The sequence below is a fragment of the Gordonia sp. GONU genome (assembly GCF_024733855.1).
In the GTDB taxonomy this organism is placed as follows: domain Bacteria; phylum Actinomycetota; class Actinomycetes; order Mycobacteriales; family Mycobacteriaceae; genus Gordonia; species Gordonia amicalis.
The window spans coordinates 113,395-171,065 of sequence record NZ_JANRHB010000009.1 but is presented as its reverse complement, the minus strand read 5'-3'; the positions used below and the strand labels follow the sequence as shown (position 1 = coordinate 171,065).

Below are 57,671 nucleotides of genomic sequence, written 5' to 3'. Positions count from 1 at the left end.
GATCGGGGATGTCGACGGATCCGCCCGGCCAGGACGAGTCGTCCATGCCCAGCGGGCCGAAGATCCGTTCGTCGAAGACGTCGCGGATCGGTTGCCGCAGGACCCTCTCGATGAGGAGCCCTAGCAGCACGTAGTTGGTGTTCGAGTACTGCCAGCCGTCCCCGGGCGCGAAGGCCGGTGGCAACGTCTTCGAGGCGTCGACGAGTTCGGTTGGCGCCCAGTCATATCCGGGATCGGAGAAGAATCTCTGCGTGAAGGTGTCGGACAGGGTGTACGACGGGATGCCACTGGTCATGTCTGCGACCTGACGGACGGTGGCGTTCCCGTTGGGGGCGTCGGGGATGTACTTGCTGATCGGATCATCGAGCGAGACCCGCGCGTCCTGGACGAGTTGCAGCAGGATCGTCGCGGTCATCGTCTTGGTGAGCGAACCGATACGGGTGTGATCGGACGCGGTGATCGGCCGATCCCGTCCCTTGACAGCAGTGCCGGCCGTTCCCGTCCAGATACCCGACGGTGAGATGACGCGAGCGATGACGCCGGGGAAGCCGCCGGTGGACTGGAGGTCGTCGAGCACCTTCTGGAACGCGGCGCTGCTCTCGGCCGACACCGATGAGGGGGTGCCCGACCCGTCGGAAGCCGTCTGGGACGGCGAGCAGGCGGCGAGGCCGAGCACCGCTGTCACGCCGAACACCAGGACTCGTAGGACAGCGGAGCGCACGGGCCGACGGATCATCCCGTGATGATCTCTCGCCGACGACTCGAACAGCCAGTCCATCTCCGTATCTGGCGCAGAATTCGCGCTGTCCGGTTTACCTCAGACCCGATGCGCGAAGAGAGCCGCCACCGGGTAGATGTCGAGTGCGGTGGCGACCTTGGCCTCGATGGCCCGTTGCCGCTGCATCGTCCCGAAACCGCCGGCGGTGGGCCGGTCGGGGATCGTGTCTCCCGAATCGACGACACTCCAGGACGATCCGGCCTCGACGAGGGAACGGTGCTTGATCGAGTAGTAGACCGGCATCGGCACGATCGCCACGCCCGGGTCCCCGGCGGCAGCCGCCATCAGGTGGGGGTGGAATCGCGTGCTGATCCAGGTGTTGCCCTGCCCTGCGGGCAGCCCGTCGAGCCAGACGTCACGGAAACTGAGGATGCGTGCGCCGTCGAGTCGAGACCCGAGACGGAACGGGACCTCGTAGTCGTGTCCCGGGATTCCCTCGACGACGGTGACCCCCGTTCCCGGTACCTCCCAGGCGTCGAGGGTGTCGTGCACGAACCCGGCGAGCGCCTCCGCGCCGGTTCCGCGTGAGCCGGTGAACTTCTCGGTGAGGTCCGACTGCAGGCACAGCACCACACCGTGACCGTGACCCGGTGCGTCGGCGGCCGTCTCGTCGCGGTAGATCGCCGGTTGCGGACGGTTGAGTGCGAGCCAGGCGTCGTCCCCGGAGTTCCACACGCCCACGACCCCATCGAGCGCCTGCGCCGACGGCGTGTCACGCACATCGACGATGTCGAAGGTGCCCAGCGCCGTGGCCAGGGCGGTCCACGCGGGTTCGGAGACGGTGGGCACCAGTCCCTGCCCGGTGGCCACGGCCCTCGCTCCCGATCTGCCCGATACCGCGGCGGCCCCCACGAACAGCGAAACATGATGCGGCCACACGGTGTTCACATATCCGCCGCCGAGCAGGTGGATGGTGGTCGCCGTGTGGAGGAGGTCGATACCGGCGCTCAGCCGCGGTGCCAGGCCGGAGTCGAGGACAGCCCGGCCGACCCACGCCCACGGGGCGTCGGGTTCGATGCCGGCGGCGTGGTTCGTGAGTTGCCAGAGCGTGTCGACGACGAGCAGGTTCGGGTGCGCGTCGCCCATCAAGGCGGTCGCCGACCCGGGGTTGTGGCAGTCCAGGATCACCGTCGCGTGGGGACGGATGCGCGTGAGGTGGCGCAGCCAGGTGCGCGCGATGAGTTCGTCGCCGTAGTTGGGGTATCCGGTCGGTGCGATCAGGTAGATGACCTCGCCGGCCCCGCGGGCGCGTCCGAGGTAGGACTCAGCGGCCCGGCGTCGTGCCGATGCCCCCACGCGGCTCGCCAGCCCCCGAAGTCGCGGCGCCTGCCCCCATTCCCTCATGGTGAGAGACTACGGCGGCGGGGCGGCGGCGCGACTCGGCGCTTCGCGAGAGGCGATCCCGGTTCACGCGAATGTGGCGCGGAGGTACGCGAGGACCGCGGCGGCGTCGTCGAGCGGGCCGCGGTAACCGAGATAGCCGTCCGGGCGGATGACGAAGGCCGTCGAACCGTCCGGTCGGTATCCGGCAGCGAAGAGGCCTTCGGTGTCGCGGAGCAACGGCAGGTCGGTGCTGCCGACCTGCGCGGTCGGTGCCGCCACCACGTGTACGGTCATGTGCCCGCGTGCCGTCGCGGTGATCTCTGCGGCCAGGCCTTCGAGCACGGCGACGTCCTCGGCACCCGAGGTCGCGTCGGCGTACAACACGAGCGAGTGGTCGACGCCGCCCAGCAAGGAGAACAGCCGGAGCGGGTGATTCACCGATTCGCGACCGAGTCCTGCGGCGTCCGGGGCCCGTTCCCCTGCCCGCGGTGCCGACGGCGTGCTGGGGACCGTCGAACCCGCGGTGATCGGGCTGTCGGCGTAGGAGATCAGCAACTGGGCTTCGCGGCGCGTCACGAAGTCGACGTCGGTGGAATCGGTGCCGATGCCCTCCCGAGCGTCGCGGACGGTACGTCCGACAACCTCCTCACCGACCGGTCGTCGTTCCAGGTCATAGCTGTCGAGCAGGCCGGGTGCCGCCACGCCGTCGACGGCCAGCGCCAGCTTCCACGCGAGGTTGTGGGCGTCCTGCACCCCGGTGTTCATCCCCTGAGCGCCGGTGGGCGGATGGATGTGCGCGGCGTCGCCGGCCACGAACACCCTTCCGCGACCGTAGGAGTCGACGATCCGATGGCTGATGCGGAACACCGACGACCAGCGCATGTCCGACACGGTGGCGGGTTCGGGTGACAACCGGTCGACGACCGCCTGGATGTGGGACAGCTCGGGCGTGCGGGTGCCCTCGAAACCATGCGCGACACCGTCCCCGCCGGAGGTCTCGCCGATCGCGAGTTCGTCGGGCACGAGCATCGACATGCGATACCGTCCGCGGCCCGGTAGCGGGATGCACACCAGCAGGTCGTCGGTTGTGCCGTCGTCGGCCTGATGCATCGCGCGGATCGCGTAACCACGGGGCATCGACCAGTCCACGGCCACGTCGCCCAGCATGTACTGCTCGGCGAATGCACCGCCCTCGAAGCTCAGACCGAGACCCTTGCGAACCGTGCTGTGCGCTCCGTCGGCGCCGATCAGATATGACGCGCGGACCTGGGTCTCGCCACCGTCCGCGTCGGCCAGCGTGACGGTGACGCCGTCGACGTCCTGCTCGAACGCCGACACCCGCACGCCGCGTTCGATCTCGGCATCGAGGTCGGTGAGCCGGTCTCGCAGGACGCGCTCGGTGGCATATTGCGGCAGCAGGTGGAAGCGGAAGGGAACATCGTCCGGCGTGGACAGGTCGATCCGTGACACCTCAGAACCATTGACGAACACCAACTGCCCGCGCATCTCCATACCCGCGTCCAGGATCGGCTCGAGCACCCCCATGCCCTCGAACACCTCGAGGGTCCGTGGCTGAATCCCAACGGCTTTCGCGTACTGGGGAGGGTCGAGAAGGGGGTCGACAATCCGGACCCGGACACCTCGCCGGCGGAGTTCGATGGCAGCGGTCAGACCGATCGGGCCCGCGCCCGCGACCAGTACGTCTACGTCATTCACACCGAACCCCTTTCGTCGGTCGGCGAGTGCCGACGCTCGCAGGCATTATTCGCCGTGCGGCCGAGCTCGGGCGTGGGACTGGAAAAACGTGGCACAGCTTCGATTCTCGGCACTGCATTGTCGGATGTCCGGAACTGCGGACCGACCGGGTTCAGCGCGGGATCGACGACGGTCCGAGGGTCTCGGCCCCCAGCGCGGTGACCCGCGCGCGGAGTTCGCGGTCGGCGGTGACGACCACTCGACGACGGTCGGGGTGCCGGCCCACGACGTCGACGATCGTGTCGTCGCCGACCGCCGGCGCCTCCACCACCGTGACCCCGGGGACCGATGCGATCCCCCGAGCCCTGCCCTCGACGACGAGCATGATCGCGAGCGGACCGGTCAACGCGTCGATACCCGGGGCAGCGAGTTCAGCGAGACGATCCCGCAACCGCTCCGCCGCACCCCGACGGTCCCGCCACCATCCGTCCGGCACCGATCCGACGACATTCGCACCGTCCACGACGAGCAGCGGGACGTCGAGGTGCGACGGCGTCGGATCGGTCATGACCCCATCAGTCCACGGATCGGCGTGGTCGCGCAACCCCCGTCGGCCGACTGCCCGGGTGTCAGACGATGTCGCCGTGGCAGAACCTGTCGTGCGGGTCGACCGTCGCCTTGATCTCCAGGAGCCGACGACGGTGCTCGACGCTGTAGGACTCCGCGGCGCGGCCGGCGCGTTCGGCTCCCGACGTGAAGTTCAGGTACGTCGCACCCGTGACATAGGGCGCGAGCTCGGTGCGGGTGACGCGCAGCGTCGATTCGACGGCCAACGCCACATGGGGATCGGGGACGATCGAGATGAGTTCGAGGAGGAACTGTCCGGAGCGTGCCCGATCGTTCGCCGCCCGGGCGGCTCCGCGCGCGATTGCGCCGCCGGCGTGGCGGATCTCGGCGGAGACGATGAGCGGTGCCGAACCCGGTGCCGGCCGGCTGCGTCCGGCGATGACGTCGATCGCCTCGTCCTGCAGGTGGTCGAACCATTCGGTGGTGACCATGACCGGCATCGGTTCGGTGGGGTCCATGCTGATCGCGTCCGCTGCCGCGAACGGCATCTCGTCCCACAGGTCGACGAGGGGTGTCCGCCAATCCCGCCACTCGTCGACGATCGCGCGGCCGGCGGCGGTGTCACCGGACCAGCAGCCACGCACCACCGCAAAACTGCCGCCGCGCAACGGTTCCGGAACGTCGTCGGTGGGCGGGAGATTCAGGATGGTGACCGCCGAGGTCAGTTCCTCGCGCTGGGCCGGTGCCCAGTCCCGGAACCGGCGCATGATCTCCTCGGCCTCGGTGACCGGGTAGAACAAGTTGCCCGCGTACACGGTCGCGACGTCGGCGAGGGCGATCTCCATCGAGGTGACGACGCCGAGGCTGCCGGCCCCACCGCCCTTCAGAGCCCAGAAGATGTGCGGGAAGCTCGCGTCGCTGACGCGGATCGGGGTGCCGTCGGGGGTCACGAGATCGAAGGCGAGCACGGCGTCCGACCCCAGACCGAAGCGGCGTCCGAGCCAGCCGAAACCGCCCCCGAGGGTGTAGCCGACCGCGCCGACGATGCTCGCCGAACCCATCAGGGGTGCGAGTCCGTACGGTACCGCGGCGTCGAGGACCATCTTCCAGGTGGCGCCGGCGGCGACCCGGGCGGTCCGCGTGACGGGGTCGACGGTCACCGACGTGAGGCGGGAAGTATTGATGAGGAGACCGCCGTCGGCCGGTACGCCGGTCCCGTGACCGGTTGCCTGGACCGTGATCCGCAGATCTTCCTCGGCGGCGAACCGCACGGCTTCGACCACGTCGAAATGGTTCTCCGGGATCGCGATCACCGATGGTCGGTGGATGACGAGCCGGTTGAAACCGGCGCGGGCCTCGCGAAAACCCGCATCTCCGGGGCCGAGTACCTCGCCGGCGATCCGGTGGCGCAACTGTGCGAGCACCGAGGTGCGGGTGCGGACGATCAACCGTTCGGGTCGGCCGGTCGGTGAGGTGGGTGTCGGGGTCATTCGGTGAGTCCTCGGGTGTGGCCGGCTCGGCCGGCGCGGGCGTTCTTCTGGTCTCCGGTCGGCCCGGATTCGCAGACCAGATTTCCCGACGGGGCTTGGAGGCGACTTGAGGCGGACTTGAGCCTCACGCCGAGGGGGACACGCCCCACTCTGCGGCGAGCGCGTCGATCCGCCCGACCAGGGCTTGTGCCTCTTGGACCATCGCGACGTCCCGAGCGCGTCCGAGCGTCGCACCGAACACCGATGCCGGCCGACCGTTGGCGTACTCGTAGCGGGCGCGGACGAGAAGACGGTGCGCGTCCGCGTAGCGCTCACCGGTCCGCTCAGCGAAGTCGTCCGCCTGGTCCAGGAGGGCGGCCGCGTCGGTCAGCTTGCCCGCGGTGACCAGTACCTCGGCGTGCAACCCGAGCCAGAATCCCTCACCTGTGCGTGGAGGGTCCGCACTGCCGGGCTCGCCGGTCGCGGGTCCGCCGGTGTCCAGCTGGTCGATTCGGACCAGGGCGTCGTCGAGATCACCGGTCATCGCACGCGCCCACCAGTACATGCGTTCGCCGCCGCGACGCAGATATGCGAGCGGACCCGGAACCTCGGAGTCGATGATCTGTCCGGCGTCGAGCGCCCACTCCGCGTCACCGATCATCGCCGCCGCGCCGACCGCGAAGATCGCCGTACCCAATCGCGACCTGGGGTCCGGGCGGGCGTCGGACATGGTCGCGAACAGCCCGCGGCCGGCATCACCGCCGACGTGGATCGTCGCCGCCCAGATCCGGAAGCCGCGCGCCATCGTCAGTTGGTCGTCGCGGAGCCCGTCGACGTCGTCGAAGGGGCCGTAGGTGTCCAGGATGCGATGAGCCGCACCGAAATTGCCGCGCGTGAACTCGTCGATCCCGGCGACCTGCATGCCGAGGTGAACGACCACGGCGTCGTCCGACCGATCGGCACGTGCACGTAGATCGTTCGCGAGCCGGTGCCCCGTGCGTACGTCGGCGACCTGGATGTGCGCGGCGCAGCGGGCGTAGTCGAGGGCGGCCAGCAGTCGCCGGTCGTCGAGTGCGGTCGCCAGTGTGCGGGCGCGTTCCTGGAGGTCGGGGTCGGCGGCGAAGTACCCGTGAGTGGAGACCTCACCCGCGAGCTGGGTGGCGATCGCCCGCAGTTCGGCCTGCTGGTCCCCGGTGGCCCGCGCCAGCGTCGACGCATCGCCGAAATGGCGTTTCGCGCCGTCGAAATCGTAGGTGCGCAGAGCGATGTCGCCCGCCGTCAGGAGGGCGCTGGTCGTACGCTCGCGGTCGGCGAGGGGACCTGCCGACCACAGGTGGCGAGCGACCCGGGTGACCGCGTGCGGTGAGGAATTGCCGGCCAGTGCGTCGGCGATGGCCAGGTGGATGCGTCGGGCGCGCATCGAGGGGATCGCGTCGGCGATCGCCTCACGGATGATGTCGTGGCTGAAACTGAATCCGAACGGATCGTCGGGTCCGAGATCGATGACCCCGGCGGCGGAGGCGGCTTCGAGGGTGTCGAGCGCCTGGTCGACCGGCCGTCCGGCTGCGGTCGCGAGCAACACCAGATCCACCCGGGTGCCGATGAGCGCCGCGATGTCGAGGAGTTCGGTTGTCTCCGTGGACAATCCGAGCAGCCTTTGACGCACCACGTCGCGCACCCCGGACGGCACGGCGTTACCCGCGATCGACCCCTGGGCGGCGAGGATGCGGGCCAGTTCGCGGACGAAGAAGGCGTTACCGCCGGTGCGCCGCTCGATCGAGCTCACCGTGGCGACCTCCGGCCACTGCTGGGTCTCGCGGCGGATCAGCTCGGAGATGTCGTCCCCGCGGAGTGGCCCGACCTGGATACGGCGGTGTTCGGGCAGCCGGGCCAGCGTCGCCAGTGTCGAGGCGACGACCGGCCGGTGGGTCGGCGACCGCAGGGAGGCGAAGAACGTGACGCCCGGGGTCCGTCGAGAAGTCATGTGCGCGAAGAGTTCCAGTGAGGCACCGTCTGCCCACTGGAGGTCGTCGAGGACGATGATCAGCTTCGAGGTCTCGGCGACGCCGTCGAGGAGATCGGCGGCCTGATCGTAGAACTGGAAACGTGCTGCGGCGTCGGGCATCTGGCGCGGTGGCGGGATGACGTTGACGCCCTCGGTGACCATACGGCCGAGTGAGCTGTCCAGGAGCCGCTCACGGTCGGCCGGATCGAGCTGGGGGAGGACCGTGCCGAGGATCTGGACCCACGGCCACATCGACGGTGCCGCGGGATCGTCCACGCACCGACCCCACAGCACCCGCAGGTCGGCGGCACCGGCCGCACGACGGCCGGCTTCGTCGATCAGGGCCGTCTTGCCCGCTCCGGGCTCGCCTTCCACCACGACGACCCCGCCGTGTCCGGTCATCGAGGCGAGTACGGCGCGGTGCAGCGCGGCCAGTTCGTCGGTGCGCCCGACGAGCGATGGCGCGTCGTCCGCGGGGTCGAGGGGATCGGCTTCGGACGTCCGATTCTCCGCGTCGTCGCTCGCCGGATGCCCGACGACGCCGCTGCCGGCTCGCTCGCTCATGGTGATCGCCGCGCGCGGTGCGGTCGGCGCGTCGAGATGTGGGGCGTGGTCGAGGATGTCGCGTTCCAGTTCGCGGAGTCTCGGTCCGGGGTCGACGCCGATCTCGTCGGCGAGGATGCGGCGCGCATTGGCGATCGCCCCGAGGGCATCGGACTGCCGCCCGAGTCGGTACAGCGCGGTGGCGAGCAGGACCCAGAGGCCTTCGTCGAGCGGCGATCGTTCGACGGCGCTGTCGAGTTCGGTGACCAGGAGACGATGGTCCCCGGCAGCCATCCGCGCCTCGAAAGACATCTCCCCCGCCGCGCCGAGCATGCGGTCGAGATGATCGGCGGCCTCGTCGCGGAACGCCAGCCCCTCGAATTCCGGGAGAAGGGGACGGTAGGAGTCGAGGACCTTCTGCAGGAGCGGGGCCGCGGCGGCGGTGTCGCCGTGCTGCATCAGGGTCCGCGCCGAGGTCAGGTCGGTGGTCAGACGCCGCAGGTCGACCTGTTCAGGTGCCGTCGGGAGGCTGTAGCCGGTGCCGTGGGTGAGCAGCACGGTCGAGGGACTGCGCGGTTTGCGGTCGGGTTCGAGGGCCTTGCGGAGCCCCGAGATGTAGGACTGCAGGGACACTTCGGCACGGTCGGGCGGCGAGTCGCCCCAGATTCCCTCGACCAGCCGGTCGGCACGCAGCGGCGCGCCCTCCGCCAGCACGAGTTGCGCGAGTGTGGCACGTTGCTTGCGGGTGCCGAGTTCGACGGGATCGGAACCGATCTGAGCGCCGAGCCCGCCCAAGACCGTGTACGAGAGTCCGAGCATCAGCGTGAGTGTAATGGTCTGGACACCTCTGGCGCGGGGTTGTCGGGGGGAGGTGCGATTCTTCGTCCGACATCTGCGGGTGCCGCGAACCTTGTCGGTGGGCCGTCGGCACCAGGCCACGGTCCCGAAGGCCGGCCGTTTAGCCTCGGGGGATGGGATTCACCAGGGCCGAACTCCTCGAATACCGGGACCGCACCGTCGAGGACCTGGTCGGTGACGGCTGCCGATTGCTGTTCGTCGGCATCAACCCGGGACTGTGGACCGCCGCCACCGGAGCCCATTTCGCGCGGCCCGGAAATCGCTTCTACCCGGCACTGGCGCGCGCCGGGATCGTCGACCGGGTGATCGACGCGTCGCGCGGCATGTCCGAGGCCGACGCCGAACTGCTGACCGGACGGGGGATCGGCATCACCAACGTCGTTGCCCGGGCCACCGCAACCGCCGCGGAACTCACGGTCGACGAGTTGCGGGACGGTGGTCGTCGGCTTCGGGCGCGCGTGCGGGAGGTCGGGCCCCGGGTGGTGGCGGTCGCCGGGATCACCGCCTACCGCAGTGCCTTCGGGCGGCGAGACGCGGTGACCGGCCGCCAGGAAGAGACCTGGGACGGGGCGCAGCTCTGGGTGGTTCCGAACCCCAGCGGACTCAATGCGCACGAGACCGTCGACTCGCTGGCCGCTGCGTACCGGGAGGCGGCGGTCGCGGCCGGCGTGGTGTGAGCAGAGCACCCTGGAAAAGGGGGCGCTTTCCGGCTGTGGCTTCCGCCGGGATGTAGTTCGGTCTCAGAGGTCTTCGGAATTGAGAATCCGGCGGCGCATCGACAAGAGTTCGACCTCCGGATGGTTGGCGGCGGATCTCTCGACCGCGTCGAGCACATCGACGACGTGGGTCCGGTCGGCCGCCACCACGCTCGTGCCGATCATCGCGCGGCGATGCATGTCGAGGTGCCCGACCTCGGCCACCGAGACCGCGAACCGTCGGCGTAGTTCGGCGACGATCGGCCGGACGATGGAACGCTTCTGCTTCAGCGAGTGCACATCACCGAGGCGATAGTCGAACTCGGCGAACCCGATCCACATCAGAACCCGATCAATTGTCGGTGCGGATCAGCGTCGCCACGTGGTCGGGCACGTACTTGGACAGGGAACGCGGCGGCCGGTGGTAGTTGCCCGTGTCGACCGGCTTCTTCGGCAACGTCACCCGCGGACGGGGCACCTCGCCGTAGTCGATGCTGTCGAGCAGGTGTGCGATCATGTTGAGCCGCGCGTGCTTCTTCACGTCGGATTCGACCACGTACCAGGGGCTCAGCGCAGTGTCTGTGTGCACCATCATCTCGTCCTTGGCGCGCGAGTAGTCTTCCCATCGGTAGACCGACTCGAGATCCATCGTACTCAACTTCCATTGCCGCACGGGATCTTTCACGCGCTGGCGGAATCGCTTGAGCTGTTCGTCGTCGGAGACGGAGAACCAGTACTTGCGCAGGATGATGCCGTCGTCGATCAGCATCTGCTCGAAGATCGGCGTCTGCCGCAGGAACCGTGTGTGTTCCTCGGGCGTGCAGAAACCCATGACCTTCTCGACTCCGGCACGGTTGTACCAGGACCGGTCGAACAGCACAATCTCGCCGGGCGCCGGCAGATGCGCGACATAGCGCTGGTAGTACCACTGCCCGCGTTCGCGGTCGGTGGGTGCCGGAAGCGCAGCGACCCGCGCGATGCGAGGACTCAGATACTGGCTGATCCGCTTGATGGTGCCGCCCTTGCCCGCGGCGTCGCGTCCCTCGAAGACCACGACCACGCGAGTGCCGGTCTCACGCACCCATTCCTGGAGTTTGACCAACTCGGTCTGCAGCCGGAACAGCTCCGCCTCGTAGACGTTGTCGGAGATCTTCTGAGGTTTCCGCGTGTCCTTCTTGGCCATGGGAAGAGAGTACGGGCTGCTGACCGGTCAAGGGGTCAGAGCGGCATCGCGTTCGGCTTCGAGTTCGACGATCGACGCGTCGATCCGGGCGCGCGAGAACTCGTTGATGTCGAGCCCCTCGACGATCTCCCACTCGCCGCCGACCGAACGCACCGGGAACGAGCAGACGATGCCCTCGGGCACGCCGTACACGCCGGGTGACGGCAGTGCGGTGGACGTCCAGTCGTCGGCAGGGGTCCCCAGTACCCAGTCGTGAACGTGGTCGATCGTCGCGTTGGCCGCCGACGCCGCCGACGACGATCCGCGTGCCTCGAGAATCGCGGTGCCGCGGCGGGCAACGGTCGGGATGAAATCGTCGACGAGCCACTCGCGATCGGCGGCGAGATCGGCGCCGCTTCGCCTGCCGACACGAGCGTGGAAGATGTCGGGGTACTGCGTCGCCGAGTGGTTGCCCCAGATGGTCACCCGGCTGATCTCGCCGACCTCGACCCCGGCCCGGTGGGAGAGTTGGGCGATCGCGCGGTTGTGGTCGAGTCGGGTGAGCGCGGTGAATCGCTGCGGCGGCACCTCGGGTGCGTGTGCCGAGGCGACCGCGGCGTTGGTGTTGGCGGGATTGCCCACCACGATCACCCGGATGTCGTCGGCGGCAACCTCGTTGATGGCCGCGCCCTGCACGGCGAAGATGTCGGAGTTCGCCGCGAGCAGATCAGCGCGTTCCATGCCCTTGGACCGTGGACGAGCGCCGATGAGCAGCGCGAAACCAGCGCCGTCGAACGCTTTTCGCGGATCGTCGAAGACGTCGACCGACTTCAGCAGACCGAAGGCGCCGTCGTCGAGTTCCATCGCGGTGCCCACGGCGGCGGGAACCGCCTGGGGTAACTCGAGGAGCCGGAGGGCGATGGGCTGGTCGTGACCGAGCATCGCGCCGGCGGCGATACGGAACACGCTGGCATATCCGATGCTCCCGGCCGCACCGGTCACCGTGACGACCGCCGGGGTGGAGGTGCTCACGAGTACTTTTCCATCAGCAGGACCTGGGTGCCCTCTGCCGTGAGCACGAGCGCGTGGCCCACCGAATACCAGGTGAGGGGTTCCTTCGTGAACGTGTTGATCCAGTCGTCGGCGCCCGAGCGGGGACCGGGGCACGCCATCATCGTCGAGGCGAGCGAGGCGAGGCGCAGGACCGAACCGTCGACCTGCATCTCGCCGACGTGCCGGTTGCATCCGGCGAACAGTGAGATGCGGTTGGCGGCGGGGAAGGTCACCTGCAGCGGCCCTCCGCCCGGGATCTGGGGGCCGGTGACCGCCGTGGACGAGTACGACTTGCCGACAAATGGTGGAGTTGCCGGCGCGGCGACACCCGGACCGGCGCTGAATGCGCCGATACCTGACACGAACAACACCGCGCTGACCAGCGCGACAATGCGTAAGCTGATGCGATGGTCGCGGGCTGGGTGGAGTACGCGTGCCGTCTGACGGCGATACCCGGAGCTCACGATCCTTACGGTAGCCGACCGGATGGGGGATGCGATATGGCCTTCGGGGGTGAGATGTGGTTCCGGTGACGTGCCGGACCGAGTATCTGACGGCCCGCCATCACCGTTCCGCGAGCGCCGCGTGGATCGTGATGATGGTCGCGTTGGTCGGGCTCGTGGGGCTCAACATCGCCGGCGTCGACGGTCTGGTCATCTCGGCAGTGGTCGCCGGACTGCTGGCCTTGTCTCTGTTCGCCGCGGCGTACGGCCGACTTGGCGAGCGGGGGGCGGTGCTGCTGACCGTCGACGACGACACCGTGTACTTCGGCGACGAGGACCGCACGCTGGTGTCCTACCCGCTGACCGCACTACGATCCTTCGCGATCGGTGGTCCGGCGGACGACACCTCGCCGATGGCCGGACAGCGGGCCCAGCACCTCACCGTCTTCGGGCAGAAATACCTCAAACTGACCTTCGCGCGTGAACAACCGCGCGTCGGCACGGGGGTGGACGAAGATCTCGACTCCGACTTCTGGAGGGTCGCGATCATCGAGGGCGATCCGGCGGCCGCTGTCGTCATCGATCGACTGAAACAGCATGCGCCACAACGTGTTTCGACACAGAAGAGTTCGACGCAGAAGGGTTCGACACAGAAGGGTTCGACGCAGAAGGGTTCGACGCGACCGAGAGCTGCCGCCGAGCAGCGGGAGAAGGTGTCGGTGGCGTCGGTGCCGCCTGACCACGACGCCTCGTCCGACGAGCACTCACCCGTCGATCTGCGCCGTCCCCGTATCGCCGACGCCGGATCGGATGAGGCCGCGCAGCGGTTGTGGGAGGAGGCGACGCGGCGCCACGACGAGATCCTCGGCGTCTACGGCAACTACGAACTCGACCCGGCCCTGCTGCTGAAGTATCCGGCGGTCACGGATGTGACCGTCGAACAGACCCAGACCTTCCATCTCGCGCTCGACGAGGCCACCGCGCTGCGCACCGACGCCTACCCGGGCAACCGCGGTCGCGCCGATGCCTACCAGCAGTCCGTGGCCGCGCTCCGGCGGGCGTGGATCGCATGCGAGAAGCACGGACGACGCATCGGGGCCGGTTATCTCGAACCCGCCGACCGGGATGCCCTCGACACCGCCCTCAAGCTGTACAACCACGCCGAGGCCAGCAGCACGCCCGCCGAGCAGGCGACCTATTACGGTCGCGTCCGCGACATCGTCACCACGATGTCCGATCGCGGGGTCCTCCATCCGCCGGAGGCTGCGGTCGCCGAATTGCATGCCGTCACGCGGCGCGCACTGGAGGCAGGTACGCCGCAGGTGTGAGCGTCAGTAGTGCGCGGCTTTGATGAGTTCTCCGTCGAGTGTGTACATGCCCTTCGATGCTTCGACCCGGGCCATCTCGATGCGGACCACGTGACCCGGGTCGTCGTGGAGCCGAGGCTCGGACACATCCATGGCGACGGCCCCGCGATCGTATTCGGGAACCGAGCCGCGCTTCATCGCGTCGTCGCGAACGCGGTCGAACAGCTGCGGTGAGATCGCGTCGAAGTCGAAGCCGTCGGGCCGGTGGCGTCCCACCCTGCCCGTGACCTCCGGGAACTTCCCGGGCGCGATCACCACCTGTCCGCTGCGGGTCGGGGTCGTGTACCGGATCAGGACACCGCCGCTGTTCTGGATGCTGCTGGCGCTGATGATCGGGGTGTTGTCGGCGATGCCGCGGACCACGAACTCGTCGAGGACAGGTGCGTCCGGCGCGATGCCGGCGAGCGACAGTGCGTCGCGGGCGATCGTGAAGGCGGTGTCGAAATCCGCAGGGTCGAAGAACTCCGCGACGGTTCCGTCGGTGTGGGCCTCGATCTCGACGTCGCGGACGAAGGCGTCGCCGGGGTCGAAGGTGCCGGTGATGACCACCGGCTCGTTCGGCACGGGTCGCTGGATCTGCACCCGGTCGAGTTCTGTCTCGGCCACCGCGGGGGAGACCTCCGCCGACATCGAGTGGGTGAGGTCACCGAGCGAACCGGGATTGATGGTCGCGGCGTCGAAGGTCTTGTCCGCCCGGTCCATGTTGGGCACCACCGACGCGTTGGAACCGCCGTCCCAGACGTTGATGCTCGTCGCGCGGCCGTTCGTGGGATCGAACACGATCGCCTGGTCGGAGGACGAGTCGAGGTTGTAGTTCAGGCGCAACACGTTTCGGGTGGCATCGGGCCCCAGGCGGTCGACGATCTCGTCCAGGAGCCGCTGGTGGCGCTCGGCGAGTGCGGCCTCGTTCTCGTGCGCATCTCCGTCCACGGCCGAACCGAACGACGGGAGCGAGGGGCCGGAGATCTTCCAACTCCCGGCGACGCCGAACATCAGGGCGAGAGCGACCAGGAGTGTCACCGCGGGGTAGATGACCGCCCACCGGCCGGGATGGTCGTCGAACTCCGGGGTGCCGGTCTGGTCGCGGGGCGGCAGTTGATCGGGTGCGAGTGTCGTGAACGGGCTCGATGCCAGCGCCTGGAAGTGGCCCTTGCCCATGGAGGTGATCCACCGCGCCTCGTAGGAGGTGTCATTCGGCGGGCTGACGGTGGCGGTGACCATCGTTGGCTGCAGATCGTCGGCGCCGAGACTGCTGCGGGTCAGTGCCTCGACCTCGATCTGCGGGGCGTCCCGGGTGACACCGCGCCGGAACTCCGTCAGTTCGGACACCCGTGACGCGCGCGGACCGATCGCGATACCCAGGAAGACCAGCGGAACGCCGACGGACAGAGCGACCCACCAGGCGTTGAACGCGCCGAGACCGACGCCGGTCGCCACCACCAGCCCGGCCAGAACGGCCCGGACCAGACGCAGGCGTGTCCTGTTCGGGAAGGTCACGCTCATCGGCCGTCCTAGGGTCGGGGAAGCAGAGGGCGAAATGCGGGCGGGGCGGAACAGGTGGACTGATCATAATGTCGGCGACCCCGCTCTACCAGGGGCCGCGTACCGTTGTTGCTGACCTGACGGGGCCGAGTGGCGCGACGGGTCGTGTAGTGGCCGGGAAACGATCAGGAGAAGTGTTTCGGTGGGAAAGCTGACCAACAGCATGTGGCGACTTCTGGGTGCCCAGTCGACTCGCAATCAGTCGAAGTCGCTGAGTGTGATCAAGGAGGCCGAAGCCCACACCGATTGGGCAGCCGAACTCGACGACGACGCCTTCGTCGGCGAGGCCGAGAAGCTCGACCTCGGGGCGAAGGCCGGCGACCGGGCCAAGTTCCTGGCGCTCGTCCGCGAGGCCGCGGATCGCTCGATCGGACTGCGCCCCTTCGATGTTCAGCTGCAAGGCGCGCTGCGTCTCCTCGAAGGCGACATCGTCGAGATGGCCACCGGTGAGGGCAAGACACTCGCCGGCGCCATCGCGGCGATCGGGCATGTGCTCGAAGGCCATCAGGTCCACGTCATCTCCGTCAACGACTACCTCGCCACCCGTGACGCGGAGTGGATGAAGCCACTCTTCGCCGTCTTCGGCATTGCGGTGCATGCCATCTCGGAGAGCTCCAGCCGCGAGGAGCGTCGGCGCGCCTACGCCGGCGACGTCACCTACGGCTCGGTCAACGAGATCGGATTCGACGTCCTCCGCGACCAGCTGGCCCTGTCTGAGGCCGACCTCGTCTCGCCCAAGCCCGACGTGGCGATCATCGACGAGGCCGACTCGGTGCTCGTCGACGAGGCGCTCGTGCCGCTCGTGCTGGCCGGATCGACCGAGACCGAGGTTCCCGACCAGGCCATCCACGACGTGGTGTCGCGGATGAAGAAGAAGCATTACGAGGTCGACGCCGAGGGTCGCAACGTGACGCTCACCGACGAGGGGGCGGCCTTCGTCGAGGAGGAGCTCGGCGGGATCGACCTCTACAGCGAGGAACACGTCGGCTCCACGCTCGTGCACGTCAGCATCGCGATGCACGCGCACTATCTGCTCGAGCGCGACATCCACTACATCGTCCGCGACGGCGGCGTCCACCTGATCAACGCCTCGCGTGGTCGGGTGGCGCAGCTGCAGCGCTGGCCGGACGGCGTCCAGGCGGCCGTCGAACTCAAGGAGGGTCTCGCCCAGACCGACTCGGGCGAGGTCATCGACACCATCACCGTGCAGGCGCTCATCGGTCGCTACCCCAAGGTGTGCGGTATGACCGGTACCGCACTCGCGGCCGGTGAACAGTTCCGGCAGTTCTACGACCTGCGGGTGTCGCAGATCCCGCCGAACACCGAGAACATCCGTACCGATCTGCCCGACCGGGTCTACGACACCAAGGCCAACAAGGTCGAGGCGATCGTGGCCTACGTCAAGGAGATCCACGAGACCGGACAACCGGTCCTCATCGGCACTCACGACGTCGCCGAGTCCGAGGAGCTCGCCTACTTCCTCGAGAAGGCCGGCGTGTCGTCGGTGGTCCTCAATGCCAAGAACGACGCGCAGGAGGCGAAGATCATCGCCGAGGCCGGCGCGCGTGATGCCGTGACGGTGTCCACTCAGATGGCCGGCCGCGGTACCGACATCCGGCTGGGCGGCTCGGCCGACGACTCCGCGGCCCGCGACGCGGTCGTCGAGCTCGGCGGTCTGTGCGTGGTCGGCACCGGACGACACGACACCGAGCGGCTCGACAGTCAGCTGCGGGGTCGCGCGGGCCGCCAGGGCGACCCGGGTACGTCGGTCTTCTTCTCCAGCCTCGAGGATCCGGTCGTCACCAAGAACCTCGCGTTCAAGCGCGATCCGGTGTCGCCCAACGACGACGGTTCGATGGGCAGCAAGGGCATCGACCTCATCGAGCAGGCGCAGCGGATCGCCGAGGGCGTGCGCCTGGAATTGCACGCCAACACCTGGCGATACAACAAGCTGGTCAATCAGCAACGCGACATCATCGTCGACCGACGCATGAAGATCCTGACCTCCGACACCGCGCTCGAGGAACTGTCCGAACTCGAACCGGAGCGGTACGCCGAACTGACGGGGGAGAAGTCCCCGGCGGAGGCCGACGACGAGGTCGCCGTCGAGCCGGTGCCCCGTGACGTGCTCGGCCAGGCGGCGCGGGAGATCGTGCTCTACCACCTCGACCGTGCGTGGGCGGACCATCTCGCCTTCGTCTCCGATGTCCGGGCGAGCATCCACCTGCGGTCGCTGGGCAAGGAGAGCCCGCTCGACGAGTTCCACCGGATGATCCTCGCCGAGTTCGCCGACCTGCCCGCCCAGGCGCTGGAGAAGGCGCGGGAGACGTTCCGCGAGGCGAAGATCACCGCCGACGGCGTCGATCTCGGATCGTCGGATCTGCACCGCTCGACGACGACATGGACGTACATGGTCCACGACAACCTCTTCTCCTCGGGCGGGGCGAAGACGCTGCAGGGCATCATCGGGATCTTCCGGTGACCGAGCCGGAGGCGGCCTCCGCGCCGGCTCCGGATCGGATCGTGACCGTGCCGAACGCGCTCAGCGTGCTCCGGCTCGTCCTCATCCCGGTCTTCGTGTGGTTGCTGCTCGTCGAGAAGGCCGACGGGTGGGCATTCGCGGTCCTGATGTTCTCGGGATTCTCGGACTGGGCCGACGGGAAGCTGGCTCGTCTGCTCGATCAGTCGTCGCGGATCGGGGCCCTGCTGGACCCGGCGGCCGACCGGCTCTACATCGTCATCATCCCGCTGGCGTTCGGCGTGCGTGAGTTCCTGCCGTGGTGGCTCATCGGTGTCATCGTCGGCCGGGATGTGCTGTTGTTCGCCACGGCGCCGTTGCTGCGCACGCGCGGTGTGCTGGCACTGCCGGTGCTCTACATCGGCAAGGCCGCGACCTTCGCGCTGATGAGTGCGTTCCCGTGGCTGCTTGCCGGACAGCTCGATTCGGTCGTGGGCGACATCGCGTACCCGGTCGGGTGGGCGTTCATGATCTGGGGCGTGGGGCTCTACCTGTGGTCCTTCGTCCTGTACTGGTATCAGACGATCCTGGTGATGCGACACATGCAGTCGCGCCGTCAGGCCGACACCTCGCCAGACAGTAGAGTCTGACGGGAACGAAAGGGGCTCTTGTGACCGACAGCAAAGTGCCAGAGGACCTGCGCTACACCGCAGAGCACGAGTGGATCGAGAAGATCGGGCCGACGACCGTGCGCGTGGGCATCACGGACTTCGCGCAGGATGCGCTCGGTGACGTGGTGTTCGTGCAGTTGCCCGACACCGGGGCGGAGGTCACCGTCGGCGAGTCCTTCGCCGAGGTGGAATCGACCAAGAGTGTCTCCGACATCTTCGGGCCGCTGACCGGTACCGTCAGCGCGGTCAACGACGCACTGGACGCTTCGCCCGAACTGGTCAATTCGGACCCGTACGGCGAGGGCTGGCTGGTGGAGATCGAGGCCGCCGACGAGGCGACCCTCGAGGAGCAACTGGGAGATGGTCTCGACGCCGCGGGCTACCGCGCCGTCATCGAAGGGTAGGACTTCCCGCCGATACCACCCGGTGGCTCTGATCGACCTGGCTGATCGCCCCGGTGACGATATGATCGACCGTGCCGGAGTCGACTCGCTCGCCGGTGCGATCGACATGACCGGTACGGTTACGGCAGTGGGAATGAGGCGTGACGTGAGCGAACTTCGCGATCATGCACCGAGATCTACCCGTCCGCACACGTCATGTAGATTCAACCGGCCATCGCGGCGAGAGCCGACTCCGAACCGACGCGAGACCGCGATCGGGACCGGAGACGTGGACGGCCGGACAGTGCGGTTGGCCGAACAGTGCGGTGTGCACTGACAGTGCGATTGCACTGACGACGACGAAGGAGAAGTGGTGAGCGAAAACGACAGGGACTTCGAGGCGCCGGTGGAGACCACCTCGGTGTTCCGGGAAGAGTTCATCAATGAACTCGATGCCGGGACCAGCACCTCGAGTGAGCCGGCCGAGACGGGAGTCGAGCGACTCGCTCCCGGGACCGCGCTGCTTGTCGTGAAGCGGGGGCCCAACGCGGGATCGCGGTTCCTCCTCGACCAGCCGACGACCTCAGCGGGTCGGCATCCCGACAGCGACATCTTCCTCGACGATGTGACGGTCAGCCGTCGTCACGCCGAATTCCGACTCGGCGACAACGAGTTTCAGGTGGTCGACGTGGGCAGCCTCAACGGCACCTACGTCAACCGGGAACCCGTCGACACCGCATCGCTGAGCAACGGCGACGAAGTCCAGATCGGTAAATTCCGTCTGGTCTTCCTGAGCGGTCCGCGCGACGAAGCAGACGCCTGAGAAGTCGTGACGGCGTCCACGGCCCCTCGCGGCGAAGGATCGATGTCGATTGGCACGGTCCTCGCCCAGTTGCGTGATGACTTTCCCGACATCACGATTTCCAAGATCCGGTTCCTGGAATCGGAGGGTCTGGTGACCCCGGAGCGGGCGCCGTCCGGCTATCGGCGATTCAGCGAAGCCGACTGTGAACGGTTGCGCTTCGTGCTGACCGCCCAGCGGGACCGTTATCTCCCGCTGAAGGTCATCAAGGAACAACTCGATGCGATCGACAACGGGAACGGCGGCTTCGGTTCCGGCGGGACCGTGGCGTTGTCCACGGCTCGCGGCACCGTGGCCCCCGCAACCGATTTCGGTGCGCGTGCCGGTCGGGTGTCCCGGGAGTCGCTGATCGAACGGACCGGCGTCGACTCGGCGTTCGTGACCGAACTGCAGCGAAACGGGCTGCTGATCCCGGGCCCGGCCGGGTTCTTCGACGAGGATGCCGTGCGCCTCGTCGAAGCGGCCGCGGCACTGGCCAGCTATGGCCTCGAGACACGCCATCTGCGTGCCTTCAAGGTGTCCGCGGACCGGGAAGCCGGCCTGGTCGCCCAGATCGCCAGCCCCATCGCCAAGGGCAAGGGGACCGGTGCCCGGGACCGTGCCGAAGAACTAGTTCGCGAGATCGCGGCGCTGTCGGTGACCCTGCACACGCAGTTGGTCAAGGCGGCCGTCCGCGACGTGCTCGACTGAACACTTTCTCGACCAGCGCACTCCGGCCTCCTCGGTGCCCGCATCGGGCTGAAGTGATCGTGCCGCCCAGCAGCGAGTCGGCCGCCGTGTATCGCCTGAGCGGTGTAGCGTCGAGGTCATCAATCGATCGCCCTACGAGGCGTCTGGGAGGTGCGAGATGAGCGAGATGCGAGTGGTGGGCATCAGGGTCGAGCCCCCGCAGAGTCAGCCCGTGCTCCTGCTCCGCGAGGTCGACGGCGAGCGGTATCTGCCGATCTGGATCGGACAGAGCGAGGCTGCGTCAATTGCCCTGCGGCAGAAGGGAATCGAGCCGCCGCGCCCGCTGACCCACGACCTGATCGTGAATCTCATCCGGGAGTTCGGCCAGACGCTCCTCGAGGTGCGCATCGTCGACATGCAGGAGGGCACCTTCTACGCCGAGATGATCTTCTCGGGCGATCTCCGCGTGTCCGCGCGGCCGTCGGATTCCATCGCCGTCGCGATGCGTGCCGAGGTGCCGATCATCGCCGACGAGGAGGTCCTCGCCGAGGCCGGCCTGCTGATCCCGGAGGAAGAACCCGAGGACGCCACCGCCGAGCCGGTCGACGAGACCAAAGAGGACGAGGTCGAGAAGTTCAAGGAGTTCCTCGACAACGTCTCGCCCGACGACTTCAAGGCCAGCGGCGCCTGAGCTGTCCGTGGTCACGGAACGGCAACCGATAGGTCACCGTTTGTCTCAATCTCAACTTGAGGTTGAGCCTCATGGCGCGTCGCGTTGATCCGGTGTCCCCCGCGGCATAGCGTCAATCCCGACATCGCGCACCATTCAGGGGCCGATGAAGATGTGATCGGCTGACCCGAGCAGGGCCTGGACCGCGTACTGTAGACGTGGATGTCAGGCGTGTGATGCGGCATCCGGTCCGAGCTCTGCAAGGGAGACAGAAGTGGGCGATCGTCCGGTCGACAGTGAAGTGACGTCGAGCGACCCGTCACCCGACCACGCTGTGACCGATCGTCCCGCGGGTCCCACCCAGGGCAGTCTCGAGGAGATCGCACCCGGGCTCTTCCCCGACGACACCGTTCCCGACGAACTGGTCGGCTACCGCGTGCCGAGTGCCTGCCAGATCGCCGGCATCACCTACCGCCAGCTCGACTACTGGGCCCGTACCTCGCTGGTCGTCCCGTCGATCCGCGGCGCCGCGGGCTCGGGTAGCCAGCGTCTGTACTCGTTCAAGGACATCCTCGTCCTCAAGATCGTGAAGCGACTCCTCGACACCGGCATCTCGCTGCAGAACATCCGTGTCGCCGTCGACCACCTCCGGAAGCGCGGGGTCGAGGACCTCGCCAAGATCACCCTGTTCTCCGACGGCACCACCGTCTACGAGTGCACGTCGGCCGAAGAGGTCGTCGACCTCTTGCAGGGTGGACAGGGCGTCTTCGGCATCGCGGTCAGCGGCGCCATGCGCGAACTCACCGGCACCATCGCCGACTTCCCGGGTGAACGGGCCGACGGGGGTATCAGCGAGACGGCACCCGAGGACGAACTCGCCGCTCGCCGCAAGAATCGCACCCGCCGTACCGGCTAGCATCCGCACTCTGCCCGCACCCCGCCACGTGATCCTCACGACTCTCGCGATGTCGTCTGGACCAACGGGACGTGGAACTGCGTAGACTGGTGCGCGCGTCGCTACGCCACGGGAGAGCGTCACCGAACACAGGTGACCGCCGAAGGAGCAATACCTCTCCGTCAAACTCTCAGGCACCCGGACCGTGGTGGTGACGGCGTCTCTGGAAAGTGACGATTCGTCGTCCGCCCACGGTGAAAGGTCGTCACGCAACCGCGTGACACCGAATCTCTCAGGCGTCGTCCGGCCCCGGCCGGTGACATGACAGAGGGGGAGGGCGAGCCTGCCGGCACCGAGCCGGCGCCTGCGAGAGGTTGCCCTCACCATGCCCTCAGCCGACACGTCGTCAGCGCCAGTCACCTTCGTGGACCGCCATGTCGGTCCCGACCCCGACGAGACGCAGCGCATGCTCTCGGTGATCGGTGTGTCGTCGCTCGATGAACTCGCCCATCGCGTCATCCCCGCGGTCATCGCGGATGAACTCGACTCGAACGTGCTGGGGGCTCTGCCCAGCCCCCAGAGTGAGAGTGAGGTCCTGGCCGAGCTCAGCGGTCTCGCCGCCCAGAACACCGTGGCCCGTTCGATGATCGGTCTCGGCTACTACGGCACCCACACGCCCGGCGTCATCCTCCGCAACGTCCTGGAGAACCCGGCCTGGTACACGGCGTACACGCCCTACCAGCCGGAGATCAGTCAGGGACGACTCGAGGCCCTGCTGAACTTCCAGACCATGGTCGCCGATCTCACCGGGATGGAGGTGGCGAACGCGTCGATGCTCGACGAGGCCACCGCGGCGGCCGAGGCCATGACACTGCTGCGCCGCGCCGGCAAGTCGAAGTCGTCGCGCATCGTCGTCGACGCCGATCTCTTCCCGCAGACCCGCGCGGTGATCGAGACCCGCGCGGAGCCGCTCGGCATCGAGGTCGTCGAGGCATCGCTGCATCCGGAGCTGCCGAACCAGGGGCTTCCCGAAGGCGACTTCTTCGGCGTGATCCTGCAGGTTCCAGGTGCTTCGGGTCGGATCGTCGACGCCGCGCCGATCATCGCCGCCGCACACGAGCGCGGTGCACTGATGGCGGTCGGCGGCGACCTGCTCGCGCTGACGCTGATCACGCCGCCGGGGGACCAGGGAGCCGACGCCTGCTTCGGCACCACCCAGCGTTTCGGCGTTCCCATGGGCTTCGGTGGTCCGCACGCCGGTTACCTGGCGGTCGGTTCGAAGCACGCCCGCCAGCTGCCGGGCCGTCTGGTCGGCATCTCCAAGGACGCCGACGGCAACCTCGCCTATCGCCTCGCCCTGCAGACCCGTGAACAGCACATCCGGCGGGAGAAGGCCACCAGCAACATCTGCACCGCGCAGGTCCTGCTGGCCGTGATGGCGGCCATGTACGCGTCGTACCACGGGCCGGACGGGCTCCGGGCCATTGCGCGCCGCACCCACGACGCCGCGGTTCGTCTGGCAAATTCGCTTGCGGCGGGCGGCTTCTCGGTCACGCACGCCTCGTTCTTCGATACCATCGAGGTCCGCGCCACGGGGCAGGCCGACGTGATCGTCGCCCGGGCTCGTCGTGAGGGCATCAACGTGCGCCGCGTCGACGCCGACACCGTCTCGATCGCCTGCGACGAGACCACCACGGAGGCCGACCTCGAGGGTGTGTTGCGTGCCTTCGACGCCGCCGGTGTGCAGCCGCTCGATTTCGCGCAGCCGATCGAGAACCGCACCAGCGAGTACCTCACCCATCCCGCATTCAACCGGTACCGCACCGAGACCGCGATGCTGCGCTATCTGCGCGCCCTGTCCGACAAGGACATCGCGCTCGACCGCAGCATGATCCCGCTCGGTTCCTGCACGATGAAGCTCAACGCGACCACCGAGATGGAACCCATCACGTGGCCCGGGTTCGCCGGACTCCACCCGTTCGCGCCGGTCGAGGACACCGTGGGCATCCGCGAGCTGATCTCCACGCTCGAGGGCTGGCTCGTCGCCGTCACCGGCTACGACCGGGTGAGTCTGCAGCCGAATGCGGGTTCGCAGGGTGAGTTCGCCGGACTGCTCGCGATCCGCGGGTACCACCGGAGCCGGGGGGATCTCGACCGTGACGTCTGCCTGATCCCGTCGAGCGCCCACGGCACCAACGCCGCGTCGGCGGTCATGGCGGGCATGCGCGTCGTGGTGGTCGGCTGCCGGCAGAACGGCGACGTCGATCTCGAGGATCTGCGCGCGAAGATCGCCGCGAACGAGGGCCGGATCGCCGCCATCATGATCACCTACCCGTCCACGCACGGCGTGTTCGAACACGACATCCGCGAGGTCTGCGGCGCGGTCCACGACGCCGGCGGACAGGTCTACGTCGACGGCGCCAACCTCAACGCACTGGTGGGCGTGGCACGTCCGGGTCACTTCGGCGGCGATGTCAGCCACCTGAACCTACACAAGACCTTCTGCATTCCGCACGGTGGCGGCGGACCGGGCGTGGGTCCGGTGGCGGTGCGCGAGCATCTCGCTGCGTTCCTGCCCGGACACCCGCTCGCCGACGAACTTCCGGGCACGGCGACCATCGCCGCGGCACCGTACGGTTCGGCGACGATCCTGCCGATCACCTACGCCTACATCGCCATGATGGGCGCGGCCGGTCTGCGCCGGGCGACACTGACGGCCATCACCGCCGCCAACTACGTCGCCAAGCGACTCCGGGACCACTTTCCGGTGCTTTACACCGGTGAGGGCGGTTTCGTCGCCCACGAGTGCATCCTGGACCTGCGCACGATCACCAAGGAGACCGGCGTCACCGTCGACGACGTGGCAAAGCGCTTGGCCGACTACGGTTTCCACGCTCCGACAATGAGCTTCCCGGTGGCCGGGACCCTGATGGTCGAGCCGACCGAAAGCGAGAACCTCGACGAGATAGACGCCTTCTGCGACGCCATGATCGCCATCCGGGAGGAGATCGACCGGGTGGCCAGCGGCGAGTGGCCGGTCGACGACAACCCGTTGCGCGGTGCGCCGCACACCGCCGAGGCGCTGGTGGGCGAGTGGGACCATCCGTACTCGCGGGAGGTCGCGGTCTACCCGCAGGGACTGCCGTCGGCGGGCGCCCGCGTGAAGGTCTGGCCCTCGGTGCGTCGCATCGACGGCGTCTACGGCGATCGCAACCTGGTGTGCAGCTGTCCCCCGATCGAGGCCTACAGCAGCTGATCGCTCCGGTCGACGAGTCGGTGGCTGGCGCGGCGACGAGCGCGATCCCTGCTCGTTGAGTAGGTGAGGAGCGCAGCGACGAGCGCGATCCCTGCTCGTTGAGTAGGTGAGGAGCGCAGCGACGAGCGCGATCCCTGCTCGTTGAGTAGGTGAGGAGCGCAGCGACGAGCCGTATCGAAACGACTCGAGCCATCCGGTCTATCCGCCGGCGGTTCCCGAAGGCGCCGGCGAGACCGCAGAACTCGCCGGCAGACTCGTGGGTCCGTAGACCACGCGGTTGATCGCGACGATCGCGCCGTTCTCCGGTGTGGGCATCGGATCAGGGGTACGCGGGAAGGTGACCGTCGCGGTGGCCGCCGGCATCGGGGCGTCGCCGCGGAATCCGAGTTCGGTGAGCAGCTTCAGCTGCTCGGGCTGCGACGCGTAGGCGATGAACTCCGCCACCGCATCAGCCGCCACGTCACCCACCTCCGGCCCGGAGAGACGGATGATCGGGTAGTCCGCGATCGGCGTCGGTCCGCCCGGTATCACCTCGGCCAGACGTGCCGCATCGTCGGACTTGGTCATCTGGAAAAGTCGCTGTTCGGTGATCGGGACGACGTGGATCTCGCCCTTGGCCGGGTCGGCGGCGTTGGCGATCGCGGTCGCCGCGCCCTGCGGGGTGCCGTCGGGGGAGAGCGGTGCGCCGTTGAGCATCGCCTTCACACTCGACGTCACACGCGGTGATTCCGCGTCGGCCGTGGTCAGGGGGCCGGTCGTGCGCGTCACGCGGGTGGCGACGGCCTGCGCCGCGAGCGCGCTCGCGTCGGATTGGGCGCCGACCGGCATGGCCATGCGCAGTGCCCCCCAGCCCTGCAGGCCGAACTCGGTGAGCGAGGCGTCGCGTCGTTGCAGGGTCGGGATCTGGGACCAGTCGAGCTGGTCGCCGGCGGCCCGGGCGAATTCCGGCGAGACCGCGAGGACCACCGGGGTCGAGACGAGCGATCGGTTGCTGCCCTCGATCAGATCGGGTTTGGCCGAGGCCAGGTCTGCCGACCACACCGAGGACTGCGGTACCCACGCGGCCGGGTACGCGCCCATCGATTCGGCTTCCCAGGTACCGGTGAGGCCGTCGAGGGTGATCTTCGCGTCTCCGGGACGGACTGCGACGGTGATGCAATGGTCGCGGACCACGGGCTTGGTGTCGGCGAAGGCGGTCGCGATCGCGGCGAGACCGGGCGCGATGTCGGGATCGGCGACTATCGGAACCGACGCGGCGCCCTCGACACACTGGGCGGCCGCGTCGTCGGCCTGTCGGTTGATGCGGTCGCCGAGGTCCTGCCAGGCCACCACGATGGCGGCGACGAGCAGGATCGAGAGCAGTGCGAATACGACACCTCGGCTGACGCCACGGTTGCGGATGCTCTCCCCGCGGTTCCGATGATGTGCCAACGCCGATGCCCTCCCTGCCGTGTGCGCCGGGATCGGGTTTTCCCCGGTCGATGTCCAGCGCAGGGTACGACGATACGCCGTGCCGGTCCACCGGGGACCGGCACGGTCGTATCAGTGCGTCGTGACCGCGGTGTCAGCCGGCCGCGTTGGCGGCCTTGTACTCGCGACGGCGGCGGTGCAGGATCGGCTCGGTGTAGCCGCTGGGCTGCGTCGTACCCTCGAGGATCAGCTCCTTGGCCGCCTGGAAGGCGATGTTGGAGTCGAAGTCGGGAGCCATCGGACGGTAGGCGCTGTCGCCGGCGTTCTGGCGGTCGACGACGGGAGCCATCCGCTCGAGCGAGGCGACGATGTCGGCCTCGCTGACGATGCCGTGGCGCAGCCAGTTCGCCAGCAGCTGGCTGGAGATACGCAGAGTGGCGCGGTCCTCCATCAGGGCGACATCGTGGATGTCGGGCACCTTCGAGCAGCCGACACCGTGATCGATCCAGCGGACCACGTAGCCCAGGATCGACTGGCAGTTGTTGTCGAGCTCCTGCTGCTTCTCCTCGTCGGACCAGTCGGTCTTCGCCGCCAGCGGCACCGTGAGGATGTCGTCGACCGTGGCCGGATCGCGCTTGGCGATCTCGTCCTGACGCTCGAAGACGTCGACCTGGTGGTAGTGCAGCGCGTGCAGGGTTGCAGCGGTCGGCGAGGGCACCCACGCGGTGGTGGCACCGGCCTTGGGGTGACCGATCTTCTGCTCGAGCATGTCGGCCATCAGGTCCGGCATGGCCCACATGCCCTTGCCGATCTGTGCCTTGTGCTGGAGCCCCGCGTGCAAGCCGGTGTCGACGTTGAAGTCCTCGTACGCCGCGATCCACTTCTGCTGCTTCATCTCGGCCTTGCGGACCATCGCCCCGGCCTCCATGGAGGTGTGGATCTCGTCGCCGGTGCGGTCGAGGAAGCCGGTGTTGATGAAGACGACGCGCTCGGAGGCGGCCTTGATACACGCCTTCAGGTTCACCGTCGTACGGCGTTCCTCGTCCATGATGCCGACCTTGAGGGTGTTCTCGGGCAGGCCGAGGACCTTCTCGACGCGGCCGAACAGCTCGACGGTGAACGCGACCTCGTCGGGACCGTGCATCTTCGGCTTCACGATGTAGACCGAGCCGGTCCGCGAGTTCTGGAGGCCCTCACTGCTCATGCCGTGGATACCGATCAGCGAGGTGACCAGGCCGTCGAGGATGCCCTCGGGGACCTCGTTGCCCTCGGCGTCGAGGATCGCGTCGTTGGTCATCAGGTGACCGACGTTGCGGACGAACAGCAGCGAGCGGCCGTGGAGGTCGAAGGTGGTGCCGTCGGGGGCCGTGTACTCGCGGTTGCCGTTGAGCACGCGGGTGAAGGTCTTGCCGGCCTTGGTGACCTCTTCGGCGAGATCGCCCTTGTTCAGGCCCAGCCAGTTTCGGTAACCGGTGACCTTGTCCTCGGCGTCGACCGCGGCGACCGAGTCCTCGAAGTCCATGATCGTGGTGATCGCCGACTCGACGACGACATCCTTGATGCCGGCCGGATCGGTGGAACCGATCGGCGACGCCGGATCGATCTCGATGTCGAGGTGAAGGCCGTTGTTGCGCAGCAGGATCGAGGACGGCGAACCGGCGTCTCCGCGGTAGCCGACGAAGGCGGCCGGATCGGCCAGCGTCGAGGTGGCGCCCCCGTCGAGGGTCACCTGAAGGGCGCCGTCCTGAACGGCGAACGATCGCACGTCGGTGTAGCTGCACTGTTCGAGCGGAACGGCCTTGTCCAGGAAGTCCTTCGCGTAGGCGATGACCTTGTCGCCACGGACCTTGTTGTACGACGACCCCTTCTCGGCGCCGTCGGTCTCCGGGATCGCGTCGGTGCCGTACAGGGCGTCGTAGAGCGAACCCCAGCGGGCGTTCGACGCGTTGAGCGCGAAGCGCGCGTTGAGAACCGGGACCACGAGCTGCGGCCCGGCGGTCTCGGCGATCTCGCGGTCGACGTTGCCGGTGGTGATCTGGAAGTCCGCGGGCACCTCGGCGAGATAGCCGATCTCGGTGAGGAACGTCTTGTAGGCGTCGAAGTCGGCGGTGCCGGGCTTCAGATCCGCGTCCTTGTGATCATGGTGCCACCCGTCGATCTTGGTCTGGAGATCGTCGCGGACGGCGAGCAGCTCGCGGTTGCGCGGGGCGAGGTCGGCGATCACCGATGCGGCACCCGACCAGAAGGCGTCGGCCTCTACACCGGTGCCGGGCAGCGCCTCGTTGTTGATGAAGTCGTACAGGACGGAAGCGACCTGCAACCCGTTGACGGTGATCCGGTCCGACATGATTGCCTTTCTCGAGCGAATGAAGACACATCTATGCTACTCGCCGGTAACGCCGAACCGTACAGGCGTCCTGTTTAGGCGTGGCGCGCGATCCCGGCCAGGTGCGTACACCGTCGTAACACCTCCGCGCGGAGTTGTGTTCCGGCATCGGCGATGGCCGATTGCTCGCGGACGTACTCTGCTCGTCCGGCCGGTGTCTCGATCGGGACCGGCTCGTAGCCGAGGTCACGCAGATCGTAGGGGCTGGCCCGCATGTCGAGGTCCCGAGCGCGTAGGGCCAACTCGAAGCAGTCGACCGTCAGGCCGGCAGGCAGCAGTGGCGCCAGAGTGAAGCAGTGGCGATAGAGATCCATCGTGGCGTGCAAGCAGCCCGGTTGTTCGTGGTCGATCTGCGACGCGCGGCTCAGCTGGTTCTCGTTGCGCGGCCGGGCCGGCCCGGTGAAGAAGCGGAAGGCGTCGAAGTGTGTGCAGCGCAACGGCATCTGCTCGACGACGCGGTCGGTGCCCGCCCGGCCCAGCCGAAGTGGGACGTCGTGCCGGGCCTCGTCGGTGCGGTAGACCATCGCCCACTCGTGAAGTCCGAAGCATCCGAGCCGAGCCGGGCGCGCGGCAGTGGCGCCGAGGAGGTCCACGGTGGCCCGTAAGGCGTCTCGACGGCGCCGGACAAAGTCGAGACCCACGTGCACGCCGGACTCGGTGCGTTCGTAGCCGCGCAACGGCAGGAACTCGTCGGCGTCCTGGAGGACGACGCCGGAGCCCGGGTGCCAGCGCAGCACATGCGAGGGACGCGCTGAGTAGTAGGTGAACAGGAAGTCGATGACCGGGTGTTTGACGCCGTCGCGACGGGCGTCCAGATAGGGACCGATGAGCGTGTCGACACGGCGCCGGTGGTCGTCGCGTCGCGCGCGCCATTCCTGCCCGGTCAGTCGCTCCTTCTCGTTCGACCCGTCCTGCTGGTCCGGGTGCACGGTCATGGCGGTCATACGCGGTGGGTCTCGTCCCGGACGTTGCCGACGAACTCCTCGACGAGGTCGGCGAGCGGGACGATGCCGACGGTCCGGCCGTTGTCGTCCACGACGGCGCCCAGATGCGAACTCGTGCGGCGCAGCACGGTCGTCGCCTCGTCGAGGGGCGTGGTCGAGGCGATGACCGGCAGTGGCCGGATCTTGTCGACACCGATGATGGTGTCCGGGCCGATGTGCTCGTCGAGAATCTCGTCGAGGACGTCTTTCAGGTGCAGATAGCCGGTGAAGGTGCCGTCCGGTCCGCGGACCGGGAAGCGGGAGAAGCCGGTCTCGCTGACGGCCTTCTCGACGGCGCCGAGCGTGGGCCCGATGCCGCCGGTCGCCGACACCTGAACCTTGACGCTGCGCATCTTGTCGAGGGGGATCATCACCTCGGTGACGGTACGGCCGATGGACTGCAGGGCCCGGGTCAGGCGCTCGTGTTCCTCGGCGTCGATGAGTCCCTCCTGCTTGGACTCGCCGAGCATCTGCGCCAGCTCACCCAACGACACCGTGGACTCGAGTTCGTCCTTGGGCTCGACGCGCATCAGCCGCAGCGAGATGTTGGCGGTCCAGTTGTAGAAGGAGATCAACGGACGCACCAGACGGATGAACATCAGATGCACCGGGACCAGCAGCATCGCCGCCGATTCGGGTCCGGCGAGTGCGATGTTCTTCGGCACCATCTCGCCGAGCAGGATGTGCAGCACGACCACCAGGGACAGGGCGATGGCGAAGGAGATCGGGTGCAGCAGGGCGTGCGGCACGTGGGCGAGTTCCAGTGGCTTCTCGACGAGGTGGGCGACCGCCGGTTCGCCGACGCGGCCGAGCAGGATCGAGCAGATCGTGATGCCCAGCTGCGCCCCGGCCAGCATCAGCGACAGGTGTTCACCGGCTCGGATGACGGTCCGTGCACGACTCTTTCCGCTCTCGGCCAACGCCTCGAGACGGTCGCGGCGCGCCGAGATCAACGAGAACTCGGCACCGACGAAGAAGGCGTTGCCCGCCAGCAGCGCGAAGGCCAGCACGACCGCCCAGAGGTCACCCATCAGCTTCCTCCGGATGTCGTGGCTCGTCTCCGATGAGTTCGGCGGGCGGGGCCGGACGCAGTGCGACGACGTCGACTCGACGGCCGTCCATCTGGGCGACGGTGGCCCGCCAGGTGACGTCGTCGCGGGCCTCGGGCATCTCGGGTGAGCCGTCCCCGTCGCCGACGGGGGAGCGGCGCGGCAGGTCGACGACGTCGTCGACAGTGGGAATGCGTCCGAGGCAGTACATGATCAGGCCGCCGAGGGTGTCGTAGGGTCCGTCGGGAGCGTGGTAGCCGGTCGCGTCGTAGAGTTCGTCGATCCGCAGCAGCCCGGCACACAGGTAGCCGTTGCCGTCGATCGGGACGACATCCGCGCGCTCGTAGTCGTGCTCGTCGGTGACGTCGCCGAGGATCTCTTCGATGAGGTCCTCGGTGGTGACGATCCCGGCGGTACCGCCGTATTCGTCGATGACGACGCACAGCTCCATACCGTCGGCACGGATGCGTTCCATCAGGGCGTCCCCGTCGAGGCTGGCGGGTACCCGCGGGACGGTGCGCGCGATCGACGTGACCCGGGTCGTGGCCTGGCGTTCGGGCGGGACGGTGAAGGCCTGCTTGATGTGGACCACGCCGACGAGGTCGTCGAGGTCTCCGTCGACGACGACCGGGAAGCGCGAGTGACCGGTACGCGACGAGGCCATCACGAGGTCGCGCACGGTGTCGTCGCGGTCGAGGGTGTCGATGGTGACGCGGGGGGTCATCAGGTCTTCGGCGGTGAGCTCGCCGAAACGCAGAGAACGGTCCACGAGCGTCGCGGTCTGCTCGTCGAGCGCGCCGCGCCGGGCCGAGTTGCGGACCAGGGACACCAGTTCCTGCGGTGAGCGGGCCGAGGCGAGTTCGTCGGTGGGTTCGACGCCGAGTCGGCGGACGACCCAGTTGGCGGTGCCGTTGAGTCCGTTGATCGCCCAGCGGAAGACAGCGGAGAAGGCGGTCATCGGACCGGACGTGGCGCGGGCGACGGCCAGCGACTTCGCGATCGCGAGGTTCTTCGGGATCAGCTCGCCCAGGACCATCGACAACGATGTGGCGATGACGAGCGCGAGGATGAGCGAGGTCGCCGAGGCGACCGACTCGCTCACCCCGACCGCTGCCAGCGGTGGCTTGAAGAGGCGGGCGAGGACGGGTTCGGCGATGTAGCCGGTGATCAGCGTGGTGATCGTGATGCCGAGCTGGGCGCCCGACAACTGAAACGACAGCGTCGAATGCGCGCGCTGCACGAGGCGTGAGCGACGGTCTCCGCGTTTGGCGACATCTGCAGAGATGGTGGATCGTTCGAGCGCGGTCAGGGAGAACTCGGCCGCGACGAACAGCGCGGTGCCCAGCGTCAGGGCGATGAACCCGACCAGGCTCGCGACGAGCAGCAGGATCTCCACGTCACCACCCGCCCGGCAGGGGACGCCCTTCGGCGAAGCCGGCGGGCGACTGGATCCCGAGGACGACCTTGTCGTGCAGCTCCCGCAGGTTTCGGGCCCCGGTGTACGTGGCGGTGCTGCGGATCCCGGAACAGATGTGGTCGATGAGGTCCTCGACGCCCGGGCGATCGGGATCGAGTCGAATACGCGATGTCGAGATGCCCTCCTCGAAGAGACTCCTGCGGGCGCGGTCGTACGGACTGTCGCCGGAGGCCCGGGCGGCCACGGCGCGTTTCGACGCCATGCCGAAACTCACCTTGTACGGGCCGAGTTCGTCCTCGTGGAGGTCACCGGGCGATTCGTGCGTGCCCGCGAACCACGAGCCGACCATCACGTTCGACGCGCCGGCCGCCAGCGCGAGGGCGACGTCCCGCGGATGACGGACACCGCCGTCGGCCCACACCGACGCTCCGTGACTCGCTGCGACACCGGCGCATTCGGCGACGGCGGAGAACTGCGGACGGCCCACACCGGTCATCATCCGGGTGGTGCACATCGCGCCCGGACCGACACCGACCTTGACGATCGACGCGCCCGCGGCGAGGAGGTCGAGGGTGCCCTCCGCCGAGACCACGTTGCCCGCTGCGATCGGGACCCCGAGTCCCGCGTCGGCCACCGACTTCAGTGCGCTGAGCATCTTCTCCTGATGGCCGTGAGCGGTGTCGATGACCAGGAGGTCGGCGCCGGCGGCGGCGAGAGCGCGGGCCTTGCCGGCCACGTCGCCGTTGATCCCGACGGCGGCGGCGATCCGCAGCGCGCCGGTGTCGTCGACGTTCGGCTCGTAGATCGCGTGGCGCAGAGCGCCCACGCGGTTCAGGACCCCGGCCAGTCTGCCGTCGGCATCCACGAGCACTGCCACGCCGAGGTGGAGGTCGCCGAGCGCGTCGAACACCTCGCGGGGCGGGGTGTCGACGGGCAGGGTGACGATGTCGGGGTCGAGTACGTCGCGTACCCGGGTGAAACGGTCGACGTCGCGGCACCGTTTCTCGGTCACGACACCGACCGGATGTCCGTCGTCGACCACGACCGCCACCCCGTGGGATCGCTTCGGGATCAACGCGATCGCATCGGTCACCGAGTCCGACCGGGTGAGCGTGACCGGGGTGTCGGCCACGAGGTGGCGTGATTTCACGAAGGCGATCGAAGCCGCGGCGGCCTCGATGGGGAGGTCCTGCGGTAGGACCACGAGTCCGCCGCGGCGCGCGACCGTCTCGGCCATGCGCTTGCCCGCGACCGCGGTCATGTTCGCCACGACGAGTGGGATGGTGGTCCCACTCCCGTCCGAGGTCGACAGATCGACATCGAATCGCGAACTGACCTCCGACCTGCTGGGGACGATGAAGACATCGTCGTAGGTCAGGTCGTGGGTCGGTCGATGGCCTTCGATGAATCGCACCGGTTCTCGCAGGCTCCTATTCGGTCACTTCCGAGCGGTCGCCGCTCCACAGCGTGTGGAAGGTGCCTTCCTTGTCCACGCGCTGGTAGGTGTGCGCGCCGAAGAAGTCGCGCAGACCCTGGGTGAGAGCGGCCGGCAGGCGCTCGGCGCGCAGGCCGTCGTAGTAGGACAGTGACGATGCGAAGGCCGGCACCGGGATGCCGAGCAGCGTCGCGGTCGAGACGACGCGTCGCCAGCTGTCGATGCCCACCTCGACCGCCTCGCGGAAGTAGGGGGCCAGCAGCAGGCTGGGCAGGTCCGGATCCTCGTGGTAGGCCTCGCGGATGCGGTTGAGGAACTGCGCCCGGATGATGCAGCCGCCGCGCCAGATGGTCGCCAGCGAACCGCGGTCGACGTTCCAGCCGTATTCGGCGCTGCCTGCGGCGATCTGATCGAAGCCCTGTGCGTAGGCGACGACCTTCGAGGCGTAGAGGGCGGTCTTGATGTCGTTGATGAACTGCGCCTTGTCGGTGGGCGAGGCACCGAGGTTGCCCGACGACAGGCCGCGGGCCGCGACACGCTGATCGGTGGCGCTCGACAGTGCGCGGGCGAACACGGCCTCGGCGATGCCGGTGGTCGGGATCCCCAGGTCCAGTGCGGACTTCACGGTCCAGCGGCCGGTGCCCTTCTGGCCGGCGGCGTCGACGATCACGTCGACGAGGGGCTTGCCGGTCTCGGCGTCGACCTGGCTGAGCACCTCGGCGGTGATCTCGATCAGGTAGCTCTCGAGTTCGGTGCCGTTCCACTCACGGAAGACGTCGGCGATCTCGGAGACGGGCATGTCGAGGGCTTTGCGCATCAGGTCGTAGGCCTCACCGATGAGCTGCATGTCGGCGTACTCGATGCCGTTGTGGACCATCTTGACGAAGTGGCCGCTGCCGTCGGGGCCGATGTGGGTGCAGCACGGTTCGCCGTCGACCTGGGCGGCGATCGACTCGAGCAACGGGCCGAGCGATTCGTAGGACTCGGCGGGACCGCCGGGCATGATCGACGGGCCGTTGAGCGCGCCCTCCTCGCCGCCGGAGATGCCGGCGCCGACGAAGTTCAGTCCACGGGCCGACATCGCGGCCTCGCGGCGGATGGTGTCGGTGTAGAGCGCGTTACCGCCGTCGATGATGATGTCGCCCGGCTCCATCGCATCGGCGAGCTCGTTGATGACCGCGTCGGTGGCGTCGCCCGCCTTGACCATGATCAGGACGCGGCGCGGACGCTCGAGTGCGGCGACGAATTCGGCGACCGTCTCGGTGCGGATGAATTCGCCGTCGCTGCCGTGGTTCTCGAGCAGTGCATCGGTCTTGGCGACGCTGCGGTTGTGCAGCGCGACCGTGTACCCGTGACGGGCGAAGTTACGCGCGATGTTCGAACCCATGACGGCCAGACCGGTGACGCCGATCTGAGCTTTCCCGGACGGTGACGATCCCTCGACGTTGTTCATGCCCGACAGCCTATTGCCTCACGATCCGATCCGGCGATCTGCCTCACCTTTGGTGTATGCCCGGACGATGTTCACAGCAGTCGTCCGGAGCGCGGATATCGGACCGCTCTCACAACGCCGACATCAGGCGATTGAGTTCGGTGAGCCACGGGATCGCGACCGCGAGGGTCGGCAGGACCAGGATGCCGGCAGCGGTGACGTAGGCGCCGACCGCGATCCAGCGGGCGGGGCGGTCGTCGCGCAGACGGTGGACACGGGTGAGCGTGGTGGGTCCGCCGACGGCCATCGCACCGCGAGGAGCGACCGCGTCGGCGCAGGCGACGAGTGCGCGTCCGAGTGTTGTCGGCGCGGTGGCGCGAACGGCCTGATCGTCGGCGAGCGCTTCGACGAGCAGTTCGGCGGCGCCGAGGGCGGAACTGGACCGGACGAACCGCGGGAAGGCCTCGTGCAGGGCGATGAACGCCTCGAGGACGAGGTCGTGGCGTGCGCGCAGGTGAGCCCGCTCGTGGGCGATGACGGCGATGAGCTCGTCGCGGGTCAGGCGATGGACGACGCCTTCGCTGACGACGACGCGTTGCCGCAGGCCGGGGAGGCAGTAGGCGAGTGGCTGCTCGACGTCGATCATCCGGACGTCGCGGGCGTAGAGCGGATCGTCGGCGTCGGTCCGGTCGCAGCGATCGAGGATGTCGATCAGCTGGCGGTGGGCTTTGCGGCGGGCGCGGGTGCGCAGTCCGACGCGGATGGTCGTGTAGAAGAGGCGGGCGCCGACCAGCAGGGTGAGGACGAAGACCCCTACGCAGGTCAGCCACAGGGGGAGGCCGAGGCGTTCCATCTCGTGCAGCGGATGTGTCGTCGGTGTGCCGTCGGCGCCGATCACCAGGAGGTTGGCCGCGATCGCCAGGCCACAGCTGAACGCCGACAACACGGCGGCGAGAGCGATGGCCTGCCACAGCGTCATCGCCGCGCGCGGGGCTCTGATCGGCCATCGTGCCCGGGACAGTGCCTCGGGTACAGGGCCGGCGAGCACCAAGCTGACGATGCCGAAGAGCAGGGCGGTCATCCGGTGGGCTTCCTCAAAGGGTGGGCTGTTGGGGGTGTGCCGCGAATCTAGCCGGTCTCGCCGGTTCCTCGTGCGGCTTCGAGTTCATCGAGGGCCTCGCGGAGTGCGGCGGCCTCGTCTGCGCCGACCCGGCCGACGAAGGACACGAGTGCGGCGTGCCGTGACCCCGGTGCGTCGGCCTCGCTGAGCGCGTCGACCATCAGGTTCGCGACCAGGTCCTCACGGGGGTGCGTCGGAACGTACTTGTGCGCACGGTCGTCGCGGATCTGGGTCACGAGGTTCTTCTTCGCCAGCCGCTGCAGCACGGTCATCACCGTCGTGTAGGCGAGTGACCGATCCCGCGACAGTTCGGCATGTACCTGCCGCACGGTCTTCGGTTCGGATCCGGCCCACAACGTGTCCATCACCGCGCGCTCGAGGTCGCCTAGCCCAGTCATCTTTCGCATTTTACTGCTGTGCCTCCCGTTGTGTGTCTCTCGGCTCGCGTCTTCACCCGATCGACGCGTCCGCGCCGGCGATCTCGCCTCTCACGTGGCACTTCACCACAGCCCTTGACACGTTGGTAAGGCTAGCCTACATTAAGTGACGTCGGACCGCGCGAGAGTCCTGAGGGCTGCAGAGACCCCCGGTCCACGCCACGGAAGGTCCCGCATCTCGACGAGGTGCGGGGCCTTCCGGTGTCTCTGAGGAGACAACGCCGGCCCTGGCATCCGTGTTCCCGGGGCGGTATCGCGAACGGCACGGGGCCGTGTCAGTGTTGACGCCATGACTGCGAACAGTGCGGACGAGATCCTCCAGAGCTCCTTCGGCAAGGGGCTCGACGGCGTACTCGGACTCGAGGTCGTCGAGGCCGGACCGGACCGGATCGTCGCGACGATGGAGATCACCGAGAGTCACCATCAGCCGTTCGGGATCGTCCACGGCGGCGTCTACTGCGCGATCGGCGAGAGCGTCGCGAGCATGAGCGGGTTCTTCTGGCTACAGGAGACGGGTATCGGGGGCACAGCGGTCGGGGTCAACAACAACACCGACTTCCTGCGTTCGGTGAGCTCGGGAACGGTCACCGCGACCTCGACGCCGATCCACCGCGGCCGGCGCCAGCAGCTGTGGGCCGTCGACATGGTCGACCAGGACGGCACGTTGCTCGCCAGGACGCAGGTGCGACTCCAGAACATCGAGGCACGCTGATCGGCTCGCTGACTACGTTCCGGTGACGCCGGTCTCACCTCCTGAGGACTGACCCGCGGCGTTCCGGGCGGCGGATCGGCGTCGGCGAGCCGTGGCCACGCCGACGTGGCAGGATGTCTCCACTGCCATCGACCACGACCTCCCGGGTCGGCCATCTGCGAGGAGCGATCTCGGTGCGACTGTCGCCGCATGAACAAGAACGGCTGTTGATCTCGTATGCGGCCGAACTCGCGCGACGGCGGCAGGCCCGTGGGCTCAGGCTCAACCATCCCGAAGCGGTTGCGCTCATCACCGACCACGTCCTCGAGGGTGCCCGCGACGGTCGATCGGTGGCCGAGCTCATGACCTCCGGTCGTGAGGTGCTCGGACGCGACGACGTGATGGATGGCGTGCCCGAGATGCTGCACGACGTCCAGGTCGAGGCGACGTTCCCCGACGGCACCAAGCTGGTGACCGTCCACGACCCGATCGTCTGAGCGCTGCTCCGCCAACCGATCCGAGCTGCTGAAGAGAGACCGAGATGTCGGGTACGCGACCCACCGCCACACGCTCCTCACTCGTCCCGGGTGAGGTGATCCCCGCCGAGGGCACGATCGAGCTGAACGCCGGTGCCGACACCGTCGAGTTGGCTGTGGTCAACACCGGCGACCGCCCGGTCCAGGTCGGGAGCCATGTGCACTTCCCGCAGTCCAATCCCGCACTCGACTTCGACCGTGCGCTCGCGCACGGACGACGCCTCGACATCCCTGCCGGTACCGCGGTGCGGTTCGAACCGGGTATCGAGATGACCGTCGGCCTCGTCCCGCTCGGGGGAACCCGTGAGGTGTACGGGATCTCGCTGGATCCGCCGGGCGAATGCGGACCGGTGGGTGCTCCCGCTCCCATGACGGATCGCGCCGACGGGAGCAAGTGAGATGGCGACACTCGGCCGCGATCGCTACGCGCAGCTCTTCGGTCCGACGACCGGCGACCTGATCCGCCTCGCCGACACCGATCTGCTCATCGAGGTCACCGATGACCTCTCGGGCGGCCCCGGGCGCGCCGGTGAGGAAGCGGTCTTCGGCGGCGGCAAGGTGATCCGCGAATCGATGGGCCAGAGCCGTGCGACCCGCGCCGACGGTTCACCCGACACGGTCATCACCGGCGTCGTGGTCCTCGACCACTGGGGAATCATCAAGGCGGACCTGGGAATCCGCGACGGACGCATCGTCGCGCTGGGTAAGGCGGGAAACCCTGACACGATGGACGGCGTCCACCCCGACCTCGTCATCGGACCATCGACGGAGATCATCGCCGGCAACGGCAAGATCGTCACCGCAGGTGCCATCGACTGTCACGTGCACTTCATCTGCCCGCAGATCATGGACGAAGCACTCGGCAACGGCATCACGACGCTGATCGGTGGGGGTACGGGCCCGGCCGAGGGGAGCAAGGCCACCACCGTCACCCCGGGTGCCTGGCATCTCGCGTCGATCCTCGCCGCGACGGACCACTGGCCGATGAACATCGCGCTGCTCGGCAAGGGCAACACGGTCAGCACGGCCGCGATGCACGAGCAGATCCGGGCGGGCGCTTCGGGTTTCAAACTGCATGAGGACTGGGGGAGCACACCGGCCGCGATCGACGCGTGTCTGCGGGTGGCCGAGGAGACCGGGGTGCAGGTCGCCCTGCACTCCGACACGCTCAACGAAGCGGGCTTCGTGGAGAGCACGCTCGGCGCGATCGCCGGCCGCAGCATCCACGCGTATCACACCGAGGGCGCCGGCGGTGGCCACGCGCCTGACATCATCACGGTCGCGGCATATGCGAATGTGCTTCCGTCGTCGACCAATCCGACGCGGCCGCACACCGTGAACACCCTCGACGAGCACCTCGACATGCTGATGGTGTGTCATCACCTCAACCCCACGGTGCCGGAGGATCTGGCGTTCGCGGAGAGCCGGATCCGGCCGTCCACCATCGCCGCCGAGGATCTGCTGCACGACCTGGGTGCGATCTCGATGATCGGTTCGGACTCGCAGGCGATGGGCCGTGTCGGCGAGGTGGTCTTGCGCACCTGGCAGACCGCCCACGTCATGAAACGCAAGCGCGGTGCGCTGCCCGGAGACGGCCGCGCCGACAACAACCGGGCCCGGCGGTACATCGCCAAGTACACGATCTGCCCGGCCGTCGCGCACGGCTTCGACGACGAGATCGGGTCGGTGGAGGTCGGCAAGCTCGCCGACCTCGTGCTCTGGGACCCCGCGTTCTTCGGCGTCCGGCCCGATCTGGTGATCAAGGGTGGTGCGATCGCGTGGGCGGCGATGGGTGACGCGAACGCGTCGATTCCCACGCCGCAACCGGTCCTGCCGCGCCCGATGTTCGGTGCCGCACCGAAAGTGGCGGCCGCCACGTCGGTGAGTTTCGTCGCCCCCGGCGCGGACCCCGACCTCGCCGAGCGGGTCGGTGTCGATCGCCGACTGGTCCCGGTCAAGAACACCCGCGGGGTCGGCAAGGCAGACATGGTCAACAACGACGCGTGCCCGACGATCGAGGTCGATCCCGACACGTTCACGGTGAAGGTCGACGGCGAGGTGTGGGACGCCGAGCCGGTGTCCGAACTGCCGATGGCACAGCGGTACTTCCTGTTCTGATGTCCGACCGTCCGGAATCGTCCCCGTCCTCGCCCGCACACGCGCCGCTGGCGATGATGCTGTCGCTTGCCGACTCCCGGCTTCCCGTCGGCGGGCACGTGCACTCCGGCGGCGTCGAACAGGCGATCGCCGACGGATTCATCCGCACGGCAACGGATCTGGCGGACTTCCTGTATCGCAGGGTCACCACGAGCGGTCTCGTGGCCGCGTCGGTCGCCGCTGCCGTCGCCGATGGGGCACTGGAAGTCGGTGCGGCGCAACGTGAGGTGAATGCACGCACCCCGTCGGCCGCAGCCCGCAAGGCGTCGCTCGCGCAGGGCCGGGGAATGGTCCGGCTTGCGCGCCGCATGTTTCCCGACCACGACTGGACGGTGCACCGGCCGGCCACACATCTGCCGGTCATCAGCGGATCGATCGGCGCCGCGTCGTCCCTGTCCGGATTCCACACCGCACTGATCCTCGTCTACACGACGATGAGCGGCTCGGCGACCGCCGGCCAGCGCCTGCTCGCCCTCGATCCGGCGGATGTCTCGATCATGATCGCCGACCTCGGCGCCGAATGCGAACGAGTCGCGGCCGAGGCCGCCGTGGGGCTTGCGGACCTGTCCGACCCGGTCCTCGACATCTTCGCCGAACGCCATGAGCGACAATCGATGCCGCTCTTCATGTCCTGACAATCCGGGTCTACCGGAAATCGTCCTGAAGCCCCGACCGAGAGGAGTCGACGATGCCCCCGCATCTCATCGACGGGCAGCCCCACAGCCACGACCACGACCGTCCCCGCCGGAAGCGTGAACCCGGTGAGGCGCTGCGCATCGGCGTCGGCGGCCCCGTCGGATCCGGGAAGACCGCCCTGGTCGCCGCGCTCTGCCGCCAGCTGCGCGACGAGCTGTCGGTCGCGGTGCTGACCAACGACATCTACACGACCGAGGACGCGGACTTTCTGCGGCGCAACGCGGTCCTGCCCGACGAGCGGATCACCGCGGTCCAGACGGGGGGGTGCCCGCACACCGCGATCCGCGACGACATCACCGCCAATCTCGACGCCATCGACGACCTCGTCGAGGCGAATCCGCCGCTCGACCTGATCCTGGTCGAGTCCGGTGGCGACAATCTCACGGCGACGTTCTCGACGGGCCTCATCGACGTCCAGATCTTCGTGATCGACGTGGCCGGTGGCGACAAGGTGCCGCGCAAGGGCGGTCCGGGCGTCACGTTCTCGGATCTGCTGGTGATCAACAAAACCGATCTGGCCGAGCGCGTGAACGCCGACCTCGACGTCATGCGGCGCGATGCGGACAAGGTGCGCGAGGGACGTCCGACGGCGATGATCTCACTGACCGACGATCCAACGGCCACCGACGTGCTGGCCTGGGTCCGCGAGCAGCTCGCGGCACCCGTGACGACCGGCTAGCGATGCGTACCGACGTCGAGATCACCGCGACCGCCGACCGCGGTGTGCGGCACCGCGCGACCGGTGGTCTCGCCGTCCGGGTGACCTCACCCGGCCACGTGCAGTTGATCGGTACCGCGGCGACGCCGCTGGGTGGCGACGAGATCGCGATCCGCATCCGGGTGGAGCCCGGCGCACATCTGAGCGTGGGCACCGTCGCCGCCACGATCGCGCTGCCTGCCCGGGACCGCGCGGATTCCCGGGCCCGGTGGGAGATCGAGGTGGGTGCGGGCGGCCGTCTGCGTCTCGATCCGCAGCCGACTGTGGTGGCCGGCGGCGCGGTCCACACTTCCGACGTCGTCGCCGAGATCGACCCGACCGGGATTCTCGATCTGTACGAGCACGTGCAGATCGGCCGGGCTGTCCGGATCGACCGGGCGACGACCACGGATCTCGACCGGATCGACCGCGACCGAACCGGCTCCTGGACCGGTGGCCTACGGGTGACGGTCGGCGGTGAGATCTGGCTGGCACATCGGGTCATGCTGGGCGCGTCGACACCCGCCGCCGCGATCGGTCATCGTGCGATGAGCAACGTCTTCCGTTTCCCGGATGACCGCCCGGAAGAAGTGCATCCGAGCGAGTTCGCGGCTCGGCTGCGCCTGGCCGGGGAAGCCACACTCACCAGCGCACTCGGCGCGTCGGTGACGGTCACGCGCCGCCTGACCGACGCTCTCGACACCGCAGCGCTGGTCCCCAACGGTTAGGGGACCAGCGCTGCGGTAGGTCTGTCTGCCCGGGCGTCAGCTGGCCTCGGCTTCGGACTCCTTGCCTGCAGCATCCTTGCCGGCGGCGTCCTTGCCCTCGGTGGGCACCGAGCCGGATGCGTCGGTGGCCTTCGAGTCCACGGTCCCCGTGTCGGTCTTCGCGGCATCGGCGTCGGGTCCGGTTCCGTTGCTCTCCGCGGCCTGCTTCTCCAGTGCGGACAACTGTCCGATCGCGGTGCGAGCGTAGACCTGCTGTTCGGTGACGGCGAGCTGCGAGCGGCCGCGGGTGGTGAACGCGAAGAACCAGTTGATCAGCGTGTTCAGCCGGTTGCGGAAGCCCACCAGGTAAACGAGGTGCAGTGCGAGCCAGCCCAGCCACGCGAAGTAGCCCTCGGTCTCGAAGGGCTTCTTGAAGCCCGGGATCGGGACCTGCATCACCGCGGAGTACCGCGAGATGGTCGCCATCGAACCCTTGTCCCAGTAGCTGAACGGCTTGCGCTGGTCCGGCGTCTGGCCCTTGAGCTCGGCCTTGATCGCATCGGCGGCGTAGCGACCGCCCTGGATCGCACCCTGTGCGACACCGGGCACGCCGTCGACGGCCATCATGTCGCCGACCACGAAGACCTCGGGGTGACCCGGGATCGTCAGGTCCGGTCCGACCTTCACCCGGCCCGCGCGGTCGAGTTCGACACCGGACTGGTCGGCGAGTTGCTGGCCGAGCGGGCTGGCCTGGACACCGGCCGACCACACCTTGCATTGCGACTCGATGCGACGGGTGGTGCCGTCCTTCTCCTTGACGACCAGACCGTCGTAGTCGACGTCCACGACCATCGCGTTGAGCTGGATCTCCACGCCCATCTTCTCGAGACGGGCCGCGGCCTTCCCGCCGAGCTTGGGGCCGAACGGCGGCAGCACGGCGGGGGCCGCGTCGAGGAGGATGACGCGGGCCTCGGTGGGGTCGATGTTGCGGAAGGCGCCCTTGAGGGTCTTGTCGCTCATCTCCGCGATCTGCCCGGCGAGTTCGACACCGGTCGGACCGGCACCGACGACCACGAAGGTCAGCAGCTTGGCGCGTTCGGCGGGGTCATGGGACAGCTCGGCCTGCTCGAAGGCGCCGAGGATCCGTCCGCGGAGCTCGAGCGCGTGGTCGATGGTCTTCATGCCCGGTGCGTACTCGGCGAAGTGGTCGTTGCCGAAGTACGACTGATCGGCGCCGGCCGCGACGATCAGGTCGTCGTAAGGGGTGACCGTGATGCGCTCGAGCAGTCGCGAGGTGACCGTCTTGGCCTCGAGGTCGATGTCGAACACGTCGCCCATCAGCACGGAGGTGTTCTTCTGTTTGCGCAGCACGACGCGGGTCGCCGGGGCGATCTCACCTTCGGCGACGATGCCCGTGGCGACCTGGTAGAGCATCGGCTGGAAGAGATGGTGGGTGGTCTTGGCGATCAGCGTCACGTCGACGTCGGCCTTCGCCAGACGCTGGGCGGCGAACAATCCGCCGAAGCCGGAGCCGATGATGACCACTTTCCTGCGGTCGGTGGCCGCTACAGCGGGGGCCTGGACGGCGGGGCTGCTCATCTCCAGACATCTCCTTCTCGCTCGTTGGGGGACGATTGTGCTTCGGCGCCGTGCAGGGTCCGTGTCGTCACGTGGCCGAACCGCGTCGGGCGACGGTCGAGGCAAAACCGTACTTGCCCACAACGGTAGTCAATGATGCGCGACCCGGCGCGACCAGGACGGTGCAGCCGGGCCGGTAGCCGAGGTCACGTTCGGTCGGCCGAGCCCGCCTCACCGTCATGCGGTGAGGTCACCCGCCGATGACCAGCGCAGAGATCGTCGCTGCCACTCGGCCAGGAGGATCTGATATTCCACCTCGTACCGGTCGGGACCGAGGTGCAGCGGATGCGGGGTGATGCCGGAATCGCCTGTTTCGTCGCCCACATGTATTGCCGACAGTGTCATGCCGAGCTTCTCCATGACCCGCCGTGAGGGGGTGTTGCCCGCGACCGTGCTCGCGAAGACACGTTCGGTCGCGAGGTGGTCGAAGGCGAACGCCATGAGGGCGAACGCGGCCTCGGTGGCCAGACCGCGTCCCCAGACCGTCCGGCGGATGCGGTAGCTCAACTCGAGTTCGGGGCGACGACTGTGTCGCGGGGTGCGCAACGACGCCCAGCCGAGGAACGCACCGGTCGCCGGGTCGCACAGCACCCACGTGCCGGTTCCGTACACACGCCGCTCCGACTCGGCCCGCGGCAGGACCCAGTCCTCGATGACCGTCCGCGGGGTCGGTGTGCCGCCGCTCACGAAGCGCATGACCTCGGGGTCGCTGTCGAGGTGGACGAGGTCGTCGATGTCCATCGCGGACACCGGGCGCAGACGTGCCCGTGTCGTGTCGATGTTCACCCGAGGCCCCTCACTTTCGGCGATCCGGGCGCGATTCTACGGTCTCGACACGGTCGGCACCGCAGTTCACGGTGCGCGTGTCCCGCCGTTATGGTTGCTGCCGTGGCTTCTGAATCCCCGGCACCGGACTATGTTCTCGAGATCCCCGTCCATCTGCGGTGGGGTGACATGGACATCAACAACCACATCAACAACGTGCAGATCTCGCGCCTGTTCGAGGAGGCGCGTGTCCGGTCGTTCCATGAGTGGATTCCGGACCGTCCGCGGGACTTCTCCTTCCTCGTCGCACGCCAGGACGTCGAGTTCTCGGCGCCCGTGCACTACTCGACGCACCCCGTCCTGGTGCATTCCTGTGTCGGGCGGATCGGCCGTTCGTCGTTCGTGATGGCACTCCGCCTGTTCGACAAGGAAGGGGTCCTGTGCGCCACGGCCGAGACGACGATGGTCGTCGTGGATCCGGCGGCGGGTCGGCCGGCGCCGATACCCGACGACCTACGGGACGTCCTGACCGCGGCCCTCGGCGAGCCGGCGCGGTTCCATGCGCCACGGACCGCCACCGCGAACTGACCCCGGACCCCCGGGCCTGACCGGATGCTGATCCTTCACCGCGCCGAGCGCACCGATACGTTGGCCGAGGCGTTGGCCGACGTCCTCTCGACACCGCTCGGCGATCCGATGCGTACCGAGATCGTGTCGGTCCCGGCGGCCGGTGTCGAACGCTGGCTCGCACAGCACCTGGCCCGCCGGCTCGGTTCCGGTGCGGGACTGTCGGACGGCATCGCCGCCAACATCGACTTCACCGGTCCCGGACGGCTGACCGACGCCATCTCGGCCGCGGTGCTCGCCGGTGACCGGTTCACGGCCGACACCCCGTTGTCGGCGGTGAACCCCTGGCGCGCAACGCAATTGACCTGGCCGGTGCTCCGGGTTCTCGACGAACGGATCGACGACCCCGATCTGACGGTGATCGCCCGTCACATCGGTGCGGGTGACGCCGAGTCGCCCCGGGTCGGACGCCGCTATGCGACGGCACGCCACCTGGCCGAGCTGTTCGAGCGGTACGGACGTTCCCGACCGTCGATGATCGCCGGCTGGGCCGCCGGGGACGACCTCGACGGCGCGGGTGCTCCGTTGCGCGACGACCTCGCCTGGCAGGCGGGGTTCTGGCGCGCGGTGCGTGCCGAGATCGGGCAGCCGCATCCGGCGGAGGTCCTCGGCGAGGTGTGTGAGCGCCTGCGCTCCGATCCCGGCGTCGCCGACCTCCCCGGCCGGTTGTCCGTGTTCGGCCCGACGCGGATCACCGAGTCGTTCCGGAACATCATCTCCGCGGTGAGCGCGCACCACGATGTCCACCTGTTCGTCCCGCACGCGAGTCCCCGTCTGTGGGAGGACCTCCGAGCCATCGGCGGAGGAGCGTCCGCGGCGACCTCGACGGTGGGTGTCCCGCCCCGGCGGCGTGAGCGTCCGGTACCCGAACTGCGGAATCCGTTGCTGGCCGGACTGTCCCGCGATCTCCAGGAACTACAGTTGCGTCTGGGGGATGTCGTCGACAGTGACGTCCACCATCCGCCGGCCACCCAGCTGCCCGACACGCTGCTCGGCGCCCTGCAGGCGGGTATCCGCGACGACGCAGGTGTGTCCCCGCCTGCCGAATGCGCCGACGACGGGTCGGTCGAGGTCCACGCGTGCCACGGTCCGGAACGGCAGATCGAGGTGCTCCGGGACCGACTGCTGCACCTCTTCGCCGACGACCCGACCCTCGAACCCCGTGACGTCCTGATCATGTGCCCCGACGTGGAGACCTTCGCGCCCCTCATCCGAGGTGCCTTCGGGCAGGCCGGATTGCCGCATCCCGCTTTCGATCTGCGCGTGCGCCTCGCCGACCGCGGCGTGCGTCAGGTGAACCCGGTCATCGACACCGTCGTCGGCGTCGTCGAACTCGCGGCCGGTCGGGTGACCGCGGGCGACGTCCTCGATCTGCTCGGGGCCGAACCCGTCCGGACACGTTTCGCGATGACCGACGACGACCTGGACCTGGTCCGGGAATGGCTGGGCCACAGCAACGTCCGCTGGGGGCTCGGAACCGCGGAACGTGCGCGGTTCGGTCTCGAACGTTTCCGGCAGGGCACCTTCGACGCGGGTCTCGACCGCATCGCCCTCGGTGTGGTCGCCGAGGAGACCGACGACGAATGGCTCGGCACCGCCCTGCCACTCGCCGGTGTGGAGAGTACCGGTATCGACCTCGTCGGCCGGCTCGACGAATTCCTCGACCGGCTCGGCCGAGTCCTCGCGGACCTGACCACGACCGCGCCCGCCCACCGTTGGGCCGAGACCCTCGTCGAGGCCATCGGATCGCTCACCGCGACCGCTCCCGCCGACGATTGGCAACGAGCACAGGCCATCCGGATGCTCGAGGACGCCTTCGGCACCACCGAGGAGGTCCTGCGTCTCGCCGACGTGCGCGACCTGTTGTCGGCCCTGATCGCCGGGCGACCCACGCGATCCAATTTCCGGACCGGTGAGCTCACCGTATGCACCATGGTGCCGATGCGCTCGGTGCCCCACCGGGTCATCGTGCTGCTCGGCATCGACGCCGAGGTCTTCCCGCGCGTGCAGCGTATCGACGGGGACGACGTGCTCGGTGTCGATCCGCTGGTGGGCGAACGCAATCCGCGCGACGAGGACCGGCAGTGCTTCCTCGACGCGATCGGTGCGGCGCAGGACAACCTGCTCGTCTTCTACAGCGGAGCCGACCCGGTGTCGGGCCGGCACATCCCGCCCGCCGTGGTGGTCAGCGAACTGATCGACACCCTCGACGGTCTCACCGGTCCGGACCGGCCGACGATCGTCCGGCGGCACTCACTGCACGGCTTCGACGCCCGCAACTTCGTGGACGGGGGTGTTCGCGGCATCGCCGGACCGTTCAGCCACGACGCGTCGCTCCTGGCCGGGGCGACGGCCCTGCGCGGACCGGCCGATCCTGTCGTCCCGTCCGCCCGGGAGATCCTCCCCGCACCCGAGCCGACCCCGGAACTCGCCGACATCGACCTCGCCTCGCTCATCGACTTCCACGTCGATCCGATCACCGCCTTCGTGCGGCAACGCCTGGGTGCCCGGATTCCCGACGACGAGACACCTCACGACGACCAGCTCGACGTCGAACTCGACCCGCTCGACAAGTGGGGGATCGGCGACCGTTTCCTCACCCGGATGCTGGCCGGGGTTTCCATCGTGGACTGTGAAGCCGCCGAACTGCGCCGTGGGACGCTGCCGCCCTTCGCGTTCGGTACCCGGGAGCTGGCGGCCATCTCGCGAGCGGTCACGCGGCTGCACGGCGTCGTGGCGCCACTGCGTCCGGGATCGCCGGAAACCCTCGACATCCTCGTGACACTGCCCGACGGACGGCGCGTGCACGGCACCGTCGGCGAGGTGTTCACCGCCGACGACGGACAGGCCCGGCTGGTCCGCGCGACGTACTCGCGCCTCAAGGCGAAACAGCAACTGAGCGCCTGGATCACGCTGCTCGCGGTCGCGGCGGCCGCGACCCAGGGCAACGCCGGCGCGGCGAAGGTCGGGTTCGCGGTGTCCGTCGGTCGCGCCGCCCGTGGGGGTGGAACCACCACGCTCACCCTTCGACGCCCGGAGGATCCGGTGCCGCTCCTCGATCAGCTCGTCCGCTTACGGGACGAAGGTCTGCGCCGCCCGCTGCCGTTGCCGCTGGAACCCGCGTTCACGTTCGTCGACAACGACGGTCCCGGTCGCCGGAGCCACTGGGCCCTCAACAGCGCGCGCAAGGTGTTCGACGACACCTTCGGTCCCCGCCACGATCGCTACCTCAAACTGGCCTTCGGCGGCGACGTCCTGACCGACGTCGAGTTCGACGCCCTACTCGAGGAGCGGGCACCGGCCGACCGCGCCTTCGGCGGGGTGGAATTGGCCGTGGCAGAGGACGAACCGCTGTTCAGCGGACTCGCCCGGGCGGTGTGGGTCCCAGTCGGACAGCACCGGGAGGGCTCATGAGACGTCCGGAGACCTTCGACATCACCGCCGAACTCCCGGAACACACCACCGTGCTCGAGGCGAGCGCCGGGACGGGCAAGACGTACGCGATCGTGGGACTCGCGGCACGGTATCTCGCCGACGGTGTGCCGATCGCGGAGATGCTGCTCGTCACGTTCAGCCGGGCGGCGACAGCCGAACTGCGCGAACGGATGCGGGCGCGTGTGCGGGAACTGCTCGACGCCCTGGCCGATCCCGCGGAGGTCCTGTCCGGTTCCGCTCAGGCAGGCGACGCGTTGTTGCGGCAGTTGGCGAGCGGCACACCCGGGGAGGTCCTCGCGCGCCGACGGAATCTCGCCCGCGCACTGAGTGACTTCGATGCGTCCACGATCGCCACCACCCACACGTTCTGCAACCGGATGCTGGAGGCGCTGGGATTCCTCGGCGAACGGGAACTCGTCTACTCCATCGTCGAAGAGGTCGACGAACTCACCGAGGAGGTCGCGCTCGATCTCTACCTGCGCGGTTTCTGGGCCAGTGACGCACCGGAATTCAGCTTCGCCGACGCACGGGAGATCGCGCGCGACGCGGTGCGTCAGGCGACGGTCGAACTCGCACCGGACACGAGCGAGCCGTCCGGGGGGTCGGCCGCCGACGACGTCGCGGCACGCCGGGTCAGCTTCGCCAAGGCGGTCCGGCAACACGTCGAGACCCGCAAGCGGGACGCCCGCGTCCGTACCTACGACGACCTCCAGGCGATCCTGCACCGCATCGTCAACGATCCGGTGGTGGGCGACCGTGCCTGCCAACGGATCCGCGACACGTTCACCGTGGTGCTGGTCGACGAGTTCCAGGACACCGATCCGTTGCAGTGGGACATCCTGCGCCGCTGCTTCCACGGCCACCGCCGGATGATCCTCGTCGGCGATCCGAAGCAGTCCATCTACGGTTTCCGCGGTGCCGAGGTGCTGAGCTATCTCGCGGCGGTGTCGTCGGCCGACACACTCCGGGCGCTCGACGTGAACCGCCGGTCGGACGGCGCACTCGTCGAAGCACTGCAGCACCTTTACGGCGAAGCGACCCTGGGGCATCCGGATATCGTTGCGCGTCCCGTCCGGGCCGCGTTCGCCGGCAGCCGGCTCGAGGGCCGCCCACCGCTGCGGCTCCGAGCGTTTCTCCGCGGCGACTTCACGTCTCTCAACTCGTTCAATCTCCCGGGTGTCAAGGAGGTGCGATCGCGCATCGCCGCCGACGTCGCCGACGACATCGCGACCGTGTTGGCACGTGGAGACCGGATCGACATCGACGGGGTGTCCCGGCCGGTCGATCCCGGGGACATCGCGATCCTCGTGCGGCTCAACAGCACGATCGAACCGCTGCAGGCCGAACTCGCCGAACGAGGCATCAACTCGGTGATCGGGTCGGGCATCAACGTCTTCTCGACCTCGGCCGCCCAGCACTGGCTGTGGGTCCTGCGCGCCGTCGAACAGCCGTCACGCTCCGACGGGGTGCGGATGGCCGCATTGACCACGCTCTTCGGCTGGTCCACCGAACGGGTCGCGACCGCCACCGAGCCGGAGGTGGCCGAACTCGGTGCCGAACTGTCCATGCTCGCCAGGGTTTTCGCACAGGGCGGATTCGCCGCGATGGCCCAACGACTGTTCGACGCGCATGAGGTGGCCGCCCGGGTTCTCACCGTCGAGAATGGGGAACGAACCCTCACCGATCTCATCCAGGTGTCGGCGTTGTGCAACAAACATGTGGTCGAGACCGGCGAGGGACTGAGCGCGCTCGTCGAGTGGCTGACCGAGCGGATCGCCGACACCTCGTCACGCCGGCGCTACGAGGATCAGAGTCGTCGTCTCGACCGCGACACCCAGGCCGTCCAGATCATGACCGTGCACGCGAGCAAGGGGCTGCAGTTCCCGATCGTGTACGTGCCCTACGGGTGGGACGGCACGTGGGTCAACGATCGCGGGAACATCACCTACCACGACGAATCGGGGACCCGCCGGCTCGATGTGGGAGGACAGCAGGCACTGGATCGTGCCGCCCGACGCCGACGTTATGCCGACGAGGTCGCGGGGGAGGACCTGCGGCTGCTCTACGTCGCGCTCACCCGCGCCCAGTCACAGGTCGTCGCCTGGTGGGCGCCGTCGCGGAACACCACGACCGGACCACTGCACCGGTTGATCTTCGGACGCGAGAACGCGGTGCGGTCGTCGACCGGAGAACCGGAATGGACGGTTGCCGGGGAGGTGCCCATTCCGGAGGCCGACGTCGACTGTGTGGGTGTTCTGCGCACCCTCACCGAACGTGATCCCGCGATCTCTGTCGAACCGGCCGGTCGGCTCGATGCGGATGTCGTGGCGCCACCCGCCGGCGACGGGGAGGGTGCTGATGCTCTGGGCATCGCGCACTTCGATCGACGGATAGACCAGGACTGGCGTCGAACCTCGTATTCGGCACTCACCGCCGACGTCGCGCATGGCGCGCACGGTGCACCCGGAGGGCCGCCGACCTCCGTCGTGGAGACCGGCAGCGAACCCGACGACGGGGTGACCGACATCCTCGACGACGAGCCGATCGCCCGGCCGGACGACGTGGTCGACGACGCCGGAACCGATTCGGACGCACGTCGTCCGGGGATGGCATCGCTGATGAACGGGCTACCGTTCGGCGCGGCCTTCGGCACCCTGGTCCACGAGGTTCTCGAGTACGTCGACACTTCTGCGCCCGACATCGAAGCGCATGTCCGGGAACTGTGTTCTCGGGCGCTCGGCGCGCTGGCCGGTGACATCGACCCTGACCGGCTCGTCGCCGCGCTGGTCGGCGTGCTCACCACACCTCTCGGTTTCGGGGATCTGTGGAGCATCGATCCGCGTGATCGCCTCGCCGAACTCGATTTCGAACTGCCGCTCGGCCCCGCGGACGAGCGGACATCCGGCGGGGGCACGACGCTCGGGCGCCTCGCCGATCTGATGGAATTGCATCTGCCGGAATCGGATCCGCTGCGAGCGTACGCCACGCACCTGCGCGCGGTGCCCGGTCGGCGTCTTCGTGGTTTCCTCACCGGCAGTATCGACTCGGTGCTGCGGATCCCCGACGGCCGTTACGTGATCGTCGACTACAAGACCAACCGCATCCGCCCGGGCGACCTCGTGGTCGAGGACTTCGACGCCGAGGCGATGGCCGGTGAGATGATCGCCGCCCACTATCCGTTGCAGGCGATGTTGTACTCGGTTGCGCTGCACCGGTATCTGAGGTGGCGGTTGCCCGGTTACGACCCAGATCGTCACCTCGGTCCGGTGCAGTACCACTTCGTGCGCGGCATGGCCGGACCGGACACTCCGCCCGGATGCGGTGTCTTCGAATGGGTGCTGCCCAGCGGTCTCGTCGCCGGTCTGTCCGACGCACTGGCCGGGGTGGAGCCGAACGCGTCCGCCGGAACCGGGGGGAGAGGTCGATGAGCACACCCGATGTCCAGCACGTCGATTCGGCGACCGGCACCCTGGCCGACTGGAACGCCGCGGGCCTCCTTGCCGCCGCGGATCTGCACATCACCGACCGGTTGATCCGGATGTGCGCTGAACCGGTGTCCGTGGAGGCCCGGCTCGGCGCCGCCCTCGCCGTTCGGGCCGTGCGCCTGGGCTCCACCTGCCTAGCCCTGGACCGCATCGGCGAACTGACGGCGGGGGACACCGCCGAGGTCGAGATGCCCTCGCCCCGTGATGTTCTGGACGCGCTGGTCGCAAGCCCACTCGTCACCGGCAGCGAGGCCGGACCGTTGCGCCCGCTGGTGGTCCGGGATTCCGTCGACGGACCACTCGTTTACTTGCAGAAGTACTTCCGGCAGGAACAGACGATCCGGGAGATCCTCGACCGGCGGGCCCGGACATCACCCGCCGTCGATACGGAGGCGCTCGGCAAGGCCATCGCGACGGTCTACTCCTCGCCCGACGACGGCGCCCTGCAGAAGCTGGCCGCTGCGGTGGCGGCGACGCGCTGGACGACGGTCCTCGCCGGCGGTCCGGGAACGGGCAAGACGTACACCGTCGCCCGCATCCTCGCCGTCCTCGACCGTCTCCAAGGACCGGGTCTGCGCATCGGTCTGTGCGCACCCACCGGACGCGCGGCGGCACAGCTGCAGGCCTCGGTCGAGTCCGAGTCCACCCTGCCGGTCACGGCCCATGCGGTCACCCTGCATTCGCTGCTCGGCTGGCGCCCCGGCTCGAACCCCCGGTACGGGCGCGGGCGCACGCTGCCCCACGACGTCATCGTCGTCGACGAGACCTCGATGCTGTCGATGACCGCGATGAGCCGGCTGCTCGACGCCGTCCGACCCGATGCCCGCGTCGTGTTCGTCGGCGATCCCCACCAGCTGGCCTCGGTGGAGGCGGGTGCGGTGCTCGCCGACCTCGTCGAACGGACCGACCTGCCGGACACCGGGGCCGAGGATGTGCCGCTGACGACACCGACGCAGGCGTTCGATGCGGTGGGCCTCGATCCCGCCGCCGAGGACCTCGACCCCGACGACGTGGCGCGGCTGGCCGACGGCGTCATCACCTTGCGCACGCAGTTCCGGTTCGGCGGCGGCATCTCGCAGGTCGCGGCCGCCGTCAACGCCGGCGATCCCGACGCGGTCCTCGAACTCGTCACCTCGCCGGACATCGACGATGTCGAACTGGTGGCGCCCGACGAACTCGACGACGTGGCCGGCGACATCCTGGCCTGGGGTCGAAATCTGCGCGCGGCCGCCCGGAAGGGTGATGCGACCGGTGCCCTGGACGTGCTCGACAGTCATCGGGTCCTGTGCGCGCACCGCGAGGGTTCGTGGGGTGTGCGCGGATGGACCACGCGCATCACCGACTGGCTGGGGACCACCGAAGCCGAGCACATGGGTTGGTATGTGGGACAACCCATCCTGGTGACGGCGAACGATCGCCAGACCGCCACCTTCAACGGCGACACAGGTGTGGTGATCGTCGATCCGGACTCGGATGCGCAGACGTCGAATCGATCCGGTTCGCCGGAAGCGATCCGGGTGGCGTTCCGCCGGGGCGGCGAAATCCGGCTGCTCCACCCGACCCAACTCGCCGACGTCGTTTCGGTCCATGCGATGACCATCCACCGCAGCCAGGGCAGCCAGTTCGATCGAGTGACCGTCGTGCTCCCGCCGGCCGGCTCGGAGCTCCTGACCCGCGAGCTCCTGTACACCGCCATCACCCGCGCCCGAAGTCGCGTGCGCATCGTCGGAACCGCCGAGGTCCTCGCGGCGGCCGTCAACCGACGCGTGCAACGCGCCAGCGGGTTGCGCTCCGCGGTCACCGCGATCTAACCGCGAAACCCTCGGATTGATCCCTGAGGTGCGAGCGAAGCGAGCCTCGACGGGTCAGATCAGGTCACATCCACCCGGGACGAGATCCCGGCGCTGATAGCACTCGACGCCGAGCAACCTGTCCTGGAGCTCCTCGGGGAGCGACATGAATCCTGCGATCGCGCGACTGCGGGCGATCTCCGACCGGTGTGCGACGACACCCGCCTTCTTGCGTGCCGCAAGATCGGACACGTCGACGACCACGTCGATCTCGGAATCGGGTGTACCGGGTAGTTGTTCGCGAGGGATCTCGGGGAACAGACTCGGTGCGAGCAGGTCCATCATCCATTCGGGGATCGTGGCGAAGTACAGGGACCGGACCCGCCAGGCCGGCCCGGCCCGGTGATAGAGCTTCGTCGAGGCGGCGGCGTCCGCGGCGGCACAGGCCAGACGGTGGGCGTGGACGTGGTCGGGGTGTCCGTAGATGCCGAGAGCGTCGTAGGTGACGACGATGTCCGGCTGGAGTTCACGGATGTGCTTGGTGAGTGCCCGGACCTGGTCGTCGAACGACGCGGCACACAGCCGTGGGGCGTCGGGAGCCGACTCGGGCCGGCGGTCGTCGGCGTAGCCGAGCATGATCGGCGGGCGCGGCATGCCGAGGATGTCGACGGCATCGGTCAGCTCCCGGTGCCGGATCGTGCCCTCCGCCCACGTGCACATCACGAGGTCCGCCTCGCCGCCGGAGTCGACGTGACGGGCGGTGAGTCCGCCGGTCCACAGTGACTCGTCGTCGGGGTGTGCGTGCACCAGCAGCAGTCGAGGCGTACCCATCCACCTGGCTTCCTGATCGTTCCCCGCGTGTGATGCCTCTCGGGCAGCATCCGCAACGGGGGTAGTCGGTCCCCGACCCAGGGTAGCCATACCGGCGCTCGGTAAAGTCGGTGTCCGTCACGACGTGTCGCGTCGGGCCTGCGCCCGGCGCCGGACGCGTGCCACCGAAACCACACGAACACGCGAGAACAGAACATGGAGGTCTGCGATGAGCGCTGCGCCCGAAGTTCACGAGTTCCAGGCGGAGACCCGGCAGCTGCTGGATCTCATGGTCCACTCGATCTACTCCAACAAGGACAGCTTCCTGCGTGAGCTGATCTCGAACGCATCCGATGCGCTCGACAAGCTGCGCCTGGAGTCGTTGCTGGACAAGGACCTCGACGTCGACACGTCCGACCTGCACATCACCCTCACCCCGGACTCGGAGAAGCGCACTCTGGTCGTCGCCGACAACGGCATCGGCATGACCCGTGACGAGGTGGTCGGACTCATCGGCACCCTGGCGCGATCGGGCACCGCGGAATTGCGTCGCTCGCTGGCCGAGGCCCGGGAGAAGGGCGTCTCCGACGCCGCCGCCGAGGAACTCATCGGACAGTTCGGCATCGGCTTCTACTCGACGTTCATGGTCGCCGACAAGGTCAGCCTGGTGACGCGCAAGGCCGGCGAGACCACCGGTACCCGCTGGGAGTCGACCGGCGACGGCACCTACACGATCGACGACGTGCCGGACGCGCCGCAGGGCACCTCGGTCACGCTGGCACTGAAGCCCGTCGACACCGAGGACCACCTGTACGACTACGCCGACAAGTCCAAGCTGCGTCAGCTGGTCAAGCGCTACTCCGACTTCATCGCGTGGCCGATCCGCATGGACGTCGAGAAGACGGTCCCGGTCGAGACGCCCGACTCCGACACCGAGTCCGACGGGGACAAGACCCCCGAGACCAAGACGATCGTCGAGGAAGAGACCATCAACTCGATGAAGGCTCTCTGGGCCAAGTCGCGTTCGGAGGTCTCCGACGAGGAGTACCAGGAGTTCTACCGGCACGTGTCCCACGCCTGGGATGCCCCGCTGGAGACCATCACCCTGCAGGCCGAGGGAACCTTCGAGTACCAGGCGCTGCTGTTCATCCCGACGCAGCCGCCGTTCGACCTGTTCATGCGCGACAGCAAGGTCGGCATCCACCTGTACGTCAAGCGCGTGTTCATCATGGACGACTGCGCCGAGTTGATGCCGGAATATCTGCGTTTCGTGAAGGGGGTCGTCGATGCCGCCGACCTCTCCCTCAACGTCTCGCGCGAGATCCTGCAGCAGGACCGGCAGATCCGCGCGATCCGTCGTCGCCTCACCAAGAAGGTGATCTCGACGGTCACCGAGATGCGCGACAGTCGGCCCGACGACTACCGCACCTTCTGGGACGGCTTCGGCCGCGTGTTCAAGGAAGGTCTCGTCAACGATCCGGACAACCGCGACGCACTGCTCAAGGCGTCGTCGTTCGCGAGCACCCACTCGGAGGAGGAACTGACGACGCTGGCCGACTACATCGGCCGGATGAAGAGCGGCCAGGACACGATCTACTACATGACCGGCGAGTCCCGGCAGCAGATCGTCAACTCCCCACACATGGAGGCGTTCCGCGCCAAGGGGATCGAGGTGCTCGTCCTCTCCGATCCGGTCGACGAGATGTGGGTGTCGGCCGGTGCCGAGTTCGACGGCAAGTCGTTCCAGTCGATCGCCAAGGGCGCGGTCGATCTCGGCGCCGACGACGAGGAGTCGGACGACATGTCGAAGGAGGAGCAGAACAAGGCCTACGCCGACCTGCTGTCGTGGCTGACCACCACTCTGTCCGACGACGTCAGCGAGACCCGGTTGTCGTCGCGGCTGACCGAATCGCCGGCCTGCCTGGTGGGGGACACGTTCTCGATGTCGCCGCAGCTGGAGAAGCTGTACCGGGCATCGGGACAGCAGTTCCCGAAGTCCAAGCGTGCGCTCGAGCTCAACCCCGATCATCCGCTGGTGGAAGCGCTCAACAAGGCCTACGCCGCCGGGGACCACGACAAGCTGGTCCCGACCGCGAAGCTCGTCTACGGCATGGCCGTGATCGCCGAGGGCGGCGAACTCGAGGATCCGGCGGAGTTCGCGAAGCTGCTCGCGGGCAGCCTGACCGAGTCGTTCGGGGCCGGATCGGATTCCTGATCGGGTTCCCGACGCACCGGGCCGGTGGCCCGGAATGAATCGCCGAAGGTGGACGATCACCGTCGGCGTCGGGGCGCTGGTCCTCGCCGTGGTGCTGGTGTCCGCTCTCCTCGTGGGACTTTCCCGCGAGGACGAGCGGGCCCGCACCCCGGAGGACGCCGTCCGCACTTATCTGACTGCGCTCGCCGACGCCGACGCGTCGGCGGCCCTCGCCGTCATCGACCCACGCCCGGACACCCGGTTCCTCACCGACAGGGTCCTGCGGCAGCAGCGAACCGAAGCGCCGATCACCGACATCGAGGTCGACGATCCGGGGGAGTCCGGACAGAGTGTCCAGGCGCGGTATCGCCTCGGGTCACGTGACGTCGACATCCCGGTGAAGGTGAGGC

Annotated in this window: 46 protein-coding genes and 1 riboswitch (2 of these 47 only partly in view); of the genes, 23 read left to right on the top strand and 23 right to left on the bottom strand. The window is 68.3% G+C overall.

Features of this window, described 5'->3' with window-relative positions:
- The 6 genes from NWF34_RS11610 to NWF34_RS11585 all read right to left on the bottom strand — a co-directional run.
- Nucleotides 1-736, bottom strand: the 5' portion of a protein-coding gene (locus tag NWF34_RS11610; RefSeq protein ID WP_258325124.1) for a serine hydrolase. Its footprint begins 440 nt before the window's first position; 736 of the gene's 1,176 nt are visible here — the first part of the coding sequence; the start codon lies at nt 734-736; the stop codon falls past the left edge of the window.
- Between the two features lie 81 nt (nt 737-817).
- A complete protein-coding gene (locus NWF34_RS11605; RefSeq protein ID WP_258325123.1) occupies nt 818-2,122 on the bottom strand; it encodes a polysaccharide pyruvyl transferase family protein in 1,305 nt (434 codons plus the stop codon).
- Between the two features lie 63 nt (nt 2,123-2,185).
- Nucleotides 2,186-3,817 (bottom strand): FAD-dependent monooxygenase, encoded by a 1,632-nt coding sequence (locus NWF34_RS11600; RefSeq protein ID WP_258325122.1) that lies wholly within the window; start codon nt 3,815-3,817, stop codon nt 2,186-2,188.
- Nucleotides 3,818-3,968: 151 nt separating this feature from the next.
- The gene (locus NWF34_RS11595) at nt 3,969-4,364 is read right to left on the bottom strand and encodes a hypothetical protein (RefSeq protein WP_258325121.1); all 396 of its coding nucleotides are present in this window, start codon (nt 4,362-4,364) and stop codon (nt 3,969-3,971) included.
- A gap of 61 nt (nt 4,365-4,425) precedes the next feature.
- Nucleotides 4,426-5,853 carry an FAD-binding oxidoreductase gene (locus NWF34_RS11590; protein WP_258325120.1) on the bottom strand — a complete coding sequence of 476 codons (1,428 nt, stop codon included), beginning with the start codon at nt 5,851-5,853 and terminating at the stop codon, nt 4,426-4,428.
- Between the two features lie 124 nt (nt 5,854-5,977).
- Nucleotides 5,978-9,199 (bottom strand): BTAD domain-containing putative transcriptional regulator, encoded by a 3,222-nt coding sequence (locus tag NWF34_RS11585; protein ID WP_258325119.1) that lies wholly within the window; start codon nt 9,197-9,199, stop codon nt 5,978-5,980.
- A 152-nt stretch (nt 9,200-9,351) separates the two neighbouring features.
- On the opposite strand from NWF34_RS11585, the gene NWF34_RS11580 reads away from it, so the two are divergent.
- Entirely contained in the window at nt 9,352-9,915 is a 564-nt protein-coding gene (locus NWF34_RS11580) for a mismatch-specific DNA-glycosylase (protein ID WP_258325118.1), read from the top strand.
- 63 nt (nt 9,916-9,978) lie between these two features.
- On the opposite strand, the gene NWF34_RS11575 is transcribed toward NWF34_RS11580, so the two are convergent.
- Genes NWF34_RS11575 through NWF34_RS11560 form a run of 4 tightly spaced genes read right to left on the bottom strand, consistent with a single transcriptional unit; the run spans nt 9,979 to nt 12,519 of the window.
- Nucleotides 9,979-10,275, bottom strand: coding sequence for a DUF503 domain-containing protein (locus tag NWF34_RS11575; RefSeq protein ID WP_024497464.1), 297 nt, complete (start codon nt 10,273-10,275; stop codon nt 9,979-9,981).
- A gap of 10 nt (nt 10,276-10,285) precedes the next feature.
- Nucleotides 10,286-11,116, bottom strand: coding sequence for a polyphosphate kinase 2 (ppk2, locus tag NWF34_RS11570; RefSeq protein WP_243828790.1), 831 nt, complete (start codon nt 11,114-11,116; stop codon nt 10,286-10,288).
- Nucleotides 11,117-11,143: 27 nt separating this feature from the next.
- Nucleotides 11,144-12,127 (bottom strand): malate dehydrogenase, encoded by a 984-nt coding sequence (locus NWF34_RS11565; protein WP_258325117.1) that lies wholly within the window; start codon nt 12,125-12,127, stop codon nt 11,144-11,146.
- Nucleotides 12,124-12,519 (bottom strand): META domain-containing protein, encoded by a 396-nt coding sequence (locus NWF34_RS11560; protein WP_258325133.1) that lies wholly within the window; start codon nt 12,517-12,519, stop codon nt 12,124-12,126. Before NWF34_RS11560 ends, NWF34_RS11565 begins: the two co-directional genes overlap by 4 nt.
- Nucleotides 12,520-12,668: 149 nt before the next feature.
- On the opposite strand from NWF34_RS11560, the gene NWF34_RS11555 reads away from it, so the two are divergent.
- Nucleotides 12,669-13,919 (top strand): hypothetical protein, encoded by a 1,251-nt coding sequence (locus tag NWF34_RS11555; protein ID WP_258325116.1) that lies wholly within the window; start codon nt 12,669-12,671, stop codon nt 13,917-13,919.
- 3 nt (nt 13,920-13,922) lie between these two features.
- Here NWF34_RS11555 and NWF34_RS11550 read toward each other — a convergent pair whose 3' ends face one another.
- Complete coding sequence (locus NWF34_RS11550; RefSeq protein ID WP_258325115.1) at nt 13,923-15,461, bottom strand: hypothetical protein; 1,539 nt, start codon at nt 15,459-15,461, stop codon at nt 13,923-13,925.
- A gap of 181 nt (nt 15,462-15,642) precedes the next feature.
- On the opposite strand from NWF34_RS11550, the gene secA2 reads away from it, so the two are divergent.
- The 8 genes from secA2 (at nt 15,643) to gcvP (ending at nt 25,364) form a co-directional block, all read left to right on the top strand.
- Complete coding sequence (gene secA2 / locus NWF34_RS11545; protein ID WP_006435492.1) at nt 15,643-17,982, top strand: accessory Sec system translocase SecA2; 2,340 nt, start codon at nt 15,643-15,645, stop codon at nt 17,980-17,982.
- Complete coding sequence (locus NWF34_RS11540) at nt 17,979-18,608, top strand: CDP-alcohol phosphatidyltransferase family protein (protein WP_006435493.1); 630 nt, start codon at nt 17,979-17,981, stop codon at nt 18,606-18,608. The genes secA2 and NWF34_RS11540 overlap by 4 nt, the downstream gene beginning before the upstream one ends.
- Nucleotides 18,609-18,628: 20 nt before the next feature.
- Nucleotides 18,629-19,033: a glycine cleavage system protein GcvH gene (gcvH, locus tag NWF34_RS11535; RefSeq protein WP_243828796.1), complete on the top strand. Its 405-nt coding sequence runs from the start codon at nt 18,629-18,631 to the stop codon at nt 19,031-19,033.
- A gap of 349 nt (nt 19,034-19,382) precedes the next feature.
- Nucleotides 19,383-19,835 carry a glycogen accumulation regulator GarA gene (gene garA / locus NWF34_RS11530; protein ID WP_005199386.1) on the top strand — a complete coding sequence of 151 codons (453 nt, stop codon included), beginning with the start codon at nt 19,383-19,385 and terminating at the stop codon, nt 19,833-19,835.
- A 42-nt stretch (nt 19,836-19,877) separates the two neighbouring features.
- Nucleotides 19,878-20,564, top strand: coding sequence for a MerR family transcriptional regulator (locus NWF34_RS11525; protein WP_258325114.1), 687 nt, complete (start codon nt 19,878-19,880; stop codon nt 20,562-20,564).
- Between the two features lie 157 nt (nt 20,565-20,721).
- Nucleotides 20,722-21,234 (top strand): bifunctional nuclease family protein, encoded by a 513-nt coding sequence (locus tag NWF34_RS11520; protein ID WP_024497475.1) that lies wholly within the window; start codon nt 20,722-20,724, stop codon nt 21,232-21,234.
- 253 nt (nt 21,235-21,487) lie between these two features.
- Nucleotides 21,488-22,129 (top strand): MerR family transcriptional regulator, encoded by a 642-nt coding sequence (locus NWF34_RS11515; protein WP_006435497.1) that lies wholly within the window; start codon nt 21,488-21,490, stop codon nt 22,127-22,129.
- A 99-nt stretch (nt 22,130-22,228) separates the two neighbouring features.
- Nucleotides 22,229-22,324, top strand: a riboswitch (glycine riboswitch).
- A gap of 169 nt (nt 22,325-22,493) precedes the next feature.
- Nucleotides 22,494-25,364, top strand: coding sequence for an aminomethyl-transferring glycine dehydrogenase (gene gcvP, locus NWF34_RS11510; protein WP_258325113.1), 2,871 nt, complete (start codon nt 22,494-22,496; stop codon nt 25,362-25,364).
- Nucleotides 25,365-25,562: 198 nt separating this feature from the next.
- Here gcvP and NWF34_RS11505 read toward each other — a convergent pair whose 3' ends face one another.
- From NWF34_RS11505 to NWF34_RS11465, 9 genes are all read right to left on the bottom strand, one after another.
- Complete coding sequence (locus NWF34_RS11505) at nt 25,563-26,795, bottom strand: hypothetical protein (RefSeq protein WP_258325112.1); 1,233 nt, start codon at nt 26,793-26,795, stop codon at nt 25,563-25,565.
- A 133-nt stretch (nt 26,796-26,928) separates the two neighbouring features.
- Nucleotides 26,929-29,121: a malate synthase G gene (locus tag NWF34_RS11500; RefSeq protein WP_024497478.1), complete on the bottom strand. Its 2,193-nt coding sequence runs from the start codon at nt 29,119-29,121 to the stop codon at nt 26,929-26,931.
- Nucleotides 29,122-29,195: 74 nt separating this feature from the next.
- On the bottom strand, nt 29,196-30,104 hold the full coding sequence (locus NWF34_RS11495) for a 3-methyladenine DNA glycosylase (protein WP_258325111.1): 909 nt from the start codon (nt 30,102-30,104) through the stop codon (nt 29,196-29,198).
- Nucleotides 30,101-31,174 (bottom strand): hemolysin family protein, encoded by a 1,074-nt coding sequence (locus NWF34_RS11490; RefSeq protein WP_258325110.1) that lies wholly within the window; start codon nt 31,172-31,174, stop codon nt 30,101-30,103. Before NWF34_RS11490 ends, NWF34_RS11495 begins: the two co-directional genes overlap by 4 nt.
- A complete protein-coding gene (locus NWF34_RS11485; RefSeq protein WP_258325109.1) occupies nt 31,167-32,588 on the bottom strand; it encodes a hemolysin family protein in 1,422 nt (473 codons plus the stop codon). The genes NWF34_RS11490 and NWF34_RS11485 overlap by 8 nt, the downstream gene beginning before the upstream one ends.
- Nucleotide 32,589: 1 nt before the next feature.
- The gene (locus NWF34_RS11480) at nt 32,590-34,023 is read right to left on the bottom strand and encodes a GuaB1 family IMP dehydrogenase-related protein (protein WP_258325108.1); all 1,434 of its coding nucleotides are present in this window, start codon (nt 34,021-34,023) and stop codon (nt 32,590-32,592) included.
- A 16-nt stretch (nt 34,024-34,039) separates the two neighbouring features.
- Nucleotides 34,040-35,497 (bottom strand): NADP-dependent phosphogluconate dehydrogenase, encoded by a 1,458-nt coding sequence (gene gndA, locus NWF34_RS11475; RefSeq protein ID WP_024497483.1) that lies wholly within the window; start codon nt 35,495-35,497, stop codon nt 34,040-34,042.
- Nucleotides 35,498-35,606: 109 nt separating this feature from the next.
- The gene (locus tag NWF34_RS11470) at nt 35,607-36,557 is read right to left on the bottom strand and encodes a M56 family metallopeptidase (protein WP_024497484.1); all 951 of its coding nucleotides are present in this window, start codon (nt 36,555-36,557) and stop codon (nt 35,607-35,609) included.
- Nucleotides 36,558-36,604: 47 nt separating this feature from the next.
- Nucleotides 36,605-37,003, bottom strand: a complete 399-nt coding sequence (locus NWF34_RS11465) for a BlaI/MecI/CopY family transcriptional regulator (protein WP_024497485.1) — start codon at nt 37,001-37,003, stop codon at nt 36,605-36,607.
- A 319-nt stretch (nt 37,004-37,322) separates the two neighbouring features.
- On the opposite strand from NWF34_RS11465, the gene NWF34_RS11460 reads away from it, so the two are divergent.
- From NWF34_RS11460 to NWF34_RS11430, 7 genes are all read left to right on the top strand, one after another.
- The gene (locus NWF34_RS11460) at nt 37,323-37,745 is read left to right on the top strand and encodes a PaaI family thioesterase (RefSeq protein ID WP_006435508.1); all 423 of its coding nucleotides are present in this window, start codon (nt 37,323-37,325) and stop codon (nt 37,743-37,745) included.
- A gap of 173 nt (nt 37,746-37,918) precedes the next feature.
- On the top strand, nt 37,919-38,221 hold the full coding sequence (locus NWF34_RS11455; protein ID WP_006435509.1) for an urease subunit gamma: 303 nt from the start codon (nt 37,919-37,921) through the stop codon (nt 38,219-38,221).
- Between the two features lie 44 nt (nt 38,222-38,265).
- Nucleotides 38,266-38,658, top strand: coding sequence for an urease subunit beta (locus tag NWF34_RS11450; RefSeq protein WP_258325107.1), 393 nt, complete (start codon nt 38,266-38,268; stop codon nt 38,656-38,658).
- Nucleotide 38,659: 1 nt separating this feature from the next.
- Nucleotides 38,660-40,378 (top strand): urease subunit alpha, encoded by a 1,719-nt coding sequence (locus tag NWF34_RS11445; protein ID WP_258325106.1) that lies wholly within the window; start codon nt 38,660-38,662, stop codon nt 40,376-40,378.
- Nucleotides 40,378-41,052 carry an urease accessory protein UreF gene (locus tag NWF34_RS11440; RefSeq protein WP_258325105.1) on the top strand — a complete coding sequence of 225 codons (675 nt, stop codon included), beginning with the start codon at nt 40,378-40,380 and terminating at the stop codon, nt 41,050-41,052. The genes NWF34_RS11445 and NWF34_RS11440 overlap by 1 nt, the downstream gene beginning before the upstream one ends.
- 53 nt (nt 41,053-41,105) lie before the next feature.
- Complete coding sequence (gene ureG / locus NWF34_RS11435) at nt 41,106-41,792, top strand: urease accessory protein UreG (RefSeq protein ID WP_258325104.1); 687 nt, start codon at nt 41,106-41,108, stop codon at nt 41,790-41,792.
- A 2-nt stretch (nt 41,793-41,794) separates the two neighbouring features.
- Complete coding sequence (locus tag NWF34_RS11430; protein ID WP_258325103.1) at nt 41,795-42,538, top strand: urease accessory protein UreD; 744 nt, start codon at nt 41,795-41,797, stop codon at nt 42,536-42,538.
- A 36-nt stretch (nt 42,539-42,574) separates the two neighbouring features.
- Here the strand turns inward: NWF34_RS11430 and NWF34_RS11425 are convergent, their stop codons facing one another.
- Both NWF34_RS11425 and NWF34_RS11420 read right to left on the bottom strand, forming a co-directional pair.
- A complete protein-coding gene (locus NWF34_RS11425; RefSeq protein ID WP_258325102.1) occupies nt 42,575-44,116 on the bottom strand; it encodes an NAD(P)/FAD-dependent oxidoreductase in 1,542 nt (513 codons plus the stop codon).
- A 216-nt stretch (nt 44,117-44,332) separates the two neighbouring features.
- Nucleotides 44,333-44,941 carry a GNAT family N-acetyltransferase gene (locus tag NWF34_RS11420; RefSeq protein ID WP_258325101.1) on the bottom strand — a complete coding sequence of 203 codons (609 nt, stop codon included), beginning with the start codon at nt 44,939-44,941 and terminating at the stop codon, nt 44,333-44,335.
- 90 nt (nt 44,942-45,031) lie between these two features.
- Here NWF34_RS11420 and NWF34_RS11415 point away from each other — a divergent pair, with 90 nt between their 5' ends.
- Genes NWF34_RS11415 through recD form a run of 4 tightly spaced genes read left to right on the top strand, consistent with a single transcriptional unit; the run spans nt 45,032 to nt 54,278 of the window.
- Nucleotides 45,032-45,508: a thioesterase family protein gene (locus tag NWF34_RS11415; RefSeq protein ID WP_258325100.1), complete on the top strand. Its 477-nt coding sequence runs from the start codon at nt 45,032-45,034 to the stop codon at nt 45,506-45,508.
- Nucleotides 45,509-45,532: 24 nt separating this feature from the next.
- On the top strand, nt 45,533-48,961 hold the full coding sequence (recC, locus tag NWF34_RS11410; RefSeq protein ID WP_258325099.1) for an exodeoxyribonuclease V subunit gamma: 3,429 nt from the start codon (nt 45,533-45,535) through the stop codon (nt 48,959-48,961).
- Nucleotides 48,958-52,410, top strand: a complete 3,453-nt coding sequence (locus NWF34_RS11405) for a UvrD-helicase domain-containing protein (RefSeq protein WP_258325098.1) — start codon at nt 48,958-48,960, stop codon at nt 52,408-52,410. Before recC ends, NWF34_RS11405 begins: the two co-directional genes overlap by 4 nt.
- The gene (gene recD, locus NWF34_RS11400; RefSeq protein ID WP_258325097.1) at nt 52,407-54,278 is read left to right on the top strand and encodes an exodeoxyribonuclease V subunit alpha; all 1,872 of its coding nucleotides are present in this window, start codon (nt 52,407-52,409) and stop codon (nt 54,276-54,278) included. The genes NWF34_RS11405 and recD overlap by 4 nt, the downstream gene beginning before the upstream one ends.
- Before the next feature lie 54 nt (nt 54,279-54,332).
- Here the strand turns inward: recD and NWF34_RS11395 are convergent, their stop codons facing one another.
- Nucleotides 54,333-55,088, bottom strand: a complete 756-nt coding sequence (locus tag NWF34_RS11395; RefSeq protein ID WP_258325096.1) for a PIG-L family deacetylase — start codon at nt 55,086-55,088, stop codon at nt 54,333-54,335.
- A 208-nt stretch (nt 55,089-55,296) separates the two neighbouring features.
- Between NWF34_RS11395 and htpG the strand changes: the two genes are divergently transcribed.
- Together htpG and NWF34_RS11385 are read left to right on the top strand one after the other, a co-directional pair.
- Nucleotides 55,297-57,282: a molecular chaperone HtpG gene (gene htpG / locus NWF34_RS11390; protein WP_258325095.1), complete on the top strand. Its 1,986-nt coding sequence runs from the start codon at nt 55,297-55,299 to the stop codon at nt 57,280-57,282.
- Between the two features lie 34 nt (nt 57,283-57,316).
- A protein-coding gene (locus tag NWF34_RS11385; protein ID WP_258325094.1) for a hypothetical protein crosses the window boundary here: on the top strand, nt 57,317-57,671 show its 5' end (the start). The gene runs 629 nt beyond the window's last position; 355 of the gene's 984 nt are visible here — the first part of the coding sequence; the start codon lies at nt 57,317-57,319; its stop codon lies off the right edge, out of view.

Bases quoted from the DNA above. Each gene is read 5' to 3' on its own strand.
- NWF34_RS11605 (WP_258325123.1), bottom strand. From the start codon at position 2,122: ATGAGGGAATGGGGGCAGGCGCCGCGACTTCGGGGGCTGGCGAGCCGC.
- NWF34_RS11595 (WP_258325121.1), bottom strand. From the start codon at position 4,364: ATGACCGATCCGACGCCGTCGCACCTCGACGTCCCGCTGCTCGTCGTG.
- NWF34_RS11590 (WP_258325120.1), bottom strand. From the start codon at position 5,853: ATGACCCCGACACCCACCTCACCGACCGGCCGACCCGAACGGTTGATC.
- NWF34_RS11585 (WP_258325119.1), bottom strand. From the start codon at position 9,199: ATGCTCGGACTCTCGTACACGGTCTTGGGCGGGCTCGGCGCTCAGATC.
- NWF34_RS11580 (WP_258325118.1), top strand. From the start codon at position 9,352: ATGGGATTCACCAGGGCCGAACTCCTCGAATACCGGGACCGCACCGTC.
- NWF34_RS11575 (WP_024497464.1), bottom strand. From the start codon at position 10,275: ATGTGGATCGGGTTCGCCGAGTTCGACTATCGCCTCGGTGATGTGCAC.
- ppk2 (WP_243828790.1), bottom strand. From the start codon at position 11,116: ATGGCCAAGAAGGACACGCGGAAACCTCAGAAGATCTCCGACAACGTC.
- NWF34_RS11550 (WP_258325115.1), bottom strand. From the start codon at position 15,461: ATGAGCGTGACCTTCCCGAACAGGACACGCCTGCGTCTGGTCCGGGCC.
- NWF34_RS11525 (WP_258325114.1), top strand. From the start codon at position 19,878: ATGTCGATTGGCACGGTCCTCGCCCAGTTGCGTGATGACTTTCCCGAC.
- NWF34_RS11520 (WP_024497475.1), top strand. From the start codon at position 20,722: ATGAGCGAGATGCGAGTGGTGGGCATCAGGGTCGAGCCCCCGCAGAGT.
- gcvP (WP_258325113.1), top strand. From the start codon at position 22,494: ATGCCCTCAGCCGACACGTCGTCAGCGCCAGTCACCTTCGTGGACCGC.
- NWF34_RS11500 (WP_024497478.1), bottom strand. From the start codon at position 29,121: ATGTCGGACCGGATCACCGTCAACGGGTTGCAGGTCGCTTCCGTCCTG.
- NWF34_RS11495 (WP_258325111.1), bottom strand. From the start codon at position 30,104: ATGACCGCCATGACCGTGCACCCGGACCAGCAGGACGGGTCGAACGAG.
- NWF34_RS11490 (WP_258325110.1), bottom strand. From the start codon at position 31,174: ATGGGTGACCTCTGGGCGGTCGTGCTGGCCTTCGCGCTGCTGGCGGGC.
- gndA (WP_024497483.1), bottom strand. From the start codon at position 35,497: ATGAACAACGTCGAGGGATCGTCACCGTCCGGGAAAGCTCAGATCGGC.
- NWF34_RS11470 (WP_024497484.1), bottom strand. From the start codon at position 36,557: ATGACCGCCCTGCTCTTCGGCATCGTCAGCTTGGTGCTCGCCGGCCCT.
- NWF34_RS11465 (WP_024497485.1), bottom strand. From the start codon at position 37,003: ATGCGAAAGATGACTGGGCTAGGCGACCTCGAGCGCGCGGTGATGGAC.
- NWF34_RS11460 (WP_006435508.1), top strand. From the start codon at position 37,323: ATGACTGCGAACAGTGCGGACGAGATCCTCCAGAGCTCCTTCGGCAAG.
- NWF34_RS11450 (WP_258325107.1), top strand. From the start codon at position 38,266: ATGTCGGGTACGCGACCCACCGCCACACGCTCCTCACTCGTCCCGGGT.
- NWF34_RS11445 (WP_258325106.1), top strand. From the start codon at position 38,660: ATGGCGACACTCGGCCGCGATCGCTACGCGCAGCTCTTCGGTCCGACG.
- NWF34_RS11440 (WP_258325105.1), top strand. From the start codon at position 40,378: ATGTCCGACCGTCCGGAATCGTCCCCGTCCTCGCCCGCACACGCGCCG.
- ureG (WP_258325104.1), top strand. From the start codon at position 41,106: ATGCCCCCGCATCTCATCGACGGGCAGCCCCACAGCCACGACCACGAC.
- NWF34_RS11430 (WP_258325103.1), top strand. From the start codon at position 41,795: ATGCGTACCGACGTCGAGATCACCGCGACCGCCGACCGCGGTGTGCGG.
- NWF34_RS11425 (WP_258325102.1), bottom strand. From the start codon at position 44,116: ATGAGCAGCCCCGCCGTCCAGGCCCCCGCTGTAGCGGCCACCGACCGC.
- NWF34_RS11415 (WP_258325100.1), top strand. From the start codon at position 45,032: ATGGTTGCTGCCGTGGCTTCTGAATCCCCGGCACCGGACTATGTTCTC.
- recC (WP_258325099.1), top strand. From the start codon at position 45,533: ATGCTGATCCTTCACCGCGCCGAGCGCACCGATACGTTGGCCGAGGCG.
- NWF34_RS11405 (WP_258325098.1), top strand. From the start codon at position 48,958: ATGAGACGTCCGGAGACCTTCGACATCACCGCCGAACTCCCGGAACAC.
- recD (WP_258325097.1), top strand. From the start codon at position 52,407: ATGAGCACACCCGATGTCCAGCACGTCGATTCGGCGACCGGCACCCTG.
- NWF34_RS11395 (WP_258325096.1), bottom strand. From the start codon at position 55,088: ATGGGTACGCCTCGACTGCTGCTGGTGCACGCACACCCCGACGACGAG.
- htpG (WP_258325095.1), top strand. From the start codon at position 55,297: ATGAGCGCTGCGCCCGAAGTTCACGAGTTCCAGGCGGAGACCCGGCAG.